The following is a 57,671-nucleotide window of genomic DNA, read 5'->3' as shown; positions in this document are numbered from 1 at the left end:
GGGCCATAGGTTCTCCTCCATGTTAGCTTTAGTCGGAGTCGGGACCGACGTCAATTCTTGTCAGAATAGCCGGACAACGAATATCCGCGACATCCGCTTTATGATTGTTAATACAAACCGCCGGAGACGGCCGGTATTCATAGATGGCCGGCTGCTCTTTGCCGCATATTCGATTGTAAGCGATTACACATTGCTCCGGCGCATAAGGAATCCGCTTGCCGAGCGTAATGCCGTGACGACAATTGACAATCGTATTATTCACTACGCTGGCTCGATAGACGCGCCAATGTTTCCTCAGTTCCTCCTGCGTCGGCGCCTCGGGATAGCCGTCCGATCCGCCATCGTAGTTGCCGCCATCAATGAGCAGCGCATCCAACGTCAAGTTTTCCATATAGTTTTCAAAAATGTGATGGTCGTTTCCGTAAATGCGAAATCCGCCCATTTCTTCCTTCACGCCATCGCCGATAAATACATTATTATGAAAGCGATTTCCATGTCCGTGACGCGCTGTCACTTGGCCGGCGGAGTTAAGGAACGTGTTGTACCGGACTGTATTATAGCAGCTTTTTACCGAAATAATCTCGGGCTCTCCGTCGCAATTTTCAAACAGGTTGTGTTGAATGGTAATATAGCCGTTCGAGAGAGAGATGCCGGACAGGCCGAGCCGGATCGCTTCAAGCCCATTGACGACACGCGGGCCTATATGATGAAAATAATTATATTCAATGACATCATGCTGCGAGATTTGTTCACCGTCGCCATCAAAAACAACGAGCGGTCCAAGGTCGGCCTTTGGCCCGAACTCGTTGCGTTCGATCCGGTTCCAGCCGCTGCCGCTTCCCAGCACTGACAGCAGGCTATACTCCGCCCCAACCTGTCGCGGCTCAAATCTATTCCGCGCAATCCTCACATGCTGCGAACCGTCCAGAATGATAGATTCGCGCTGCCCGACCTGGAAATGCAGTCCCCATACCTCTACATAAGCAGAGTTCAAGATGCGTATACTTGATTCTCCAGCGATCGTCGCTTTTCCTTTATTTACAGCGCGAATGCTTAATATTGCGGTGTCCGATCCTACTTTGCCTTCAATAATATAATCTTCATTCCGTTCGTAAACGCCGTCTGCCAACAAGATCGAAGAACCAGGTTCTGCCCGGCCAATTGCTGCCGCCAATTCGTCGCTACTCGATACCCAATAAATAGTAGTCATTTTCTCACCTGCTTCCTATAGAATAGGCGGATATGAACCGCAGCCTCTTCAGGATCATATCCGCAACTTCACAACCTCTATTATGAAAGATACGTTTCCCATGCCATAGTGTAAAAAAATGAAGCAATCATAAAAATGTAAACTGAGGCACAAAATGAGCGGGAATTACCGCCTTGCCAGCTGTAAATCGCAACCTGCCGGTGTACAATAAATGAGAAAGGACGTATCCCGACACCAAATCGTGGATACGTCCCCATTGTTGTTGCCTGCTCTGCCGCCCGCTTACCCGAAAAAGAAGTACGCAACCTTCATCTCTTCTTCTTTCAACAGCAACTTTTGTGCCGCTTCGAGCAAAGGCGTGCGGTCATAGACAAGACTTTTCATCGCTATTTTGCCATCACTAATCGTGAAATAGTGCGCTTCTTTCGATGGATCGTCGCGACGGCGGTAGGACACGCTTCCCGGATTCAGCCACAAACTGTCGTCACTCAAATAATGAATGCATCTGCGATGTGTATGTCCGAAAATAATGCGGCGATCTTCTTTGGCCCCAATTGTCCTGACGTTGCGTTCCCCCCAGAAAGCATCGTACTTGGGCAAGCTATCAATCGTCAAATAGTTTTCGTACAGATGTTGCATTGTATAGCTATAGCCGTCCATCTCGAATGTGCGGTAGACCGGTATGCTTTCGAGGAAGGAAATTTCCGCTTCGCCGAGCAGCCTTGCATTGTAATGCGCCCACTTGATCTTATCCTCCGCCACATCGTGACCGCTATTGCCGTTTCGGTACAGGTCGATAATAATGTCGTCATGGTTACCGCGAACACAATTCGCATCGTTCTTATGCACCCATTCGATAACTTCCCGCGGGAAAGGCCCGTAGTCTACAAGATCTCCCGCGCAATAAATCACGTCACAGTCGGATTCTGCCTTGCGGATCGATTCCAGCGCTTTGACGTTGCTGTGAATATCCGAAATAATTAAAGCTTTCATAATCGATTCAACTCCCTAAGATTCAACATTCTCAGCAGTACCGTCACCACATCCGCCACGTAGCTTTATCGTCTGGCATGAAATGGTCCCGCGGCAGACGCACCTCAATGATTCCGGCGGCAGACGCCAAGGAAACAGCCTGTCTTTCCCAGTCGGGGGTGTCTCCACTGTCCTCAAACCACTGCGGCGCATGGGCGCCGTCCACAACATTGGCCGGGACATAATTGGAGGCTGGTTGCGACGAATTGGCCGTAACGGAACATGCGTGTAACCCTATTTGACGATTCCCTTCAGTCGGTAGCCTTCGGACAATATTCTGTTGACATTGCGTATCAGGCTGTTCTCCCATTTGTCGAGTGCACTCTCCCTCCTTTATATAAAAAGATGGAACCTTGATAAATCGTCAAAAGCTAAAATCGCCATCAAATATTCTAACTTCTTATCTCCAATTTTTGGAATGAACATCAAATCTTAAAAAAGTCACTCACATCTCACGAATATGCATAGAAACATCTTTGTAGCTATTTTTATATACAGCATTCAATATTCTCCAAATGAAAAGCATCAACAACATGATCCTTTTTATTTGGAGAAGTAAACCAAACGACATCCGGCCTTAGATGTTTTAGCAAGATTTCATTTTCACAACTCCCTTTGTTCATTTTAATTATTATGTTTCTTGCCCTGGTCATATATTGCTTGAAGCCAATTTTGTAGTATAGCTGGGGACCCGCCAACATTTTAACGAAAATATACCTAAGCCCTGAATCGTGTCCAGCTTGGTGTATTCTCATACTCTTAGGTGGTCCGGGACGTATCACGAGCGGACACAACGAAACGTATTGGACAGTCATTCGGAAACATTAACGCGGTACTGTATTAAATGATTATGATATAAAAAAAAGCTGTCGAGACTTTCTTGACAGCCTTGCCGCGATTATCGCGGTTTCTATATGTTGCGTGTTTGTTCTTCACTCCCACCAATGCTTCATTTCACTGAATCCAACGTCCCATAGTTTAGCGTTCCCAGAAACGATAATCGTAATTTCGTTCACCTTGTCATAAAATGGTATATTTAAAGGTTCTGCTCCATTATTATATTGTTCATTGTACTGATAATGAACTCTTTGGTTTCCATCTACCAATATAGTGAGTTCTCCCTTGGAATCTCCCTTGTCTGGAATGCCAAAATAAGAATAAAACGTCACATCTTTTTTGTTACCCAAGATGTAGGTGTACGATTTTCTTTTATCTCCTTCACTGTAATACACGTTCATTTTGGGTTCTATTTTCTTGCCTGCCACGGTGAAACTTGGAAGATTTTCAGTCATAGGCATGGTTCCATTCATTTCTTTCACATCGTGTAATGCTTGAATTGGGCTTTCTCTTTTCGCTACAACATAATTGATGGTTTCCGAGATCACGATTACTCCAACAAGAAGAACACCGATAGATAGGGCTGAAGCAATAAGCTTTTTATAAGAAATTTTTGAAGAACATCCAACTTTATAGGCGATAAATCCTATCGCTGCACCTAATGTATTGGATATAACATCATCTACATCAAAGCTGCCAAGATGAGTTAAAGCCTGCATCGTTTCCAGAACGAGAATCGTCAAGACAAAAAAGGATATGAACTTCCCAAAACTGGAACGATACAACAGAGGAATTACTACTCCAAAAGGGATAAAGGCAGCAATGTTTCCAAAGTTGTATACCCATGAAAAAGTTAGTTTTGGAAATCGAAGTGGAACTCCTTCTGGAACAAGTATAAATGTGTATCCATAATCGCTGTTCCAATGATCTAATCTACTGAAAGCAAAAAACATAAAATATAATATCAACAGCGTGTACAAAAATGTTCCTACAAAGAGGAGTTTCCGTAATTTCACTTCCATAATATCTCCTTTAATAATTCATCGATGGGTTTAGTATATCTTCCCAAAATGACATTAAAGTGACATTGAAGTGACATTTTAGTCACTTAAACGCTCATTAAATGATTTGTTTGTAAAATTGAATCCGAAATCATGCCTTTATTCATCCACTCTGGACATGAATATCTCCATCTTTTTTGGTTTAATGCTGTGAGCCATCGTAAGACCAATGCAAATGCTACTCTCTCTAGCATTCTTGTCTTATAAAGCGTAATAGAACAATTTTAATCTATCTATTGGAAAATGGAAAAAATTCTTAGTCTCAAGCGTATTCGGGAAATAATCTTGACAATGAGAAATGACAAGAATATATTCCGATAATACCGCGATTATCGCGGATATTATTCGACTTGTTAACTTACATGCTTTTCTTAGAAAACGCCGAAAAATTCTTCAGTATTTGATGAAGTACTGGTTACGCCTATTTGGATATCGCTCCAAAATCTCTCGTACCAATTCGTGATTCCCATAGGAATGGTTTAACTTTACCAAACTAAGGCTCGTGGCAATAGGATCATGTTCTTGTCCATTTTCGGCAATAGGTACAAGTTCTTCTCTCGAGCAAAGGACAAGAACTTGTACCTATAAATTAATAAAACCGCGCTCAGCGTGGATTTCAATAGGCATATGTTCTTGTCCTCTTACATCGGAACAAAGTATAATTAAGCTGATTAATATGACCCGTCTACTCTTCAACTCATTCCTCCCTAAAAGAATCAGGCCCCGGAAGTGTATAGATGTTCATTTATATTCCAAATACACTTTCATAATTAATAACCACCTTTAATTAATTCAACAGCTCTCTCAATATACTCGTCTCTGCCTTCCATAATCCCTTCAATGGTAGGATCAAGACGAATATCTGGCTGCAATCCTATTCTTTGCGTTGGGTTTTTATCTGGATTAAATATGCCGAGTCCACTTATAGCGGTTTTTATTTTTCCTGGAAGCATAATGATACGTATATCACCATCAGTTCCAGCAGACGGCCTACCGAGAACTATGGAGTTATCTGTATTTCTAAGAGACATCGTTGTAAACTCGCCTTGACTAGCAGTATGTTCATTGATTAGAATCACTACTTTCCCTTTATAAACCTCGGCATTTGTTTCTTGGGGCTTCCCTGAAACCATAGGCTCAAGGTAATAAAATTCACCGGGTATTGCACGATTGGGGACCGATACTGTGGCAAACTCTTTTTCAGAAGCGATCAGATATTTGGCTAATTCATAAGTAAGTATACTAGAAGGGTAGTTTCTAAGATCTACAATTAGCCCTTTAGTGTTCCACCACTTTTTCATGATTTTATCAATCTCTCCATCTTTCAAAAGACCAGCATTAATATAGTAGATTTCTCCACTCTCCATTGCTTGTGATTTCGTATCAACCAGGAAATTAATGTCTTCTTGATTGCCTACTGCACTAATGTTCATCTTATTTCCCTGCCGAATTACAGTAACGTCCGTATTCTTCTGTTCAGTTCGGAATAAATCAAGAAAAAATAAGCTGGCCGTGTCTTCTCGCGACTGTGATATATATTTTCTTCTATCTTTTAATAATTCATCTATATTTTTGTCTCCTACTTTTAATACAATGTCTCCGACCTCAAGTCCACACTTGTTAATTACTTTATTTATAACAATCTGATTGTTAATTTCGATAAAGTTTACGGGAAGCCGATACGTTCCAAAATAATCAGTAATCGTCTCTCTATCTTTGCCCACCAAATATGCATGAGAATCATGTATTCTAGTTGTCAGTTCTGCTAAAGTCATAAAATAGGAGTCATAATCCGATCCATCTATCATTTTAGGGATAAACTCCAGAAGCACTCGATCCCAATTTTCTCCGATGACATCTTTATACGGATAGTAATATTCGATAATATTCCAGTAGCGGAATAAACCTAACAACCTGTAGCCTGTATCATCGAAATTCATATTAGAGTACGGGTTTTCATTTCCCATAGACGGAAAGAATGAATCTTCCTTAAAACTAACATATGCATATTCTCGTTCTGAAATATTAGAATCCAGAAGCTTCGATAATTCAAGACTCAAGTCTGTTCCGAGATATTCTTCATCCTTGGACCAATCTGTAGATGGACTGAGCTGTATGGAATCTTTGGAAAATTGATATTGATCATCAAGCTCTCCAGAAATGGACTCGCTGCCTAATGAATGAACCCACTCATAGAGAATTGAATTCACATCTGAATTTTCTTCTAAAATAGAGGGCACCACCCGAAACAGCTCATAATCCCAATTTACATCTCCAGATACAACCTTAGGATGATGGTATTTCACCACTCCCCATACCTTACTGATCTTAGCTAAATCCACGATCTTTTGTTCAGAAAGGCTGGAAAATTTCATTCCACTTCCTTGGTCAAATTCCTGCTCCTTCTCTCTCCCGAGTTGATGAGTCTCTTGGGATGTAGAACATCCTGCAATAATAAAAATAAGCAACACACTGAAAAACACCAGGGAATTCCAGTTCCTTATTTTTCCTTCTCCCACCTTTTTTCCACCTTTCAGCTCAACAATTTATCTTTTTGTAATTCTTGCAAATCTAGGATCTGCTTCACCTATCTCTGCAAATCTACATGTCGTTTTTTAAATAAAAAAAAACCAGCCTTATAGCTCTTATCGTAGGCTGGGGCGTATGTTGTCTGAGCTTTCAACCTGATTATACATCTAATAAACATGAAGGTGATAACCCAGCATCAAATAATGACAGATTAGATTTGCGTGTTGTTCATTCCGGCATTAATGTTCCTCATACAATTCATTCATAAATTTCCCGGCACTAATGATCCCTTCTTTCGCTTCCTCCAGAAAGGAATGACAGCACAGCCAACCGTGAAACAATGTCTCTTAATGATCTTGCGCTTAGTCCCATAGAGTTTTCCATTCTCATTCTTTACCACCGTTGGACTATATAGAGGTGCCGACAGGCATCGCATTATTCCATGCAGATATTTTGTTGCCGCCCAAGGAATGGGCTGTACGTAACCTAAATTAATTATCCACACAAATTAAGGCGACTTTCTTTGTGTGGATTACAATTTAAGTCGTTTAATCATTTATCAGCGTATACACTATTTAGCCATTTCTGCCCGCGTGACTTTACCTTTCGGGTCAAAACGAAGGTTAGCTTTGCCCTTGATTATCCCAGCCCATTTCCGTGCTCGACAGCTTATTTTGCCCAAGAAGATACTTGGTCTTGGTCAGAAAATATACTGACTTGCCCGTTAGATTAATGAAGAAAAGTAAGCAGTAAATACTTATCTAATCGGAAATCGGGACAAGAACTTGTACCGATAAAACAAAAAAAGCCACTAAAATAGCGACTTTCATTGGGACCATGTTTTTGTCCCTCGACTATTGTTGTCTGATGCCAAGAATATAGTCCGATTACCTCTATATCTCTTCTTTCTCTGCATACAATAAAGGCTGATCTTTAACAAATAAAAGATAGCCTTTTTCTAATTGCCCTTTTTAAGAATTTAATCCGAATCTATGTTTAATCGTCGTCGTAGTATAGTCTTATTCAACTAAAGCACCCGCTAGTAGAAGAGCAACACTAATAAATTATACAAAGAATGAATAATAATTACTGACCAAAGAGAATTACTTTTCTTATATACAAACCCAAATATAATACCCAACACAAAAACTGTTAATATGGAACTTAGAATATAAGGGAATTCAAACAGACCTTTATAAAACCAAATAGGAAAATGAATCGATACAAAGAGTAAAGCTGTAACTGTATTTGCTATCCAGAATCTAAAAGAATCCATAAGCTTTCTTAATAAAAAACCTCTAAAGACAATTTCCTCATTAATACCAACCAATAGAATAGTATTAAGCCATCCGTTAAATCCTATTTGAAAATCGATATTATTATTTAAAACGATAAGATTTATTACAAAATAGAATAGTATCAAGGCTAAGGATACCCAACCTGTCCATTTTAGACTTTTTCTAAAGTTATGATGTAACTGTAAATAGGAAAATGGTTTACTTTTTTCCATAATTATAACTAATAAAATAACAGGAATGACCCAAATAACTATTTTAATAGTGGCTGATGTTATAGCTCTTGGAACGGGTTCCATCAAATCTAAATATTGAACCAACCATAATTCTCTGATACACCATATGGCGTAAAATATTATGAAATATACCCAAATATAATTTTTATTTACTTTAAATTCTATCAGAAACTCCTCCTTTACTTCTTCGACAATCCTGCCCCGTTAGTTGAATAAGATATAATTATTTTAAAAAATTAGGCATCTCGTTTACGGTAAAATACAATAGCTACTGTAATAAAGCTCAGTGTCCATAACATTGAAATACCTGTCCCTTGCATTGGTGTAAGGACACTTATTTCATCAGAGGAAGACGGCATATACATATAAGATCCTGCCGTATCCGGAAAATAATTTAAAAAAATTTTATTACTAGGTAGAAAAGCCCTCGTCAATGGACTGACAATGAAATAATAACCAAGCAGTACCACTAAAGCAGGAGTGGTTCGTCTTAATAAAGCACCTACAGCTGCACTGAGAAGTGTGGTTAATGTTAGATAGCCCGTTGCACCTATTAATGTTGTTATCATTGTGTCTATTTCTATCACTACTGTTCTGTCTCTCATCATAATAAAAGTATAGAGTACACCAGATTCAGCAATAATAAACGCCACAGGAATGGTTATAATCGCCAATGCCAAATGCTTCGTGGATAATTGGAACCCACGCCAAGGTATCGTAATTAAAGTAGTTCGAATCTGTCCACCAGTATACTCCGAACAAGTAGCTAAGATTCCAAGAATAATGAACCCTGCTTGAAGATATCCCATAGAAGCAAGTCCTATATTCAGTATATTTTGCGTACCTGTTGCCCCTTGTACACCAACAGAAGTAAAAGCTGCGGCTAAAACTAAATTTAGAATGAATGTACCCATAAGAGTGAACCATATCAATGGTAATGTAACTAATTTATCCAGTTCAGCACCAAGGATTTGTGTTAACTTTCTACCAGATGAGACACTCATGCTGCAACATCCCTCCTATGGAATACAACAGCTGCAACAATGAAAACAACAAGTACCCAGGCAAACATGACTAAACCGCCTGTGAAGGGGGTGTGAAACCCGTCGAATAAAGTGCCTGTGGACGTGTTGTCCGTAAACATAAACATTTCAGCGCCAGCCCTATCTGGTAAGTAAAACGCCAACTTTGTAACCCTATACAACAGGACACTAAATGATACAACGGATGAATTTATTATGAGCACAGCAAGCGGGAGGATGCCATTCTTAGTTAGAAAAGTAATTCCAAGTGCTAAATGAGCAGTGAATGTCCAGTAACAAACTGCACCGATAAGTCTGGACCATTCAAATGCGGGGGCATATTCACCAAGGATAAGATACGTTGCTGACACAGTTGTCATAATAGCAACAATACAAAGCAGTATGCTGATCACAGTCACAGCACCTGCTTTTGCCAGTAAAAAATGAAACCGGGATGAAATAACAGTTAAACTCGTTGTTATCTGTTGTCCTCCACCAGATTCACTGCTCTCTGTCAAATACTCACTGCTGACAGCAAGCACACCAAGAATAATAACGCCTTGCACACCAAGAGCTAACCCGATATAGCCAACTTCCGATAGCCGTGTGCTAACTCCAGCTATAATCTCCTCTTTTTGTGCTATGCTGTCCAAGGAAGCAATAAGCGCTGGTGCAAACGCTCCAATGAGAAAAGCAAGCCAAATACCCGGTAAGGAGAACAATTTAGATAGTTCCGCGTTAAATGCTCTCATACAACATCACCTGTATTTTCAGATGTCAGGGCAAAAAAGGCTTCCTCCAGCGTGGAATGGTTACCTATTACTTCATCCAATGTTCCATCTGCAACGATGGTTCCATGCTTAATAATCACCACATCATCAACCGTCTCTGCAAGCTCTCCCATTAGATGACTGGATAATAACACTGTATTTCCAGATTCAGCACGTTCACGTAAAAATGTCCGAATCCACCGAATTCCTTCTGGGTCGAGCCCATTTACGGGTTCATCTAAAATCAATATTTTTGGATCACCAAGTAGCGCAGCTGCTATTCCCAGTCTTCTCCCCATACCAAGAGAATACTGCCCAACTCTTTTCCCAGCGGCATTAGTAAGACCTACTATTTCCAGAACTTCCTCGACACGTGAGTTAGACAATCCTGCAGCACGTGCAATCCAACGCAAGTGTGCCCGTCCTGTTCGCATACGATGAGCTCCAAAGCCATCAAGTGCGGCACCTACTGTTGCTAGAGGATTATGTAATTCTGCGAATGGCTTTCCATTAATGAGTGCGCTCCCTGAGGTAGCGCGGTCTAATCCAAGCAGGATGCGAAGTGTAGAACTTTTACCTGCCCCGTTTGGACCTAAAAAACCAGTTACTCTACCTGGTCTAGCTTTAAAACTGATACCCGATAAGATTTCCCTAGTTCCGCGATGTTTGACTAAGTTATTAATTGTAAGCAACCATAACACTTCCTTTCTGTTATGGTTCTAATTATAAAGAAGCAAAGTTACAACTCGGTTATCATGCTGTTTACTTCTGGGTTAACTTTAGGTTAAGATCTTCCGATAGCTACTCTTGTGCCACTATCATTTGATGTGAAATCAGCTTTCAGCTTCATTTTTTTCAACATATAATTTGAAGTCGATAAACCAATCCCCGCCCCACGCTCATAGGAAGAGTTATCCATACCTGGACCTCTGTCTGCAACAATGATTTGTTCTTTTTCTACATCAACCACAATATTTACATATTTCCCCTCTGCTGCATGACGAAGAATATTCTGAAATAAATTATCCAGAACCCGTGTCATCCATTTAGGATCTGCTTCCCAATAAAAAGTTGCCTCTGTCGGTAAATCAACCTCGATCTGGATTTCTATTTCTTCAAATACAGGATACCACGCAGCAACAGATGCTCTTACTAAACGTCCAATATCTGTTGAAGTGGGCCTAAAAGGATGTTTCCCTGATGTAAGCAATGTATAGGAAAGTAAATCATCCATTAGATCCCCCACTCTTGTAATCGTATGATTCATTTCTGTTAATGAATTTTGTCCTTCTAGACTCATTGATTCTTTATTTAATCGGGTGACATGTCCTCTCAAAATGGTAAGTGGCGTTCGTAAGTCGTGAGATAAATTCGCTATGAGTCGATGTCGTAACAATTCCTCTTCATGTTCTCGCTTGCGGCTGTCTTCAAGCTGCTGAATCATCCAATTAAAAGAATTGCCTAACTGGTCTATTTCATCCATACGATCACTTTGAACAGATATTGGTCTAGGAAATGAGTTATGATTAGCTGAAAATGACATGGCTTCCTGTAAGCGGGTGAGACGTTTACGAAGTCTTAAGAAGAAAATCCAAGATATTACAACAAATGCGACAATAATAAAACCAAACAAAAGTAGTACAACGTAAAATAGATTTAATGCATTCAGCTCTTCTCCATTAATAGGAGATTCAATGAACGCAGATAAGAAAATAAGTATAGTTGGAGGCAAAAAGATAAATAGAAAATGTCCTTTTAGAAAATGACGAAATAATGATTTAGTCTGTTTCATAGTTTCACCCGATAGCCTATTCCCTTCAACGTTTCAATAATCTCTGGGGAATCTGGATGACGTTCCAACTTTTGACGCAGTCGATGGATATGTACCATTAGTGTTTTATCGCCAGTTATATATGTTTCTTCCCAGATGGCTTCATAGATTTGTTCTTTTGGTAAAACTTGATTAGGGTGGCGTAAGAAGTACATTAAAATATGATGTTGTTTCGCTGTTAATATAATTTCTTCTCCTGTGCGTTTGTCAAATACCATTTGGCCTTCTGAGTCTACTTCAATATAATTTCCTAATGAAATGCGTTCGGAATGTGTTCCGCCACTTCGACGGATTAGTACTTCTAATCTTGCAACTAATTCATCCGTATGGAATGGTTTCGTTAAATAATCATCAGCAAATTGTAAACCTTCTACCTTATCATCTATCGATGTTCGAGCTGTTAACAGCAAAATAGGAACAGCAGGAGCTGCCTTTTTTAATCGTTTCCCCACAGTAAATCCGTCTAAACCGGGTAACATGATATCCAAAATAACGATTTCATGCTGATTTACCTCTTTTTCAGCTCCTTCACCAGAAAGCAGCCACTGAACTGAAAATCCCCGCTGTTCCAATTCTTCTTTTAGAAAGCTGCCTATTTTCTCATTATCTTCAATGTATAATACGTTTCTTTTCAAGTAACATCCCTCGCTCTAAATTGAATTCACTATTAGACAGATTAACACAATCTAAAAAATATTTGTTTAGATGCTCATGAAATCGGCAATGAGATCAAGTTCTTGTCTTAAGCAAAGGACAAGAACTTGATCTCATAAAACAGAAAAACCGCGCCAGGCGCGGATTCTAATGGGGCTATGTTATTGTTCACCGACACCAATCCATAGTCCAGATATTGAGCCTCCGACCGTTTCAAAATAAAAGCCCTAATCAATCATCAATTTTCTGGCCGCCTGCATCATTTTTTTCGGTCAGATCGGGTGCGGAGCGCTGCGCGGATGGTGCATTCTTGACGGATTTGGAAACACTGCCTCCATCGCCCGATGTAACTTTTGGCACCCCCATATATGACAATGCTTCGGATACGATCTCTTTAAACACCGGCCCCGCCGCAGCACCACCGCCAGCAGCATTAGCAGGCTCGTCAATGCCGACATAGACCACAATCTTCGGATTATTAGCCGGTGCGTATCCGAGGAAGGACGAGTGCACCTTATCGCGGTCATACCCTCCCTTACCGTCGGGTTTAATCGCCGTACCGGTCTTACCTGCTACACTATAGCCTTCAATATATGCATGGCGGCCGGTTCCATGGACCAGGTCTGCAACGACCTGCTCCAGATAGCTGCTGGTTTCCCTGGCGCTTTCCTCGGAAATAACCTGACGTACCACCTGGGGCTGGGTTACGGTAGTCTTGCCGGTATTCGGATCGGTGGTCGCCTTGACCACGTGCGGCACCATCAGTTTTCCGCCGTTGGCGATAGCCGAGATGGCGGTAAGCTGCTGAATCGGAGTAACAAGCACTTTGCCGTGCCCGAATGCAATCGTCGCGTTCTCTGAAGCATTATTCGGAGTCGGATTGACGATTCCGCTGATTTCGCCCGGCAGGTCAATACCGGTAAGATCGTTAAATCCGAAATCATCCACGTATTGCAGCAGCCTTTCCGGACCGAGCATTTCATAGCCAAGCTTGACGAAGGCCACGTTACTTGACCGCTTCACGCCTTCCAGGAAGGAGATTTCGCCATAACCGCTTCTCTTCTGGTCATACAGTGGCTTGCCGTACCCCTTGATGCGGATAGAACCGGACATGAAGGTTGCGTCCGAATCGAACAAATTCTCCTCCACCGCTCCGGCAAGAGGTACAATTTTGAACGTGGAGCCTGGTTCAAATCTTGTTTTGATGGCATGGTTGAAGAATACCCCTGGATCAGAGGCATATTTCCAGAACTCATTCGGGTTAAAGGTTGGCATATTCGCTAGCCCCAATATCTCCATGGTGCTGGGATCCGCGGCAATTACCGTAATACTCTTGGGTTTATATTCTTCATAGGCCTTCTGCATTGCCTGCTCGATATAATACTGGATTGTGCTATCAATCGTCAGCTTGAAAGTACTTCCATTGACCTCCGGCTGGTAAGTATCCTCCGAGTCAGGCAGCTTGATGCCTTTGGCGTCGCTCTGGTAGAATAGCTTACCATCCGCACCCTTAAGCTGCTTGTCAAAATACTTTTCGAACCCCATCACCGCGTTGCCATCGCGGTCCGTATAACCCAAAATATGTGCGGCCAGTGTTTGTTGCGGATAATAGCGCTTCTGCTCCCTAATCAGGCCGACGCCAGTCTCCAGAGTGTCATGTTCATCCTTCAGTTTCTCAATGAACTCGTTGACCTTGTCGCGCAGCTCCTGGTCTATCTTCCAGCCTTCATTACGGATCTCCCGGTTCTTCAGATACTTGCCGTTCTCGTCTTTGGCTTCCACGAGCGCCTTAAGCTCGTCGTCAGGCTTGCCGAGCAGTTCATGTAGGCCGGTGATAACTTCTCCCCCGATACTGAGAGCGTTAATCGCTTCCGGATTGACCACTACCGTGTAGGCGGGCACATCGCTAGCCAGCATCCTGCCGTTGCGGTCCTCGATCGTGCCACGCACCGCTTTAAACACCGAAGTATGGGCCCATTGCTTTGCGGCCTTGGTTTGCCAGAAATCACGATCCAGCACCTGAATCCAGAACACTCTGCCGAGTAAAACAAGAAAAAAGAGGGTAATACACCCTCCTATAAACAGCGTACGAAGTTTTATTCTCTTCACCATAAGCAAACCCCACAAACATATATATTGCAATTTTCGGCAAATCGCTCGTTAATAGTCACCGCGTTTTGTTCGCTGATATGAATGGTATCGTCGGCATTCGCCTCCTGATATCCCATATCCATGGCTAACTGAACAACCTTGGCACGGGATTGCTTTTCTTCCTTGTCCCAGTAAGGCTCATTATTGTAGGCATTGGTAATGCCAGGTTTTTTATTAGTTTGATAAATGATCACCTTAATGAACACCAGGCTCGTTACACATTGTACAATGTATAACAAGGTAAAAACAACCATTTTTGTGAATCCTTTGTCACTACGCTATTTCGCGAACTTAGGCAACATGTAATAGACAATTGGAACATCTTTGTGAATTCTCCATTTCACTGTATGCGGTCATTCAGATAAGGAGCGCTGAGCCAGCATGAGGTTGAGCAAAAATAAATTCAACAGCTGCCTGCTCGGCTTTATCAATGTAATCAGCTCAAATTCTAGAGTAATCTGCTAGAGTTATTCCTTTCCTTCAAGGGTGAAGGATTTAAAATTGTGGCGGCTTTTATCTTCTCAATTACCGCCATTTATGCCAAGAGATTAACAGCGTCTATTGATGTCCTGATCGTATCCAGCGCCAGTCTGTTCACCGATGGACTGATGCTCATTTTTCTGACTATGCTATGAAACCGTATGAATAATTCTTTTTCTTTTTGGATGATTTCAGAATGTTCCTCGTGCCATCTAATCCAGTATGACCATGTTGTTTGCTATAATCTCTTTAATATAAACGCTTTTACTTTATGAACATTACTTTTTAATTTATTTTAAAGCACCTAGACACGGCGAAAATAGTTGTGTTACATTTGTGTGAATAAAGTAATGCTGTTTGGCTAGTGATTTGTAACTTGTAGGTGAAAAGTGACGTTGAGGATGCGATGATTTCCTATTGAAGTGCGTACCTTCACATCTCTTCAGCATATATGTAAAATGTCACTTTCGCCCTAAAGTTAAAGCGCTTAAACTTTTGAGGTGTGAACAGCACTTATTGTTAAGCGGTTTACTTTGGAGATCAGTCTAAAGGGAAGGAGGATTCATTGACGTTAATTAAACTAACCATCACTAAAGGAGGAATTTTTGTGTACTCATTGAAATCGACCTCAGGCACAATGAAAGTGATGTTACTTGTCATGCTTTCGGCGGTTATGCTTCTAGCGACATTAGCCGCCCCTGCACCGCTTCAACGGAAAGCTCATGGAGCGGGTGAATTGAAACCGTTTCCTCAACAAGTCAGCTATCCGGGTATCATTAAACCAAACCACGTCAGTCAATCCTCGATGAACAGTTCTGTATCTTCCTACTATGACTATTGGAAGGCTACTTATCTTAAAAACAACTTGTCCTCCCTGCCCGGAGGGTACTATGTAAAAGGTGATATTACTGGCGAAGCGGACGGCTTCGATCCTCTCGGCACATCGGAAGGTCAAGGATACGGTATGGTTATTACCGTGCTAATGGCTGGATACGATACGAATTCCAGAACAATCTATGACGGTTTGTTCAAAACGGCTAGAGCGTTCAAGAGCTCTAATAATCCGAACCTGATGGGATGGGTAATAGCAGATAGTACTGGGGCTCAAGGGCACTTCGGTTCAGCAACAGATGGGGACCTCGATATCGCTTACTCCCTTATTCTAGCTGATCGCCAATGGGGCTCGACTGGAACGATCAATTATTTGGCTGAAGCCAAAAAGATGATTGGCGCTATTAAGCTTAGCAATGTGACAACTAACAACAGGCTGAATCTTGGTGACTGGGATACGAAGAGCGCCTTGAATACGCGTCCCTCCGACTGGATGCTCAGTCATCTACGGGCTTTCAATGAAGTTACTGGAGATTCAACTTGGCTAAATGTCATCAACAATCTGTATAACGTATACAGCCAATTTACAGCAGCTTATTCGTCTAGCACAGGTCTGATTTCGGACTTTGTGGTAGGCAACCCGCCTAAGCCGGCCCCTCCAAACTATTTGGAAGAGTTCCCTGAAACAAATGAATACAACTACAATGCAAGCCGTGTACCACTTCGTATCGTAATGGATTACGCTTTGTACGGAGACACCCGTGGTAAGGATATCGCTAATAAAATGGTAGTATGGATCAAAGGAAAAACAGGCAACAATCCGAACAATGTGAAGGACGGTTACCAACTGAACGGTTCGAATCGCGGTACTTATGCGACAGCGGTATTCGTAGCGCCTTTTATCTCCGCAGCGACGACTACCAGCACGCATCAAGCTTGGGTCAATGCAGGATGGGACTGGATGAAGAACAAAAAGGAAAGTTACTTCAGCGACTCCTTTAACATGCTGAACCTACTGTTCATCTCGGGGAACTGGTGGAAGCCTACCTACAGTGCAGCGGATACTCAAGCTCCCTCGGATCCAACGAATCTGAACGCAACAGCAGCTTCAAGCAGCCAAATTAATCTGAGTTGGACTGCTTCTACCGATAATGTCGGTGTAACAGGCTACTGGGTATTCCGTGACGGCGTGGAAGTAGGAGCGCCTTCAGACACATCCTTCAGCGATACCGGACTTACCGCATCGACAGCTTACAGCTATATGGTAAAAGCTGTCGATGCCGCAGGCAACCTGTCTGCTAACAGTAATACCGCATCAGCAACTACAAGTTCAACTCCCGCTGCCGGTATCAACCTTGCGCTGGGCAAGACAGCGGTAGCCAGTTCTATCGAAGGTGTAGGATTTGAAGCTTCCAAGGCAACCGACGGCAACTCTACTACCCGTTGGGCGAGCATCGAAGGAAGCAACAATGAATGGATTTACGTCGATCTGGGCGCAACCCAAAGCGTAAACCGTGTTAAGTTGAATTGGGAAGACGCTTACGCTAAAGGCTACAAAGTTCAGGTGTCTAACGATGCAACAACATGGACGGATACTTACGTAACAACGACCGGTAATGGTTCTATTGACGATATTACATTTACCGCAAATAGCGGACGTTACGTCAGAGTGCTCTGTACTGCTAGAGGGACCGTATACGGATATTCGATATTCGATTTTGAGGTTTACAGCTCTTAATTGAACAAATCCTGGCGGATATGAATCTGTCAGGATTTGTTTCTCTAAAAGAGCAGAATGTAACTTCTCGGGGGGGTCGTTAGTAAACGAATGGCCTCTTTTTTGATCTCATATGAGTATGTCTTAAACTTCTACCCTTTAATCGCCATAAAAATGCACCCCCTAGAATTTCATCGGACAAACCAGGGGGTTTATCCAATATCTATTCTAAGGGGTGCACTTCAGTTATCATCAAGATTTTTTGATGATAACTGAAAATGAAATATTCATAATTATTCAGCGATTGCCTTTTCAACGTCCTCGAAACGAATCTTTATGAGACGCTGCAGTGCATGTTAGAGGGTTTCGTGTGTAGCTGCTATTGTTAGCGAATACTAACGAATACTACTTCATGATACTAATGGATTTCGTAGTATTATTGAAGAATACATCTGCACCAAAATATTCAGCAATGAAGCGTAATGGGAGCATAGTACGTCCGTTTACCAGTTCAGCTGCAACATCCATTCCTGGTGCAAGTTCACCGATCGCAATGGACAAAGTCTGACCTTCCAAGGTAATCATTACGGTTTTCGTAATGTTATCCCAGCCTACATTTGCTCCTAAGCTCTCAGCAACGAAGCGCAGTGGCACTAACATTCTTCCTTTAACTACTATCGACTCAACATCCATACTCATTTCGATTCCGTTTAATTTATACCCTTTCTTACCTAGAGTAAGTTCTAATTTCATAGGTTCAGGTTTGGTTGTAACAAAGATATAGCCTAGTCCTTTTGCCGTGAAGGTAAATTTACCTGTCTTATGGTCATATTTGCCGCCTAAGCGTTCCATGTTACCGTCTAATCGAAGCATGACACCGCATAACATGCTAATATCGTTAGTCGACAACTTCTCTTTTGTCAGATCGAAGGTTACTGGTATAAGCCCTGTATAATCCGTTACTTCCCGGCCATCTGCGAAGATCTTCAACTCATATCCCCGCCCTATAACTCCGTCTCTATCATTTACAGGTTTAATGACAACCTTCATCCTCTTGCCTGTATTCAACTGCTTCAACAATTCAGGGGACAATTCAACAGATACGGTGTCATTCGTAACGGTTAGCGGTTTGTTGGCTTTAATAATCGCACCGATCGTATCGTTTTGAATCTCAAGCTCATCTTTTCCGGCTGACATCGTTAATGCAATGGAATTGCCTTTCATCAGCTGCTCTTTGATTGTAGCATCAATAAGATCTGCTACCGGTGTTTCTGGAGAAGGAGTCGGCGTGCTGATTTGGCCACCTGATCCTCCGCCGTTATTATTTGCAGTAATTACGATAGTTAACTCTATCGTATCCATGCCAGCATGGTTAGAAGCCGTAACAGTGAATTTGTATGTTCCCGCTTCATTAGGCACCCCTGAAATAACACCCGTAGCTCCTTCTAAATTCAACCCTGCAGGTAAATAATTATCTCTCAGTGTCCAGGTAATCGGTTCGTCGCCGTATACCGCTAATGTTACCGTATAAGGTTCTCCAACTTTGCCGCTTGGCATATTCTTAGTGATAATCTCCGGAGTTGTTTGCACTGGCTTATCCTCTTTAATCTCGATGCTCAATACTCGCTTATCTATACCAAAATCATTCGTTGCTGCAACAGTGAATTCGTAATATCCTGCCTCTTGAGGCGTACCCGAGATAACGCCTGTTGCTTCATCTAGGTTCAAATCTACTGGTAAATCTCCTCCCTGGACCTTCCAAGTAATCGGTTCGCTGCCGTATACCGCTAATGTTACCGTATACGGTTGTCCAACTTTGCCACTCGGCAAAGTCTTAGTGATAATCTCCGGAGCTGTGTCAACTGAGACATCTTCAGTGATCACTATATTGAACGATTTCGAGTCACTGCCTGCGTCATTGTTCGCTTGAACTTTAAATGTAAATTGACCCCATTGATCCGGTGTACCCGAGATAACACCTGCATCTTCATCCAAGCTCAATCCTGAAGGCAATTGACCATCTACAACAGCCCATTTGATCGGCTTATCGCTGTCAGTGGTAATAACTGCCGAATAAGGTTTTCCTACCTTGCCATCAGCAAGCGACTTCGTCGTAATCGATGGTGCAGTACCTGCGTCTTCAACCCATTTCGCATATAATTCAATATCCCTTGTAACAGGATTAGCAATGAAATCCCAGACATCGTTTAATTCTGCATCTTGATACCAACCGCTGAAAACAGTGTTTTCTTTTGTCGGCGCTGTTGGTTCGGTAATTGTCCCGCCCATATCTGCGAACTTCATCACCACTTCGCTGCCACCGTTGGAATCAAAAGTTACCGCATAAGGGTTGTGTGCGCCGATGGAAGGCGTTCTGCCGCTAAGTGGATTGCCGAAGAAGTCTGTTCTCTCCGTCATATGAGGCAGAGCGTTCGCGCGATCCACATATGGGCTTACAATCTCGGCACCTGCACCATAGGCCAGGTTATTTCCGTCAGCAAGACGGAACCCGTTCATCGCACTGTAATCAAGCTTGGCATCCACTGTTCCGCTGTTGATAATCCAATGTTCCGGCGCAGATTTATAATCATTTAATATAGAGTTAAGTTCCTCTTCCGATACATAGCGGTTGTCTGTTGCTGTTACGCCTGCACCTAGATACCCGCCTCCACCTGCGTTCATGCTACCAAAAAGATTAGCCGGATATACAATGTTGTTCGTAAAACGCCCGGCTGCAAATGAAGCTGATGTTCCCCCGCCTTTCAGACCAACCTGGTTGTTTGCCCCAGTGTAGGCAAAAATATTATTTTGGAAATAAATATGCAAGTTGGAGGCCGTCGGATCAAATACTAACGAACTGCTATTCTTCAATGGTGTGACGATGACATTGTTATAGTATAATCCGCTTAATTCCTCGCTCGTTGAAGAACCTCCCGCAAGTAATATAAGACTGTTAAAGCTCTTGTTAAAATCCGGGCTGCGACCGTCGTTCACGCTAATGTTATAGCGAACGATATTGCCCTTGGCAGCATTCATCTGTAAATACCAACCGCCATAATTATTTCGGCTGTAATTGTATTCATACACATTGTCCTGACAATAGTTGTCAATGTCCCATGCCATACCGTCATTACTTGCATGATAAGGGTTGTCCACGGCTTCATTATAGCGGAAGATCGTGCCTTTACTTGCCATAATCCACGCTGCCGCATAGTTTTGCGAACCTAGATATGTTGGCGTTGTATTATTTGGCCCCCAGTTCGTAACCAGGTTACCGCTCTTATCGCTTAAATAGCTGTATCCGCTGTCTGTGACCACATTTCGTTCCACAAGGGAGTTGTTCCCGCCGGACATAACAATGCCATCTCCAACCGAACTAGAAATCCAGTTGTTTCTAAACACAGCGTTTGATGCCCAAGGATAGCTTGAGTTACTCCAAGTAATGCCTGTGTTATTCGTCCCTGGATTGCTTGGCCCGTAGGCATTGTTGCGAATACCTTCGTTATCGCAGCGAAGGGTTTTATTACCTTCAACCAATATATCTACATAACCATTAATAATGATGCCGCCGGACACCTTACTTGCTCCATTTGCTTGGTGCAGCCCATTTACATCATGAACGTAGTTATCTCGAATGACGATGCCTTGCATACGAGCATCAGCATAATCTTGAATATTAAACTGACCTTGTCCCAGCTTGGAAATCCGTGACATTACAGCGATACCAGAACGGCCGTCACCTGCTTTATTGCCGATGTTCGTTACTTCAATTCCACTGACTACCCAATAGTTAACGTCATATAACTCAATTGTACCGTTTAAGGAAATGCCTGATGGGCTTGACGCTGTTCCTCCACCATTAATTATCGGGCGTTGGTTAGGGTCGGTCGTATTATATTTTGTAAGCGTAATCGGATTTCCTTCCTCACCATTGCCGCGCAGTCTGATTTGTTCATTCCATACGCTATTCGCATCCAGATAAATGGTTGAACCTGGCATAAATACATATTCATTAATCTTGGAGATTGATTTCCATGCCGTAGCCGGTGTGCGTCCATCTGCATGATCGTCACCGTTATTGGAGAAATAATAATCACGGACTTCAAGTGGTAGAATGTTCAACTCGAATGTGATTTCGGCAGGATTCAGATCCAGTCTAACGGTATATTTTCCTGGCACGATATTATTTGTTGCGAATGATTCTTTGTTAATTTTCAATACATTACCGCTAACCGTATAATCCACATCCCGCTGCAGTGTTACAGCGCCGATCTCTACTCCAGCTAGATCTGCTAAATCAGGATTTACGGTGATATTATAGTCGTCCAGACCAATAACATATGTGCTGTCTTCCAAGTGGCTATACTCTTTGGGCATGAGCTTTAGCGTAATAGAAGATGTTCCGGTTTGGGCTGTTATTTCACTATCGATAACATATACGTCATCGATAAAGTGCCTGTTCTGTATATCCTTAATCGTTCCAGCCTTGTTGCCCCAGTTCGTAGCAAGCTGCAATGCATCAATCTTGGAAATATTGTTCTTAACTAGGGTATCAAAATTGCCGCCGTCAGTTGATTGCCTTCTAATGTCTTGTCCATCGATTTTATAGGTCGTTCCCGTTGATGTAACGAACCATTGGAATTTATGCCAGCCTCCGCTTCGCTTGACATCTACAGGATAGAATCTCCCGGATGAACCGGGTCTGACTGCGTAATTGGTCAGATTTCCGGCCCAATCGCCATCTCCATTGCCATAATTTATTGCGATATGTTCATTGGATGATGGGGTTAAACCAAAGACAGCGTGGTCATTGGAAGCCGTTCTGCCATCATCATAGTACCAAGCAGTAACGATTGTTGTCTTACCGGTTGCGGGGGTGTAATTATAGGTACCTGGAACAGTAGCCACCTGACCGGCGCCGCTTGATGTTGCGGCCTTTCCTCCGGTACGGGACATCACATCGCTGTGAACATATCCGTTCGCACCATTTGAAAATTTCTTCTCCCCTTCAAATCCATCGTAAAACATAGTGTCAGCCTTATTGAAGTAATCAACGCTCACTTGAACAGTGACCTCTTCGCTCCCTGTCGGAACATAACCTTTCTTAACCGTCACGAATCCGGCATCATCAACTTCAATCTTATCCTTGTCTTGATCTGCCGGGCTGAAGCTGATGTTATCAGCAACAAACACATCAGAAGTATCAACGATTAACCGCGTTCTATCTCCAGCCCGTAAAGTATCGCTCTGGCGAATTAGCGCAATGTTGGCTGAATATTGTGCACTCTCTCCTGATTCATCAGAGTCTAAGAATCGTGACGTTGCGTTGCCGTTTGCTTTTATTTTAAATGTATCATTTAAAGTCGGGGACAAAGCCGCATCATTGCTTGTTGCTGCAATCGGGCTTCCTTTAGCCACTCCATTACTGAAGAGTTGAACCGAATAGGCAGATGCGTTAGCGACGCGGTCCCATGTAGCGTATGTGCCGTTCCATCTGACATTTACCGGTACAGGCAATTTCTCGATCTTTAATATTCCGGATGCTGCAACTTCTTCACTGATGTCCCCCGCATTATTAATGACAATGGCTGTAACCGTGTAGTTGCCCACTCCCAGTGCCCTTGCATAGGGCAGAACATGATGCCTTTCATGATTGTTAGGCTGGTCGGGTCCTCCATTTTTCGATAAATAATAACCAACAGGTCCACCGTCTTTGAACAGTGTTACAAGGGTGTCACCGTAATTGGAAGCGCCACTATAAATGCCCGTGTCCGAGTCAAGCGTCGGGTTAATTGGCGCATTCACCTGTGTATTGGTGGTTATTAACAACGGTACAGCATTGGATTTCACCACAATTCCGTCTGCCGAAGACACTTCGCAATAATAGAAATTGCCTTGTTGTGAAGCTGCGTCCACATTGGGAAGCGTTAATAGCGCCTTATCAGCTCCGCTAACTTTTGTCCCGTTCAAGCCAGACTCGTCGTCAGATACATACCATTGATATGCTGAAGCAGCGGCTGATGCCGCAACGCTAAATGTTGCCGTCTCACCTTGTTTCACTTCTGCCGCTGTTGGCTGAGTGATTATTTCTAAATTTGGCAATCCACCGGGAGGTACCAAATTCAATGTTAATGTTCTGGTTCCTGTTGTTGTAGCCACATCTTTAACAACATAAAAATCGTCGATTAGATGTTTATTTTTAATATAAGCTTTGTTGCCTGACTGGTTGTTCCATCCTCCTGCTATTTTAGGCTGAATGGTTGTACCGCTCTTCATAGCTTTGTAAATATTACTTTGCGCTGAATCGGATATTAATGTTCCGTCTATTTGTAAAGTCGCACCATTCGGTGTAATGAGCCACTCGAATTTATGCCAGCCTGTGGAACGTAAAGCCCCGCTATCTTTCCAACGGTTGCCTGCTGTACCCGCTGATGATGGTGCATATGCCCAAGTATATCTAGTCGGGTTATGAATAACATCAGCCTCTGAACTTTGATAGAATGTCCCGGCAAAGGTGGCATTTTTTCCATCTACAATAGCAAATTGAGTTCTATCCGTCGCTGTCTTCTCCTCATCAGGATACGGGTCAAAATACCATGCCGTCATCTTATAATTGCTACCTGCCGGCAATGCCACGTCTTGGGCTACATTTTCATTATTCGTATCACTTGAAGGTGTAATCGCTTTCATTCCAGAACGGGACTGAGCATCGGAAAGCGTGTATGACGAACCTAATTTGCCAGTTGATGTCATTGGACCATTGTTGTTCTCGAAATCCTCCATGAATAATACATCTGAGTCATGGTAATAACTCGCCGCGGCCGTGATTGTCACCGGGATGCCCGGAGCACCTGGCAACGCAAATGTATAACCGCTAGCTAAAGTAATGTTCCCCTGATTATTAACAGTTAAAAGATTCGCATTGCTGGAATCATAATTAACCTCGTCAATAACCGGTCCTTTCACGAGACTGCTTAAAGGCGAACCTTTATAGGTAAGATTCACCCTGCCTGCCTGACCTGCCGCTTGTGTCAATTCTAGTACAACAGAGTCAAAAGATTCGCCCCCTCCCGCAGCTGACACTTCAGATGAAGGCGCCAAGCCGAACAGACCAGGGAACACCAACGAAGTTGCCGTAATCATCGACAAAGCTTTTTGCATCCATTTCGATCGTATCATCCAAAAACTTCCTCCCTTTGAAATTAATAAATTAATACTTTATAAAAAATCTGCATCTATGGAAGCCTCAATAGACATAGATTTTTATAAACTTAAAAACATAACTATTCTAGTTCACTACTAATTCACTGAATCGATTACCGTTATATACGATCTTCAACTTATTCGTATTTGCAATTAACGCTCGCAAGTCAGACTCCGCCGATCCGTATAGAATGGAATCTTTCACTTCTTCCAGTTTAAGCTTGGTGATTTCCGGTTTTGTGGTTAATGTGGCAACGACATCCTCGCCCATATATTTACCGATTACTGTCTCACCTACAGAAGCAGCAGCTAAAGACTCCCAGAACTTAAGAGACTCGGTTTCTTCTTTGGATATATCCAAACGGTTTAGCACTTTCTCTTCCTTGGCCTGTCCCGCTGTCGCTAACGCAGCCGTCAATTCATTTGCAACACGAACATATTCCGCACTTTTTGATGCATACTCAACTTGCAACTCTGCTTCGCTCATTTTCGTTTTTTTAACCTGCGTTTCTACCAAATCCGGCCAACGGGCGCCACTTAAATATTGCATGTATTGATTTAAATCAAACTGAGGCAATCCATAGTAAGTCCCTTCTGAATCATCCATCTTAGCTCGCTTAACATTTTCATCTTCCATGTCGGATTTTAGCTCATCAAAGCTTTTGTAAGGGGCGATCCCCCGCTCATCTGCAATAAATTGCTCCTGCTTGGTCTTTAGCAATGCAGTCATTGCAGATTTTTTGGCGTATTCAGTTGGGGTTTCATGATTTTCTCCGTATTGACGTGTCCAGAAGCCCTCATCTACTTGGACCCCATAAGTTCTGAAGAAATAGTCTGCCGTTATAGCTCTATGCTCCTTGACATAAAATTGAAATTCGTCCTCTGTTACGGCGTATCCATCTACTGTAAATATCCAATCTTCATGTAGCTCCGCCTTTTTGTTAGTTAAACTCAACACGAGTAAAGCAAGAACAATCAGAGTGGTAAACAAAATAATCACGGTTGCTTTTCGTCTAGTAATCCCCATGACGCCCCCCCCCTTTCAAATATTCAACCTAGCTTTGCAAGAAAGCCTATGACAGTGAAATTCATCGCCGTTGCTGGAGAAGTTCCCAAATTTAAATGGTTAGACATAATTGTAAGTTTAGCTGCCCTCTAATGTAAGCGCTTATTTAGACTGAATTAAAACAAATTTGACTAATAAAAAAACAGTTCTAGTTCGCAATTTTGTGTGTGCTAGGGGATCAATATCATATAAAGGAACTGTCGTTTTGACAAAGTAACACCTCAATTTTGGTTTTCAAAAGACAGCCTAAAGGGAGCTGTCCGTTATAATCCCCAAAACACTAATGGCTTCGCCCTCTGAAAACAAAGGACGAAGCCATTAGATATTAACGTTTAAATGTAATTATGGATGATTATTTTAATGTTGATATCTCGTTCTGATTCATTACTCCAGGAAAAATTGCATCGTCCGGTCGGACGAACCCGGTAAATACTCATGTCCAAAGTCAGGATAAATAACAAGCTGCTTCATCGTGTTCATTTTATTGTATGCTGCAAATTGCGTAGATGGCGGGCATATGGTATCCATTAGCCCGACGCTCATCATGACCTCGCCACGAATTCGATCAGCTAGAAATTGTATGTCAATGTAGCCGAGCTTCTCAAATACATCATATTCGCGTTGATGAAGCACATCATAGTAGCGAAAATACGTACGCAGCTCGCCATAAGCTTCTTGATCTAAATCCATGTCCCATGTACGCTTGTAATCACTAAGAAAAGGGAAAATCGGTGCAAGCTTCTTCACTCTCGGCTCCAATGCAGCACAAGCTATCGTAAGTCCACCTCCCTGAGATCCCCCTGCAGCGTAAACGCGTTCAGGATCGACTTCAGGCAGCTTCATCGCTATTCCGGCAAGCTGTGCAGTATCTAAAAAAATGTGACGAAATAGCAGTTCATCCGGGTGATCATTTAACCCGCGGATAATATGTCCGTGATGCGTATTTCCCTTTACCCCTCCTACATCCTCCGAGGTTCCCCCCTGGCCGCGGCAATCCATGGCAAGCACAGAGAAGCCTAACGATACATAAGCCAGTTTCTCGCTCCAATCCCCGGCATGGCCGGAATAGCCGTGAAACATAACGACAGCCGGATGAGGGGTTTCCATATTCTTAGGGCGCACGTACTTCACATGAATTCGCGCTCCCTTCACGCCCGTGAAATACAGGTCAAAGCATTCGGCATGGGGTACTTGAAAGCTGCTGGGCACCAGCTCAAGCTGCTGATCAACAGTCCGCATCTCTGCCAGAGCACGCTCCCAATATTCATCGAAATCCGCTGGGCGTGGATTCGTTCCTTCATAGGTTTTCAATTGTTCTAACGGCATATCAACAAGTGGCATAGTTCTTCTCCTTATTGCTTATTGGGTCGGCATCATCCACTGCATGGAGCGGAATAAACTCGGTCTTTTCTCGGAACCGATGCCGCTTGCCCATTCGATCCAGCCTCGTCGTCCCTGTCCATCATGAACCCGCCATTGAACTCATTGTATACATTGAAACCGATGAGCTGATCCTTGTACTGCTCTATATAAGCTTTAGCGTATTCCGCAAGTCCCCTTCTTCCTATATCCGTGTAGGGTGTTGCATTATTATCGTAGAATGGGTTGTTAAATGCCGCCACAAAAAGCAGCTTAAGATCATTCTCCGCAAGCTTCTGCATATAATCATCCGGTGAAGGGGCGAAGGTATAGATGCCTTTTTGTTTCTCGATGCTGCTCCATTCCATGCCATCCCGAACGAAGGATGCGCCCATATAACGGATCAGTTTACTCAGCTCTTTGCTCCATCCGGAGGCAGTCCAGTTCAAATGCGTGCTGACACCAAACGGTGACTCCCCATTACCGGGTGGCAATGCTGAAGAAACAACGGCGTAAGCTGTACTTCGGACCAGTGGTTCACTGCCGGGTCTCTCCGCAGTAACTTCAAGCGTAAAATAGCCCAATTTGCTGAAAGGCCCGTGATCTGAGCTTTCCCGGCGACCGGACTCTCGCTTCCCGAAGTAATCTGTGCGCCATAAATATCATATGTGGCCCAACTTACTGATGGTCTGTTTGTTCTTACAATAAAAACGTTCGGTTCAGAATCCAGAAAAATATTGCCAAGTGCTGTTTGCTGAATTTTCAGCTCTGGCTGCCAATCACCCATCTGAGCCGTCATGTGGTCAACCAGGATAGTGGCCGGTAACGCGGCGTTCTTCATATCAAATCGGTCGAAAAGGATTGTGATGGCGTTTGCCGGTTTATGCCATACACCGTCATTTGCTCCATTCCAGTAAGTAAATGTGTTCGATCCCATCTGACTTACGACAACCTGCTGCCAATTCGATGTATTTTGCAATGTAATGCGCTGTTGGAATGTTTGCCCTGTCGAATCTGTCGTTCGGATTCGCAGTGATTTCAAGTCCGAGGTTTTGACCCAGAACGCCAGTTGTTCAATATCTAGCTCATCCACCTCTTTTTTTATGGATGCAAATGGCGATCCCGTTGGTCTTAGGCTGAAATCTGCTTTTATTTGTCCCATATGGGCTCCGTTGTAACTCTCAGCTGATTCGATCCGATTGAAGCTTCCCTTCACTTCAGGCGAATCGCCTATGGCAAAAAGCCAGTTATCGTCCCCTTGCTCAAAATCACTTAGTACTGATTAAAATCCGCTGTTGCATGCGCAGGGCTGTAGAACAATACCAGATTGGACAATAAAACCATGACAATCACAATCGATATTCTCTTCATACAGACGAAATTCCTCCTAAAACATTTTTGTATGCGCTATCATAAAACATTTTGAATGGACCCCGAGGCGTCTGTAATCTCCGTCTATCTCTATTGTTCATATCGTTGTTTATCCTTTGACAGCTGAGCTTGAGAAGCCTTGAATAATATACTTTTGGCCCAGGAAGAAGACAATGAGCAGCGGCACGACTCCCGCTGTAGCGGCAGCCATCATCATGTTATAATCCACTCCCGCTTCCAGCATGAAATTCTGCATGCCTAACGGTACCGTGAACAATCTTTTGTCTAACAGGAAGATCAAGGAATTCTCGTAATCGTTCCACGTCCATGTAAAATCAATAATTGCGAAAGTTGCAAGCACTGGTTTGGATAGTGGCAGAAACAGTTGAAAGAATATCCGGAAATGACCGGCTCCGTCAATGAAAGCTGCTTCCGATATTTCATGGGGAATGCTCATGAAAAATTGCCGAATCATAAAGACGCCGAACACCGTAAATAAGCCTGGGAGGATGAGCGCCCAATGGGTATTATATATTTTCATCCAATCAAACATGATGAATTTCGGGACAAACAACACTTGCTGTGGAATCATCATCAGACACAGATACAGCAAAAAGATGGCGTTCCTTCCCTTAAATGGAATCCGGCTGAAACCATATGCGGCAAAAGCGGCCAACAAAGGAGCTCCAATCATCAAAATCAAAGATATTTTCAAGGAATTGAAATAAAAAAGCGAAAATCCGTCTCCAGTCGTCCAAACCTTAAAATGGTTGGTCCATACAGGATCGTGTGGAATCCACTGAATCGGATAGGTAAAAACGTCCTTCGGCTTCTTAAACGAAGTGCTGATCATCCAGATCATAGGTGACAGCAGCAGCAGACTGGCAAGCGCCATGATGATCGTATTGAAGGTTCTCATCACCTGTGTTCTGATTACTCTTACATTTCTCCTAGCCATTGTGCGTCTCCCCTCTGTTAGTAATGGACCCATTTTCTCTGACCAACCCATTGAATAAGCGTGATGCACAGGATGATCAGGAACATAGTCCACGAGACAGCCGACGCGTACCCCATTTCATAGAAGTTGAAGGCTTTTTTATATGCAAAAATCGAGAAAACCGTCGTACTATTGCCCGGCCCGCCTTGGGTAATCGCATAAATCATGCCAAATCCCTTGATCGAGCCGATAAAACCAGTAATCAATAAGAAAAACGTCGTTGGACTCACTAATGGAAAAATAATGAGATGCAGCAGTTGCCCAAATGTTGCTCCGTCTATCTTCGCGGCTTCCAGTTGCTCGGCGGACAATTCCTGCAAGGCAGCTAAATAAATGATCATGTTATAGCCAATGCCACCTGCGGTCATCATAATCAGCACTGCATACATTGCTGTATCCGGGGAAGCAAACCATTGTGGAGGATCAGTTATACCAATGGAGTGCAGAAAGGCATTTATCGGACCACTACTAGGCTGAAATAGTACCATCCAGACAAAAGCAATGGCTATGCCACTGGTAAAATACGGAGCGAAAAAGAACGCTCTGAGTGTCTTTTGAAAATACGTCCGATTATTTAGCATGACAGCAATCAGAAACCCAAGCATGATAGAAATCGGTACAGGGATCAGTAGCAGCAAGGTGTTTTTGACCGATACTAGGAATAAATCGTCTCTCACCAGCATCCTGAAATTATCCAATCCAACGAAATGCGGGGCTTCCCCACTAGCGAATACCCAATCCGTAAACATTAAATAAAAGGAGAACAGGGCTGGAATGAGCATAAACACGGTCATTCCGATAAGATTGGGAGCGATAAACACATAACCAATCAGCCTCTGTCGCTTCATCCAGCTCACGATCGGTCACCGCCTTTCTCTCTAAATAAAGTAACTTGCATTATCAGGCAGCTAGCGGTGTATAGAGGGATACGGTACGAATCACCCGCCCCTCCTTGGCCAGGTTGTGCTATTTCGATGATGCCTGCAAATTCTTGTTATGCACCCGCGCTAATTCTTTCGCGCCATCTTCAGCTGTCAGCTTCCGAGAAAATACGTTGTCATAGATAGCTTGTTGCTCGCTTCCTGTCTTCCGGTCCATACGGCTCAGACCCAGCGGCAGATCACCGAACATCACACGTTTGATTGAATCCAGATCATACGTGTCTTCCACGCCTTTGAACATAAGCGCGACAGCCTCATCGACCGGGAAGTCCTTGGAGGAAGGTACTCTTCCACCCGCCGCCATCGGCAGCATCCCTTCATCCGCATACCACTGTATAAATTTCCAGGCAGCTTCCTGATGCTTGGAGCTCGGATTGATGGAAATCACATCTCCCAGGCCACCGGCGTTAATATAATCGGTCTGATCCTTGTTCACTTTGGGAGCTGGTGCCGCTGCCACCTTGAACGACCGGGGAAATTCAGCTATATTATTCGTCGTGCGGAAGATCTGGTTCGTGGAGAACAACATTGCGGCTTCTCCTTTCACGAACATCTGGTCCAAGGCAGGCTTCGAAGTGATCTGCTCCGTATGAGGCATCAGGCTCTTATCGGTGAACATCATGTCCGAATAGACCTGAAGCGTCTTGACCGTTAGCGGGTTATCAAAAGCGGAAGTTCCATCGTCTTTGGTCAGTTGCAAACTTTGCTTCTGCAAGGACCCGTTGATAGGCACGGTGAAGTAATAATCGCTCTGTGCCAATCCCCATACCTTGTCACTCTTCAGTTTGGCAGCGTAATCTCTGAACTCTTCCAGCCCCCAATCCGTCGGAACCGGCAGTCCTTTTGCATCGAGCATATCCTTGTTCAACCAGACAAAAGACAAGCCTTTTTGGGTAGGCAGACCATAATACTTGTCGTCTACTTTCCATAGCGCAGCGCCTTCCCCCATCTTATCGTTCACGTTGTAATCGGAGAATTTGCCCAAATCAAGTGCGTTGCCTGCTTTAATCCGTTTCTCGTAAAGGCTGAAATCATAGTTGACGTACATGTCCACGGGCTGATTAGAGATGAGAGCTGTATCCAGCTTCAGGTTCCCAGCATCGTCATTGACGAACCGCACATACTCCACCTGAACATCCGGATTTTGCTTATTCCAGTTGTCTACGACCTCTTGTGGGCCATTCTCGGATGGTACCGCTCCCCACAGGGTAAGTTTGATCGGCTCACTGCTGGTCTTAGTTGCTCCAGGAGAAGTCGCTCCCTCCGCTTGCTTGCCACCCCCGCTTCCACCACAGCCGGCGAGTGCCAGAGGCACGGTCATAAACAGAGCAAACCCTGCCATCATCCATTTTCTGTTTCTCATCTTCCTACAACCTCCCTTTGATTGGATTGTTTGATTCCACCTAACTATACCAATCAATCCCTTGCCTCATCAGGGTTGAAACTTACAGATGAATAGTACAAAACTTAGGTATTATTCTCACGCCTGAAGGAGCTAGGCGTTTGTCCAACCATGCGTTTGAACACCTTAATGAAGTATGCATCATCGGCAAAGCCTGTCTGAAAAGCGATCTCCTCCACATTCAGTTTGGAATGCAGCAGAAGACGCTTCGCCTGCTCGATCCGGATGTTTTGCAAAAAGGCGATCGGTGTCAGTCCGGTTTTTTTACCAAAAACGGTGCTTAGATAGTCGACGTTAATGGATACCAGCTTGGCTAAATCCGCAATCTTGATATTTTCTTTGAAATACTCCAGCATATATTGAATCACCCGATTCACCTCAGGATGATCTGTAAAACTTACATGTTCTTCCTTCATTTGCTGGATTAGCTTATGTATGACTTGCTGTACATGAACAAGCAGCGACTCATGGCTGATGGCTGAGTCAAGTTCCTGCCGGTACTCCGATTTTCGTCCTGCCAGCATGGCTAGCATATGAACAAGATGGGCAGCCAGTATCTTCACTTCTACATGGGAGAACAAAGAGGCTTCCATGCTCTTCCACATTAAAGCTGTCACCTCGGTGCATTGGCGTTCGTCGCGTGCTTCGAAACGCCGGATCAGCTCTGCTTCCAGCTCTGCGATCGGCGGCAGTTCATGCCGCTCCTTTACCTGACCTCCCATTGAGCCGTACCAATATCCGTTCAACTGATTCAGTGCTAAGCGCCAATCCTGGGACAACTGGCTCAGACTGCTGCCGTAAGCCATTCCAATCGAAAGGTTATGTTTATGTCTGTTTGCACACGCTGCCTTCTTCCCAAAGCTCCAGCAAAAGAAAGTTGTCTGTCCTCCTTCATGGAAGAGTTGAACCAACAGATATTCCTCTGTCTGAATATTCATCTTTTCCGCAGCAGCGGGTACTGCTCCACTCAGTATGGTATAAATTTCAAGTTCTAAGCCGTGGAATTTCTCCGTTACCGCAATTGTTCCGGTCTGATCTTGATCGGACGCTGCGACCGTTCCCCGGATACCCGACCAAATACGGTGATAATAAGGATAAAGTGCCTCACCAGCTACGCTAAGCTCCTCAAGCAGTTCTCCCTTAATCCGTGCCAGATTCTCGAGCAGAACTTCATCATTCAAGGAAAGTTTCAAGAGATAGTTGAAGGCCCCGTATTGAAGGGCATCCCGGGCATATTCAAAATCGCTCATAGCCGTCAGCATAATAAACCGGCTGCGAATTCCCGCTTTCCGTGTCTCCTTCAACAGTTCAATCCCGTCCATCCCCGGCATAACAATATCCGCGATCACGACGTCAGGCTTAAGCTCCAGGATAGCCGTAAGAGCTTCCTTACCGTTCCCAGCCTCACCCACAACGTAAAATCCGTGCCGTTCCCATTCCACCGTCTCTCGTAGGGTCTCCCTGACAAATGCCTCATCTTCCACTAGTAAAATCGCCCACATGCCCATCGCCTCCTTCCTGTGAATAAGGTGTTGCTATCAGTAAAGGCAGCCGGAGCCGGACAAGGGTCCCTTCCGCGCCTGAAATAATCTCCATGGAACCTTCCCGCTTAAAAAGCAATTGTAGCCTTTCTCTCAGATTACTCAGTCCGATGCCATGACCGCTACGTCTTCCCGGTTTTAGTGCGGCCGCTTCCATGCCGATACCATTATCCTCCACCTCCAGGATAAGTTCTCTACCCTCCGCTCTCACCCTCACCCAAATCGTGCCACACCCGTCCGTCATGTCAAAGCCATGGACGATAGCATTCTCCACCAGAGGCTGAAGACTAAGCTTGGGAACGAGAGCATGTTGAACCGGCTCATCCAATTCATAGCGGACGATGAAATGATCCCTGAAGCGAAAGGACTGAATGGATTCGTAGGAACGCAGCAGCTTCATTTCTTCTTTAAGGGGAATCAGCTCAATTTCCGAGTTCAGGCTGGCCTCCAGGATTAGCCCCAAAGAAGTGCAGATGCCAGCGATCGCTTCCTGCTTTTCTTTTCTGGCGATCCATTTGACCGTATTCAAGGTGTTCAACAGAAAATGCGGGTTCATTTGGGAGAGCAGCATTTGAAAACGTACCGCCTGCTTCTGCCGCTCCTCCAGCTTAAGCTTGTTAATGAGTGCGATGACATCATCTATCATGTGGTTAAAGCTGTCACCCAGGGAACGCACCTCGTCAGTTGCCCCCTTTCCGATACTGATTTTGACATTCAGCTTCTTGTCCAATGCCTCCTCCATGCTCCGCTCTAAGACAACCAACGGCTTCGTCATACGAGCCGATAGGATGATGGTTACTAGCACGTAGACGATGACCAGAATCGTCAAAAAGAGGAATGCGATAAACCTTAATTGCCGGATTTCCTGCTGAAGTTCGCTTAACGGCATTTGACTGACCACATACCAATCCAGATCTTCAAGATAGCTGTAATTGACTAGGGATGAAGAACGTTTATCCTCATAGTGTCCTTCCTTTGCCTGTAGCGACGTAATTCTATGTAACATATCCATACTGAAGGTTGTTTTCTTACTTTGGAGAATAGTCTCTCCTTGTCCCGTAAAGATGGTCAAATCCTGGTTAGCCGGACTATCCTTTAATGTGCTCAGGAACCATTCCTGAATATTGATGCTGATGCGAGCCAGTCCGAAGTTTCCACGCAGTGGGTCATCCAGGACTATGTACAGGCTTAAAACCTTGCTTCCTTTACTGCCTATTACGTCATTCCAATCATCAGCCACCCATCGGTATGAATGTGTCCCGCTATGTAGCTTATCCTGCCAATCTTGTAAGGTTTTGAGCTCGTTAGTCAACCGTCTGGCAGGTGCATAGGAGGTGTATACATTGCCCTTCAGGTCGATGAATCTAAAATACAGTTCTGTCTGATGGAAGAAGAAACTGTTGTTGATGCCAAACATCTTACTCTCGACGACTTTCTTTCGCTCAAGGGGATCGTACTTGTCCGGATCGTGCATAATTTGGATTAGGCTCTCGTCCTGGCTCAGCATAATATTCGCCTTATAGGCGAATGCCATCATATCTGTCAAGGACACATGAACCTGCTGCATGTGCTCGGACATCCGATCCATCATATCCTTCTGACGAATCGATTCAAAATGCTGGAACAGATAAAAAATAGCTATGCACAAAGGAAACATCAGAAGGGTGATATAAGCCATGATCAGCCTGTACTTCAATTTGTTCGGAAGCAAATAGCGCCAGTTGAACATCGTGTAGGATCCACTCCCAAAAATGTAGTTGAATGTTCTCATTGTCTGAAGAGTTTCCAGATTTCTCGAATAGGCAAAAAAAACCTCTGTTTCAAGAGGTTTTTTTCCACAAGTCAATCGTGGGTATTGATGTATGGAGTATGGTTAACAATACTAGCCTTGCAGAGCCACTTCCGATACTTAAGTCCGGCTCATTCATTGATCTTGCCATGAATCTCTCTTTATTCATTCGATTATATCATCTGTAAAACGAATCCAGAAGATATAAAACTTGTTGATTCATATAACGATTCTTGGGAGTTGCAGAACTGCAGACAGGTCTTTGTTGTCTGCTATTCGTATACGCGAATCTCGAAGATCTCGGCTCTCGGGCAACCGTTCGTCGCCTCTACCACAACGCGGAGACGATCAGAGGAAACCAGCTGATCTAATGAATGGACAATTCTGCGTTTTCGGTTGTCTCGGCCTTCGGCAACGGTAATCCATTCGCCATCCACATCAATCTGCACAAGGTAATCCTTGACTAGTTCGGGAATCACTTCGAACGTTGTGCGGTGATGATGAAGATTGATCAGATCCTCGTTCACATCGTCGTTAAATGTGATATGCACCGTGCGAATGCTGACCGGTGCTGGCCAATTGAGCTCTAACCACTCCGGTGAGTCTTTCCGAAGTGAGGCTGACGACCACAGATGCGGACCAGCAAACGGTCGGTGATATCCGTCGATAACCTTATCCGCTGCGTATGCTTGCGTTGGCGAGAGGAGACGGAAGCAGATCGGTTTGCGGTTAAATGGACGCATATTCCACTGCACGACCGGCTGACTTGGTTGATGATCTCCGAGATCCGGAGAAACCACGGGGCGTGGCCCTTTCGCAAATGAAAGCACTCCAAATTGAGACTCATCAGACAGATGTAAGGCAAGCCGTTCGTTGGCTTTGACCACGAGGAATGCGTTTTGTGGGGTGGCCGGCTTCCAATGGAGGTTCACGATCACATGTTGTCCTGTGCCTTTTGTTACCGGTGTCAATGTTGCAAGTTGTTTCGTATGCGGGACATAGTTTTCACCGCGACCGGTGTCCCATAGCTCCAGCTCCAATGTCGTGTTCTCTGCGGCATCGACGAATAGAGCGATTCCGTTCAGCTCCGGGTCGACCGGCAGAAGCAGGCCGGTGTCGGAAGCAAGTGGATAGGTTTCGATCGGCTTCTCCACAACTAGTTGCGTCAATGTACTGGAAGCTTTTAATTTCGCGCTCCGTGCCAAATCGGTCACATCATCATTGCGTAGACCGATGATAGACGCACCTTGGTGAAGCAATGTTTGCTGAAGTTCACGTAGATGAGTCTGGTATAGCTCACGTGGGAAGACTCCTTTCTCAGTACATAATGCAGCCCCAGTGCCGGCAGCCTCGCCGATGACGGCACATGTAGCCATGACACGGGTCGTTCCGAAAGCCACGTGCGATGCGCTGATGTCGCGGCCGGCCATGATCAAATTGTTCACGTTGACAGAATATAGGGAACGGAACGGAATATGATAGACTCCGTCTGCATGCAAATGCTTGGAGCCACTTTCAGTCGAATACATCCCTTGTGGCGGGTGCAAATCGATAGACCAACCACCGAAGGCCACACCGTCTTCAAACTCGCGCTGAGCAACGATATCGTTCTGGTTTAGCATATAATCACCAATGAAACGACGGTACTCCCGCTTGCCTGGAATCGAGCCCACCCACTCCAGCGTCATATTGTCGGCATTGAAGTTGCCGGAATTTTTAATATAGTCCCATAAGCCATAGATCACCGCCCATAACTCGTCACGGATACGTTCGTTGTCGAGAACCGTATCCATTTCACCGCCCCACTCGATCCACCAATAAGCGCATCCATTATCGCCACTGCGGATGACGCGCGTCATCGGAATGGTCGTCTTCGTGATATCCTTCGCAAAACTTGGCGGTATAAACTTGACCTGATGGCCTGCATCCTTCGTATAGAAGAACATTGTACTTCCCAGTGTAATGTCATCCGCAACGGGCGGTGCCCAATCCTCGTTGTACTCTTCCCTCGCCTCTCGGCCGATACGATGCTTGGCCCCGGCCAGAAATCCAACCAGTCCGTCGCCCGAGCAGTCTAGAAACATTCCACTTTCAAAACGAATACGCTGCTCTGACCCCATCATCCAACCGGTAACTGAACGGATGACCCTATTGTCTGCATCGCCGTCAGCTTCCATCTCATGAACATCGGTATTCAAAAACAAGCGGATATTGGGCTCTGCGCGAACCGTTTCAAGGAGAACCATATCCCAAATATAAGGATTCCCGTCGATATTGCAGTACTGGTTTTCAAGAAAAAGCTCACCCATTATGCCGGTTTCTCGCGCATACCGATTCGTTCCGTGAGCGGTAGCTCCGCACACCCATACACGTACCTCGCTGCTTGAATTTCCGCCTAGCACAGGACGATTCTGAATAAGTGATACGGACCTGCCCAAACGGGCTGCAGCAACAGCTGCACTTACTCCCGCCAAGCCGCCGCCGACGACTGTAATATCTGATATGATAACTTCCTGTCTCATGATTGAACATCTCCTTTTAAAGAACTATAATATCCATGATTTCATCGTATGTTATCAACTTTTCAATTTCCATACACCATGTTACGATAAGGCATATACTTTATTTCATAACATTGGTGGCGATAAAATGCGAAGTGACTTTGCGATCCGGCTAGTGACTCACTTTTATTGGGACAAGAAAGAGTCGTTTGCTCTCGACCGGGATATTTATTCCTATTGGACAATATTGGCTGTGGAAGAAGGCCGATTCACTTACCGCATTGAAGATCAAGAAGGCGAAGCAGGGTTCGGCAGCTTGGTGGTCTGTCCTCCGAACACCTGGTTTCATAGGAAGACACTTGAGCCTTTGACCTTTCACTTTATTCATTTCACATGGAATACGGAGCCTTCGCTTGAAGAACAGCGCTCGTTGACTGGCAATCTGATGATCGCGGACATCGAACGCCTGTGCTCCGACTACCGCTACTTGCGGCTAATTGCGTTGGAACAGGATAAGGCCGCAATAGAGCGAAAACAACACCTTGTAAGCGATATGTGGCGTTTGTACGAGCTGGAGAGGAACGTTCCGAAGGAAATAGGGTTAACAGTGGTGATTGCCGATGAGGAGATGCGGAAGGCGGCCCACTTCATCACCGCCAATATTTTCGGTCCGGTCGATATGAAGAGCTTAGCGCTCTCGCTACAGCTTACCCCGGTGCAGTTGACGAGACGTTTTCGTGCGGCCTACGGAATGACTCCCTCTGAATATATGACTCGGCTACGGCTGGACAGGGCTAGCAAATTGCTGCTAGAAACAGAGTTTAGTATCGACAAAATTGCGCAGCTGTGCGGATATGAGAACGGCTTCTATTTGAGTCGTATATTCCGGAACAAACGGGGAATGCCTCCTTCTCAGTATCGTAGCCTGCCTCGCGTCTAGGCTTAGATCGGACGGATGAATTCTCTTGCACAAGCAATTTAGGGTATATGGGGATAATGAATACAATGCAATGGTAACATCAGTTAATATAAGAACGACAATCGGACCATAATCTTGGCTCTTTTCGATTGAATAGAAAACCGCGATTTACGCGGAAATTAATCGGTATATGTTGTTGTCGCTCGACAACTGGATCTTGTTAGGTTGTTTCTCTTTCAACTATCCTGCCCTTGGGACTTGATCCCGAGTGCCATAATGTTCACCTCTATCTCTCATGACCATAAATAAAACGGACCGCCTTCAGTAGACTACACTGGAGTTGGTCCGTTCTCCATCTAATATCCGACGCCTTCTCCCTCATCCGGGTGCAATCCTGCTTGCTTCAATTCCTTAGCTAGGATTTCTGAAGCACTACTACCTGTTCGTGTAAATATCACTCAGTTGTGAGCCTTGAATGATTAGCATTTTACATAGTTCAATACTAAATTCCAAGAAATAAAAAAGCCGAATGGATTGTTCTCATCCACTCAGCTCATAGGTTTATTTTACAATAATCTGTATAGTATCACTTTCCGTTGTTCCACTTCCATTCATAAACTCACAGCGATATTGATAGATGCCAGGAGATTTCCCTGAAATTTGTGTAGTGGCCGATTGAGCACTTGGTGTTTGTGAAGATAAAGATTGCGTTTCAATAAGTTCGCCATTTTCATATAATCGATACTGTGTTGCGTTCGTGCCCCACCACATATTAGCAGTAATGTTATAGTCCCCATCTTGATCCCAGTTGTCACTAGACAAAACAGGTTTGCCGGGCTTCGCATCAGTCACGGTGACGGTGTGTGGATCACATGAAGTCGTTCCATACAAATTCGATAACTCACATGTATACACATAGGTTCCATTAGGCTTTCCTTGAATAGGCATAATGGAAGTCTGAGCAGCTGGCGAAACATCGGTGAGTGACTTCGTTTGGATCAATTGGCCATTCTCGTACAGCTTATACAGTGTGCCATTGTTTCCCCACCACATATTCATCGTAACCTCATAATTGCCATCATGTAAGCCTGTCGCAACACCGCTATTATTCGATAGTGTCGGTTTACCTGGCACCCCATTTGCAAGCAACGGCAGACTACTGGAATGCCGTTCGAACTTGACTGCATCAGCCCTGGTATAAATCATATCGGCAGGTAGAGTTGGCGGATCTACCGTTGTCGGAGTAACCCTTGTTAAACGAACATACTCGCTGCCGTCTCCAGTAAAGTCGAACGTTCCTAGATTAACCCAACCCGACGAGCCAACGGTTGCATCGATATACGTGACCTCGGTAACCGACTGATGCTTCACTTCCACTTTGACATAATTGTCATTTGCCGTCGTATGGACGAGCTTGTAGATGGAGACCGTATATTTCCCCTCTGGAAACTGGCCTTTCCACGTCGCTGAGGATCCTTGAACGGTAGAGTAACGGGACTTCACACCAATTTTGTATCCGGCTAAATTGCTTTGGCTCCAAGACCCTTCTGTCGTGTACAACCCAGTCGTATTCGTGCTGTCGACAATAACCGTTAATTCCCTGATCGCAATTCTCAAAGGCGGTGTTGTTAAGGTCACCCCGTCAATCGTTACAGTGGCCCATACCTCAATGTGATCCTTTTCCCCGTCGAGACTTAGAAGGGTCAACAAACCGCTACTGTCCACTTCAGCCAGATCGGTTCGATCAACGAAATACTGCACATTTGCCTGTGATAGATCACCAATCAGACCATTATCCAAATAGCCGGTTACGCTTAGTTGTGCGGTTTGAGTCATCTGCAGTTCGTTCCGATCCGACAGGATCACCGCAGACTCCAATTGCGGTATCTTGTTCGGGTCCACCCACATCATCGCATCGGCGACTACCCGTGACTTATTGGCCTTATTGGTTAATTCCACGTACCCACTATCGCCTGCTGCAAAAGGATAAGCACCCAGGTACACCCAAGTACCATTGGCCGCTGTCTCATCTACGGTAACCGTCTCGGAGCCTCCGCTATAATAAACGGTAAATGAGGCATTCGTTGCCCAATTTTCACTAGCAGCGGTTATTTGCGGAAGCTTATAGTACACACTGTAAGTAACACTTTCCGGCAGATCAGGTCGCCAAACAATTCTGCTTGTCGCTGTGCCAGCAGTCGATTTGGCATACACATAGTTATCATAATAATAGTCGTTAGCCGTTGTATCCCGTATCCAGACGCCTTCTGTCTCTGCCTCCGTATTATCCACAATGATAGATGAACCCTCCTGCCAATCCGGTTGAACTGGAGTTTCGGTTACCTGATCAGGCAGATAGAGTGTCCGCTTGCGGGTCTGTTTCCCGTCCGATTCCACATAATAAGTGAAGGTTTGGGATAAATTGTTTACCCGTATCGACCATTCCATCGGATAGATCTTATCTGGAATGGTTGTATACGTAGCCCCGCCATCCAAGGAATAATGGATCGTCGCTGGTTTCGTCGTTTTTGCCTGCACATAAGCATCGTAGGCCGTTTCGTCGGGCTTGACGATCAGCATGCCTTTAACCGCATCTATTGGACTGTGGATATCAAAGAAATAGCTGGCATCCGATGTTTCAGCAGTTCTGACCTGGTGAAGCGGCACTTCAATGTTGAGTCCTTCCACAATGATAGCGGTTATTCCCTTGCTTGAAACCGTGGCTTGAATGATTCCACCACTCATAACCGCTTGCTCAGGTGTGCCATCGTCGCGGATGATGGTTACGGTATAATCTTGTGCCGGGTTGAACCCAATGATTTGCGCATTCAATTCGATCGGAGTCTGAACTTCAGCTGCCGATTCGTTGCTTAACCCGATGTAGAATTTATTCCCGCTCTCTCCCGTTATCCAATTCAATTGAGAATGGTTGGTCTGAATTATCCCCTTAGGCATCCAGAGCCAAACGTTGGAATTACCGTAAAAATGACCTGGTTTATTTCCATAGAGGTGATATTTGAACCATAGAAAATTAGTTTCAAATACAGAAGGAAATGTAATACTTCCATTCGATTTCAACGATTGTTCGCTGATCAAATAATCTATCGTTTGCCCGAGCTGTCCCGGTATATGGTGATAATAGATGGATGTAGCCCCGCTTGGGCCTTCCAGAGGAAACTCCGGTTCAAGTTGACTAACGGCGAAGCCCTTATAGTAATACCCTGGATAGCTGGAATATCGTCCGATGACTGCATTATGAGCAATATCCTGCAGCAATTTATCGCCTGTATAGAGCGACAATCTCAGCATGAATGGAGCTTCCTGAGCATTCATCCGATAATAACCAGTTGTACTTCCCGCTTCAAACGTCAATCCATTGGGAGAGACAAGCAAACTATCCGCTTGTACGCCTCCGGCTACATCTTCTGGGAGCTTGATCCGAGGATATTGATATTTACCACTTTCCGGCCAATGGAACGACTCCGCGTAATTATACGTCTCAGGCTGCGGAATCGTAACGGCACCTTCAGGAACCGGACGAGCAACGAACATCGTTGCATACCGTTTGGCTTCTTTATAAGCAGCATTCAAGTATTTGATATCCTGAGTTTCCTCGTAAAGCTCCAAGATCTCCATCCACAGCTTGCTATAATAATAAATGAACTCATTTTTACTCACATTTACGGATGCAGGCGTATCAATATGCTGCATGATATAGCTGTCGGCTGCATCCTTGGCAGCCTGTAAATACTGCGCATCTCCCGTCATACGATACATCATCAGGGGCTGAATGACAGGACCCCGGTCTTTCTGGTCAGGATCACGCACGAGGTACTCTTCCTGTGCCAGCGCTCCAATTCCTGCCGTAGTCCCCATCATCTGATTGACAGCGGCTACGCTAGAAAAATCAAATGGCAAGGTTGCCATTTTCCATAACGACGGCACACCGTATACTGGCTTCTGCGTCGGCGACCAGCCTATACCATTTCGCGATAAGCCATACTGGACGGACGGCAATGCTCTCGTATCGTAAAGCTGGTCATCCCCAGTCAAATAGTAAGCCCCCAAAAGAACGGCATTCGAGCTTGTTCGAACACTATCCTCGTTTTCGATGTCAATAAAGCCCTTGGCACGGCTCCACCATCCGCTGGGTGACGGGACATAATCAACAGAGTCATCCCCTTGCGGCTCTATCTTAAGTAAATCGATCATATTGAACATCGCGTCAGTAAGCGACTGATCTGATACATTTTCCCGGTATGCGGAATAACCGTACTCATTGCGAAGAATATCCGCGTAGGACTCATACAAATTGCTTTTTTGAGCGATTAGTCCCATATGAAATTGATAAGTGCTTTCTGCGGTCATTTGCGAATATGTCCCTAATTGAGGAGCATACAAGATTGGCTGCACGCTGCCTTCGTTGTTGACAAGGCTCATGCCAAGCCTTTGTTTCGTAACACCTCCCGTCGGTTCAAATTCAACCGGGAGCTCATCCGAAGGTACAAATACCCCATACGTCAATGGATTCCCCGAACCGTCATTCTTTTCAACCAGACTCATTGGAGCGCTTAGCTCCCTTAAGCTTGTTGATTCCACCGAACCTACCATTTTGGCGTGTGACCTGAAACCATTTAACACTTCATTGATGCCAGAGATTTGCTCAGTTGTGAAAGACTGATAGCCGATCACGTAATTTCCATCCCGGCGGGGTGTAAAAGCGAAGGAAACATCAGGTTTGTCCCCTGACATGGACCAGTTCACTTGTAAATCGTAATCGCTTCCATGTGAAGAATCGGTTAATATCGCCGTGTGGCTGTCAGGGAAATCAATCTCGTCGAATGTAATCCAGCGTTTGTTCATCGTATCGTAGTAATTGGTTAGACTCCCCGCATTTCCATCCATTAAGACCCATTGCTCTTCAAGTCTTTCCGCCACATTATTGACAGGCACCCAGTTCCCCGTATCCGTGTCCTTGTAGAACATATCACGAACGATGGATTTGCCACCATCCCAAGCTGCTTCATAGAAGGTTACTTTGTAGCTGGCATTCTCGATGCTGCCTTTTTCCGTGTAACTGAGATTCGCCAATGTACGGCTGCGCAGCGGAGGCAACGGCGGAGCTTGCTGCCGGATATTCCCTTCAAACTTGACCGCATCGGCCCGCGTAACGATCTTTCCGGTCGTAGGTTGCGTTCGAGTCAGTCTGACAAATTCGCTATCATCACCACTGAAATAATAGGACCCCAAATCAACCCATCCGGCCGATGGGCCCGACGAGGGCCTCAGATCCATGAACATGACATCCGTAATCCCATTGTGAACAATTTCAATTTTAACATTACTGTCTGCTTTATCCGCCCAATCAAGCTTGTTGAATGAAATTTTCGCCGTCCCTGCTTCCAATCGCGGATTCCATGTGATGCTTCTTCCTACTGCATCGGTAAATTTGGAACTGGAATTATGATATCCCTTCACTCCCGTACTTGTAGTCCAATAAGGAGCGGAGAACCCGTTATTTGCGTTATCTACATCAGTGGTGACGACATCATCAATCGTGATGCTTCCATCATCAATGATGATCGTCTTATGCGGCTCTTTTTGCTGAATATTCCCTTCGAACTTGACCGCATCTGCACGAGTAATTATCGTGCTGGTTGTGCTGGTAGACCGAGTTAATCTAACGAATTCTTTACCAACTCCGGAAAAATAGTACTCTCCCAAATCAACCCATCCCGCAGGAGCACCAAATGAAGGCCGCAAATCCATATAGAGAACATCAGTCGTTCCATTGTGGACGATTTCAATTTTTACATTGCTATCTGCTTTATCTTCCCAGTTAAGTTTGTATAACGAAATTTTCGCCGTTCCCGCTTCCAATCGTGGATTCCAGGATATCGTTCTACCTGCTGTACTCGTATATTTAGAACTGGAGTTATCATATCCCTTCACCCCTGTACTTGTGGTCCAATTCGGAGCTGAATATCCGTTGTTCTCGTTACCCACATCAGGTGTCACAACATCATTGATCGTGATGCTCCCGTCATCGATGATAATCGTCTTATACGGTAAGGGCTCCGCGTATGCGGTCCTTATTCCGACTAGGCTGAAAGGAACTAATATCGTCACGATGAAAACGATTAAGAAAAACAGCTTCCTTTTTATCATACAACTCACAGCCTCCCTTGTGTTGATAACGCTTTCAAAATAATGTTGCCCTCCTTTGTTCGAAGATCGTAAAGAAGCAATTAGCCTTTCTGTCGGTTTTATCATAGCATGTTACAGAACTGTGAAATTTCTTTAATTTTAAGAATTTCTTATAAGATTTTAAGCAAGAAGAAACGACTTTGTCGTCCTTTAAAAAAGAGACCTACATCATAACTGCCCGCTCAACTGCAGTCAGTTATGATGTAGGTCTACCAATTGTACAAAGCCTAATGATTAATTATAATGGCGGCTGCACTAATAACAACTTCCCAAGCTGAATCACCGTTTGATCATACCAATCTGGATGCTGCCTAACGTGCTCTCTACTTCGTTCATTGCCGCATGCTTCAAACACGGCCGCTTTGTCTGTCTTCTCGGTATCGATTTCAAAGCGAACCGTATGTTTTCCATTCGGGAGCTCCGGCAAGAATACATACTGATTTCGATTATGATCGTTGTGTAGTGTGAATCGATCGATAATAAAGGGTTCCCCACCATCCACCGACACCTTCAATCTGCCAGAATCAGGCCCACCGATATCGAATAACCCGATATGGGTGCCCTCGAACTGCACCGTGATAGCCTCTCCAGGATCGACTGCTCGCCATAGGCCGGGGAACAACCAATTGTACTCGCGCACTAAAGCAAAATCATCGGGCGTCATGTAAGACCATCCTGCGGAAAAAGTAGTAAGACTATCCAGTGACAGCATGGTCGCATACTCCCAAGGATTAGCCGGAACCAACGGGTTCTGAGGTAAGTGATGTACTAACCTTCCCTGATGACCTCTGAGTTCGATAATTACCTCAAATGACCGGGTGATCGTATCCGTGTAAATCTGGTGTCCTTCGGGAATTGTCGGATGGATCGAATCATGCGTAAAAACAACGGCACCAGAAATGGACACGTCTTCCCTTGAGGTAAAAACGAGTTTTCCCTCCGACACCAAGTGACTGACCGCTACGCCCAGATGAATCGAAGGAATACCATAATAGTCGGCCACTTCCTCTTGCATTAGAGCCCCCTTCTGGTATTCCCCAGACTGAAATAAGGCCACATCCCGCTCCTTCAGCGTATAAACGAACAGGATATCGGTAAACCGGCTCCGCTTGCGGATCTGACGGACAATCCCTTCGATCCGCGCCTTGGATTCGGGATCTCCGCCATCGTTACCGACAAATTCAACAAATACTAGATCAGGCCGATGACGCAGTACATCTGTCTCCAAACGGGCACAGCCCAAATCCGATCCTGTCCCATTAATGCCTGCATTCACAGAGCGGATATCCGCCTTAGGATATTTCTCACGAAGCCAATCCGCCGTCATGACCCTGTAGCCTTCAGAACGGGTATTACTGCCGCCGAAATAGACGATTGTTACGGTATCCCCATTTTCCAATTTCTGAATTATATTGGGGAGCCCATTACGTGGGAATAATTCCTTCATCGTTACTTCACCTGACCTCATTTATCAATTTTAGGAGCAAACAATTTTACTGCAAACACTTCAAAATAAGGCGAACCATACGTTGCGCAGAAATTAATCCGGATTCGGGTTACATGTTTCGCATCCACCTTATGTTTATTCAACGTGAGATAATTCCCACGAGTTATGATTGTCCTCTCGGTTCCGTCTTCTAAGGTCAAGGTCATATCATAATCTTGGATAAGGGACTCGATCGGGTCGTTGAAATGCTCCAAATCCAACTGTGAATTGAAAACAAGATGGATTTCGTCTACATTTTTGGGGCTTGCAAAACAGAATTCCAACCATTCCTGTTCTTCCGTACGTTCAGAAATCCAGCCGTTCGGTAGACCATAAGGTCTGGAGAAGCCGTTGACGACATTCTCGGGATTATACATACTCTGGGACGGTAACAGATCCTTGAAGCAAATGCTCTTATTGAATTTCTTCAGCCTGGACGGCTCTTCCGGCCTATAATGGAAGCTGACTGCTCCTGTTATTTTTTCTTCATTGCCGTAGACGGCAAGGCTCGCCGTACCTTCCAATACGATGTAGATTTTGTCGTCAGCCGGTTTCTTGCAGCCCAAATTTAGCGTAATCCAGTCATCATGACCGGCTGCAATATCCAAGCGGTAATCTTTCAACTCGCTAGTGGGAATGTAGTTTTCCTTCCGTTCCCCGGCAAACAGCTTTACATGCAAAGTTTCCGAATGCTCGGACCTATTTTTAATTTTGATCCGTACACTTTCAGCCACGGATGTCTGAATCGGCAAGACCAAACATAACCCTTTCTCCAAGGGAATCTCTTCAGTTGGATGAGGATTATCATAGCTGCGCTGAGACGAGGCACGAATAGTTAATCCGTCAGCGAAGTAAGGATTCAATTCCTCTTGAAGCCCTACAATCGTTTGGCCATCTCGAAGCAGCAGCGCCTGCAGCTCCTCCATATGAGATTCGACTATGGCCGCAGGGTCTATCTCATATTTCAAGCATAACGAAGCTGCCGTTCCAACCGCCTGCCCCATACAACCGCAGGTTGCCATTACCCTAGTAGATCCGAAAGCCACATGGGTAGCACTTATATTGCGACCAGCGAACATGAGATTAGGAATATTTCGTGAATATAAACTGCGGAAAGGGATATTGTACAATCCAGGCACGAAATTCCATGCTGTAGCTGGCCCCTCATCGTAGATGCCCTTATTCGCATGTAAATCCATATACCATCCACCGACGGATACAGCATCTTCGAAATGCGGCTTTGTTGTAAGATCGTTCTGAGACAACATGTGGTCCCCTATGAACCGCCTCGACTCCCGCTTTCCAGGAATCGGGCATACATAATCCAAGATGAGATTGTCTACATCATCAAATTCGCCGCTATTTTTGATATAATCCCAAATCCCGTACACCAATTTCCGCAGTTCCAATGCGATGTCTTCATTATTCTTGATAATATCCATATGTCCACCATATTCCAGCCACCACAATCCGCCAAGCCCATTGATTTTTCTTGGTAAAGCCCGATGGTTTAAGCCTTTTCTGATACTATCGAAAAAAGCCAACTTCGTAATATCATACGCAAAGCCAGGTCTTTTGAATGGAACGGAATATTCTACGTCACGGGCTTGAAACAGGATCGTATCGCCCATGGTGTAATGGTCCGCCACTTCAGGAGCCAATTCTTCCATGTATTCATGCTTCGCTTCTCTCCCCCAGCGGAAGAGAGCACCTGCTTGATATCCGACAACTCCATCTCCGGAGCAATCGATGTAGGTTCGGCTTTCGAAACGGAATTTTCTTTCGGAAGCCAATTGAAGGCCCTCCACCCATTTAATTCTGCCGTTCTCCATGCCCGTTTCATGCACGCATGTATTCAGAAATAGAGAAATGTTAGGCTCAGCATAAACCATATCCAACAAGACCGTATCCGAAAGCGAAAGCATAAGCTTCTTGTTGTATAACGGATTATAGTGAAAAATCTTCAACTTGAGTTCTTCCACCAATCCGCCCTCACGTGCATAATAGGATGGACTGTTTCCGAGATATGCTGACCCGTTGATATGAACCCGGACCTCGCTGCTCGCATTTCCTCCAAGAACCGGCCGATCATTAATAAGTGAAACCTGCAGCCCTTGGCGTGCGGCAGCAATGGCAGCGCATATCCCAGCAATACCTCCGCCTACGACGGTTACATCTGCTTTAATAAGCTCCATTTTGATAACCTCCATGATTAGATCCTTCTATCATGGTAAGCCTTTTGATGTCCTTTTTTTTACATGATTTCGCGAGAAATTTATACATTTTTTGCAACCTTATTTGGATTCATACCGTGTCATTTTTATCCGATATTGCTTAGGCGTATCACCCGTATATTCTTTAAATAATTTGCAAAAATAACCTTCATTCACAATTCCTACTTCCTCGCACAATTCCAATAAAGAATAATCCTGAACATTTAATAGCTCGAGAGCTAAGTGAATTTTTTTGCGGTTGATGTAGCTGATAACGCCCTCGTTCATTGTTTTTTTGAATAAGCTGCTAAAATACGATGGAGCTAAATTCACTTCCTCGGCAATCGCCTCGAGCGTTAATCTCTGTTTAAGGTTTTTCTCTATAAACCGCATAGCACTCATGATTTCTATACGATGTAAAAGTTGGCCAGCGTGTACATATTCGAATGTGAAGTCGCCAATATAGGCAAGCTGCTCCCGAAATGTCATGAATTTTATGGGAAACTCTGATACATCCGTGGTCAACGAGTTCCCCGATTTAAATTTCGCAGTAATGTCTCTGTACAAGCCTTGAAGCATAGGTGCCATGATGGACTTATGAATTTTATAATCCGTTACAAATTGGTTTAAAGCAGAGAGTTCTTTCTCCAGCGCTTCCTTGGAAACTTTCCTTTGTACCCATGTGAGAAAATCAGCCAGTTTCAGCTGAAAGTCCTCCTTTTTGTCATTACGGTAATGGAACCGATGCATGGGTGTTTTGACTACTTTCTCTTCATGATAATAGAAATCCTCACTCACGATATTAGCTTCCATGTAAGCTTGTTTGATAGATTCCCAGCCTCGGTGCGGACCTCCAAAAGCGACGGATACCCTTTGATTCAAATATTGATGTAAATGGGAGACGATCTGACTACCCAATGAATGGCAAGCATATTCCGTGTCCATATCGCTGCGATTATTTTCCCAGGAAAGAAAGCCAATAAAACGATTATCGGATAGATCCGCTGCTACACCTCTGCCACCATTCACCACAGTTTCTTCGATTATATTCGTAATCGCATATTTCAAGATGTTTTGATCAGACGCTGAATAATCGTTTCGGAAACTTTCATACAAATTCATTTCAACAATGAAGCAGCAATAGTTGGCTTGAAAGAAATGGAATTGCATGCGATTGGCAAAATCCGATGCCCGATGAGAAGGAATTTCGCCTCTGATAAGCTCATTAAAAAATTGCTTGCGGACTCTATATTTATTTTCAAGTACGGATACGTTTAACGATTGAAATTCCGCTTCTTTTTTCTTAACCTCATTTAAAATCCCGGCTGCCTTATCTAAAGCACGATCTAAATCCTTTTCCCTGAGCGGAACCTTAACAATGTACTCCAAGACGTTGGCTTGAATAGCTCTCTGGGCGTATTCAAAGGATGAATAAGCGGTCAAAAGAATGTATTGGGTATGGGGAAGCTTTGGTTTTAGCTGCTCAATCATGGAAATTCCATCCATTCGCGGCATAACGATATCAGATATCACGATATCCGGCTTAAGCTTCTCTATCTCCTCTATCCCCTCCAGACCATTTTTTGCTTTTCCCACTAAATGAAATCGCTTATCCCTTTGGGAGAGCTCGTTAAAAAACAATTCCAATCTCTGAATGATTAGATCTTCATCGTCAACAATGAAGCAGGTGTAGTCTCTCACCATCATGCATCTCCTTTAAACGAGCCTGCTGGGAATAAGGCTTGAACACGGGTTATTTCCTTAGGTATGCTTATGATTTGAAGCCCGAATTGTTCTCCGTAGTGAAGTTTTATTCGGTCATGAATATTATTCAACCCGATTCTTTTCCTTTTCAATTCCACATCACTCGGTTCTGAAATCAAAATATGCTTTATTTTATCAGTTGGAATTCCCTCGCCTAGATCAACTACTTCTATGATGACGATGCCGCCCTCCCTGTACGCATGAATAGTAATAGGGCCTTCGATCCCCCCTCCGTTATAACCATGGAAGATACTATTCTCCACAAGGGGCTGCAGCAGCATTCGAAAAACTGGGAAATCTATTAAATCTGCTTCGATATTTTCAATCAAGTGGAAGTTCCTGTTATAGCGGATGTTCTGGATCGAGATATAGTCCGATACATTTTGTAATTCCTGACGCAGTGATACCTTCTCCGAAGCATCAGCTATCCCATATTCCAATATTGAAATGAGAGACTCGATCACCACATCTACTTTCTCTATTTGTCCGAGTCGTATGACATTGCTGATAGAACCAAGCGTGTTATACAGAAAATGAGGGTTTATTTGAGACTGAAGCACTTGGATTTCCAGCTTCCGCTCATGTTCATTATGTAGCTCTGCTCCCCGTATCAGTTCCACAATTTGCTGAAGCATACGATCGAATGCTCGGGAGAGATCTCCAAACTCATCGTTTCGGTTAATCGATATTGTAGTTGTGAGGAGGCCTTGCTCCACCCGCTTCATTTTTGTTTTGAGCGCATAGAGAGGGGTCCTTATATATTTGGCAATAAAAAAGGAAATGAACAGACTTAAAAGAAGACCTGCAGCTAGAAGCCCGATATAATAGGTTTCCAATCTGGACAAAGCAGCTTTCAAGCGTGATTCATCGTTGATCGAGATGATGGTCCAGTTGAATTTCTCCGTCGGTTTTTTCAGAAGGGAGACTGGAATACCATCCTTGGTATGTAGTTGAAGGCTTGTTTCTGCAGTATCCAGAATTTGTTCCGCCGTCGTTTCACCGATTGAAAAAGTATGATCTTGAATATTCATGGGTCCTTTATTTTCCGAGAATCCGGCAATGATTTTTCCCGATGCGGTGATTAGAGCCAAATCCATTTGTTCTTTTTTATTAATCTTGAACAAGGTTTCTTCAATGGCATTTAGATCCAAATCTACAGCAATGGCCATAGGAAACGGAGCACTGTTCAGATATCGAACCATCGTAACTGTCCAGCCGGAATATTTAGATTTGTAAGGATCACTGACAAAGGTAGTCCTTCTGTTCTTGTCAGCCGCATCAAACAAAGGTTCTCTTTCAGCTAAAGGTTCATCGAATATTCGGGTAGGTGTACTCCCGCCTAGAATGGATAAATCGCTTTTGATCAAATAAATATTACTGACGTAATTACTGTTGAGTTCATACAGCTCTCTTAATTGCTTTTTAATCACTTCTGTATTGTCAATGTTGGCTTTCACCGATGTTTCGACCGAGAACAGGATCGTCTGAAAGGAGGAAAAATTAACTGTGAAATACTGATCTACCTTGTCTAGTATTTGGTTGGTGTAATAAATGTCAGTTTTTCTTATTTCCTTTTGGACATAGTGGTAAGACAATTGACTTATCAAGATTATGCAGCTTAATACAAATGCAAACACGATAAAAAATAATTTTAAAGGCAAGCTGATTCTTCTACGCATCTATCATCTTCCTTTTAAATCTCTATTAAACAAATAATAGCATATGATAAGAAGAAACGCCTTCGGCGTCCTTTTTAAGGACGATAAGCGTTTCTTCGAAAAATAGAAGGATAAAGTATAAAGTAAAACTTATACTTTCTTATATTTCAATAAAGAGAGGGGCTATTTATAGCCTCTCTCTTTATTTAAAAGATAAGAATTTATATGCTTCGCGCATAAATGTTCCTTATCTTTCTCGCTGAAACGGTACCGTCCTTTAAAAGGACGGCGAAACCGTTTCTACTTGATTTACTTAATTAAGCCCGCTTCTTTAAATTGCTTGATTACTGTGTCCTTATATTTTTGCATGTCAAACTTGGTATCCAACGTATTGAGGAAATTCTCCCAGTTAGTAAGAGGATCTTTTCCGGTCATAAATTTAACCAAACTTTCATTAATGAAACGTTGGCGGTCAGCTGCCAATGTATCGTTCGGGTCTTCAGTCAATAAATTCCCGGGCAAAGTAGGCGCCACGTATTTCTGATTGTTCTCAAAAGCTTCTGCCGTCTTAGGATTCTGGAAGCTGAAGTACTCAGCATCATCACCACGACGCGGCATTCTATAATGGTCAACCCATAGGTACTTTTCTTTCATTTCCTTTGATAATTCGGAGGTTTTATTCTTGATCTTGCCGTCCACTAAATCCCAATGAATTCCTTTAATTCCGTATGCAAAATTCGGATATGCTTCTTTGTCCGTAAAGAGATAATTCAGCATGGACAAGATCCGAATGATTTTGTCCTTATCCGCTTTCTTGGATATGGCCCATGAATTGCCTTGGAACGATTTTCTCTCTACAATTTGATCACCATAAGGACCTATCATTGGAGGAATGACGATCCATTCCGGTACCTCTCCACTGATTTCTTTCATTTTCTGCTGATAATCCGGTTCCAGCCTGCGTGCATCTCTTATCATGAAGCCAACTTTACCCTTAAATAACTTTTGGTCCAACAAATCGGGAGTATTCATCGTCACCCAGTCTGGATCTACAACTTTGGCTTCCATCATTTTATTGATATAAGTGAGCGCCTCTTTCATTTTTGGGTCGGTATACAGGAACACCGGTTCATTGTCTTTCACATCAATGGCTGATGGAGGATTGACACCAAACATCCACATCAAACTATCGAAGCCGTAGGTTTGCAGATTGCCTTCTTTATTCATGCCGCCTATGAATCCGTAAGTATCGTTTTTGCCATTACCGTCCGGGTCTTTCTCTGTAAAGGCTTTCATAACTTCGAATAACTCGTCAGGTGTCGTTGGCACTTCCATATTCAGCTTTTTCAGCCAATCATTGCGAATGAAGAAGCTTCGACTGATACCATTTACATTATCATAACCTGGAACCCCAATGGTTTTTCCTTGATAGGACATCGCCTCCCAGGAGTCGTTGCTAAAACGTTTCTGTAATTCAGGAAATTGATCCAGATACGGTGTCAAATCCGCAAGAACGCCTTGGTCATAATATTGCGCGAGATCAGCCCGGCTTTTCAAGAAAATCAAATCTGGAATATCTCCTCCAGCAATGAGCGTATTTAATTTAGTCGTTGCTTGACCTGATTGAGGAATCATCATTTCCAAGTCGATATTTACTGCTTTCTCCAACATTTGTCGTTGGATATCTTCTTCACGGGGAGGAATCGGAGCAGCAGCATTGAAAGTGCCTTGGTTAAACATCGAAATTTTCAATTTTTTTTCAAAGGGACTAGACTGGCCTTGTGAATTACCCGTAGCTGACGATGTAACCTCTTTTTTGTCCCCACATCCTGACAATACCGTTCCCACACCGACCATTGCTGTCAGAATAGCAAATGTAATCGCTTTACGTTGCATAATGACCTCTCCTTTGCTTCTATATTATCACGGTTTCCCCGTAACAACTCAGGTTGGAATTTCTTTTTAACCTTTAACAGATCCCAAGAGTACACCTTTGGTAAAATGCTTTTGCATAAATGGGTAAACGATCAAAATCGGAACTGTAGTCACAACAACTGCTGCCATTTGTATAGCGAACGTACTAACAGCTCCGGTATTGGCAAGCGAATCAGCACTTTGTGTTGCGACGTTAAGCAGGATGTTGCGCAAGATCACTTGAAGCGGCATTAAGTTGGAATCATTGATATAAACAATAGCGTCGAAATAACTATTCCAATGCCCGACTGCGTAAAATAAGGAAATTGTGGAAAGGACGGGCAAGGACAAGGGTAAAATGATCCGCCATAACGACTGAAGCTCACTTGCACCGTCTACCCTCGCCGATTCCTCGATTTCAGCAGGCAATTGCTCGAAAAAGCCTTTAATGATCACCAGATTAAATGCACTAATGAGATTTGGAATAATCAATACCCATGGACTGTTTAGCAATCCCAGAGAGCGGACTAGTAAATAAGTCGGAATTAATCCTCCCCCAAACATCATGGTAAAGACAATGAATAGTAAAAATGGGCTTCGACCCGGCAAATATTTTTTGGATAACGGATATGCCGCTATTACCGTAAAGAACACATTAAGAGCAGTGCCTACTATCGTTCGAAACAATGTAATTTTATACGCCTGCCCGATACCATGAGAAATGAATACTTCTTTATAGGCTAGAAAGGTAAAGGTTTCTGGTATAATAACAATTCCTCTTCTTAACACTTCCGATTCTGGCGTCACTGAAACAGCAACCACATATAGAAAGGGTAGTAAGCAAAGTAGAGCTAGCAAAATAAGAATAAAATAAACGACTGCTTGCCAGACTTTCTCTCCGATTGTCAAATTGATCATATTGATAACCACCTCACCAAATTTGCCCATCGAATTTTTTGGCGAGCTTATTCGCTGCCAACACTAAAACAAATCCGATGACCGCTTTAAACAATCCCACAGCAGTAGCCAAGCCAATCTTAAGTCGCTCGAGCCCTTCACGGTATACCCATGTGTCGATAATGTCGATCTTCTCCTGATTAAAGCTGTTGGCAAACATGAATATTTGGTCAAAACCAGCATCCAGAATATGGCTTAATTTAAGGATCAGCATCAGAATCATCACGCCTCGAATGCCGGGAAGTGTTACATGCCATAGCTGTCTCCATTTGGAAGCGCCATCAATTCTAGCCGCTTCATATAAGCTTGGATCGATTCCTGCTAATGCTGCAAGGTACAATATCGCTCCCCATCCAATATCCTTCCATATTTCAGATAAGATGATCAGCAGTCTGCCCCAGGCAGGTTCCGTTAGGAATGAGATGGGTTCAACTCCAGCTTCCTTCAAAATCATGTTAAAAAGACCATCCCCTGGGGCTAATAATGCCACCATCATTCCATAAACAATGACCCATGATAGAAAGTGGGGTAAATAAGTGATTGTTTGTACGATTTTCTTAAACCATTGGGTATAAACTTCATTGAGCAGCAAAGCAAGTATGATAGGAGCTGAGAAACCGAACAATAGCTTATACAGCGATATGATTATCGTATTTCTCATGATGTCCCAGAAATAAACGCCGTTCATAAAATCTGTAAAATTTCTAAATCCCACCCATGGACTATCCCATAGTCCCAATGCTAGGTTATAGTTTTTAAAAGCAATAATGATTCCCGCCATAGGAATGTATTTGAATACGGCAAAGTAAAGTAATGCCGGGAACAAGAGAGCGTACATCACTTTATACTTTTTTATCGTTCTTATCCATGAATTCCGCTTTTTGGTGAGGGGAATGGCGTCCGCTGCCAATTTTGCTTGCATATCATCACCTCGTCTTTATTTATATTTGTATAATAGCATCCCACTACCCGAATAAATTTCTGTGATTTCAAGAATTTCTTATAAGATTTTAAGTAAGTACAGCCTTGGATAATTTCAATACAATAGGCATGATTGTCTTGCATTAAAGCTCGTATAATAACTCTGACTCGAAAGTTTGAGTATAGACCAAATACAATCCTGAGGTCTCAAACAAAAAAAGCCCTAGAAAAAATTGGGCTTAATTTAATGAGACATGTTTTTTATATAATGCATCCACGTATTTTATTTTCCATTACTAAAAACTACATTCATGAGCAAAAAAGGCATCCTCCAGCGTGGAAGGATTACCTTTTACTTCTCCAATGTTCCATCAGCAACGATTGTTCCATGCTTAATAATCATCACATCATCAACCGTCGCTGCATGCTCTTCCATTAGATGAATGGATAGTAACACCGAGTTTCCAGCTTCAGCCCGTTCTCGTAAGTTTAGACTTCTCATTAAATAAATCAATAGTGCTTATGACTGAGCCAAAATTCCTTTAACAAACAATGAGACACTGTGCTTGTAGAACTCTTCCTCGGTGACGAGTTGGGATTGATATTGCCGGTGAATCAGCTCGCTCATCTGAAATCCGTAGCACATCGAGAGAAAAGACATTGCGACAAGACGCTCATCCTGTCTGGCTATAACTTTTTTATTCTGCAAGCGTTGAAAATATTCAACCAGCAAGGAGTGAAGCTTCGCCGGCGGATCGGCTAGCACTCTGTCTAATTCGGGAAGCATTCCTTTGTCGCGGATGCCAATCAAAATGATGTCCGCATTTTTATGGAAAAACAAACGGTACTGCTGACTTACATTCAGCAGATCGATTTCCGGGTTATCGGTCGCGTCCTCTTTTAACAGCTTCTCAAATTGCGGGATATCCGAATGTCTTTCAATGATGGTTTCCAATATGCCTTGCTTGCTTCCAAATTGCCGGAAAATCGTAGATTCATTGACTTTAGCTTCCGTTGCAATGGCTTTGGTGCTTACTCCCCGATAGCCCTTCTTTTTGATGAGCTGTGTCGCGGCTTCAATGATTCTGTCTGAAGTTTGCATTGTATTTCTCCTTTTGCATATGTTAATCCTATTCTACTACAAGTTTTGCATATGCAGCAGGGTCGGGGTTCATCATTTTGATAAACGTTTTTTAAGGCAAATCGCTTCTTTTTTCCCAGCGGCTTGGTTCCGTAATCTTGACATGATCAGGCACCAATTGCGTGAGCGTGCCTAATTTATCAAATGTAATCTGGATTCGGTCAGAGGGCAACAGCCATTCTTCGGTCTCGATTGCGCAGCAATCCGGTATCGTCCCCATTCCTATAATCGTGCCCGGGAGCGGCGTGAAAACTTTGAGAACCTCCTCCATCACTTTTGCAGGATGTGCAGAATACTCGGATGTGCTCCCCTTCCAGTGCAGTCTCTCCCCGATGAATACATTCACATCCAGTACCAGCGGATTGTCGATTTCATCCGGCGTAACCAGAAATGGCCCTATTCCTTTGCTGTGATCAAAATCTTTGCAGCGCGTCGGTCCGGTCAGCCCCTGGAAATCCGGCCATTGCACATCGCGGACAGTACTGTCATTAAAAATAACATAACCTGCAATGCAGTTCTCCATCCCTGTAACAAAGGCCAGCTCCGGCTCAATATCCAAGTAGGAAGAGTACGAAGGCCAATGAATCGTATCTCCATCGCCAATTAATGCATTATGGTTACATTTGTAATAACTGAAAGTTACTTTGTTCGGATCTTGCTGGAAT

General features: G+C 43.9%; 39 protein-coding genes and 1 pseudogene (2 of these 40 only partly in view). 4 read left to right on the top strand and 36 right to left on the bottom strand.

Translation table 11 applies throughout. From position 1 onward, the window contains the following. The 14 genes from ACQKMP_RS25430 to ACQKMP_RS25365 all read right to left on the bottom strand — a co-directional run. Nucleotides 1-7, bottom strand: partial view of an AraC family transcriptional regulator gene (locus ACQKMP_RS25430; RefSeq protein ID WP_427471676.1) — the 5' end (the start) only. The gene continues 2,348 nt to the left of window position 1, outside the view; only the first 7 of its 2,355 coding nucleotides appear in the window; the start codon lies at nt 5-7; the stop codon falls past the left edge of the window. Between the two features lie 21 nt (nt 8-28). Continuing rightward, nucleotides 29-1,210: a polysaccharide lyase 6 family protein gene (locus ACQKMP_RS25425; RefSeq protein WP_052404304.1), complete on the bottom strand. Its 1,182-nt coding sequence runs from the start codon at nt 1,208-1,210 to the stop codon at nt 29-31. Between the two features lie 282 nt (nt 1,211-1,492). Then, complete coding sequence (locus ACQKMP_RS25420; RefSeq protein ID WP_427471674.1) at nt 1,493-2,203, bottom strand: metallophosphoesterase family protein; 711 nt, start codon at nt 2,201-2,203, stop codon at nt 1,493-1,495. A 971-nt stretch (nt 2,204-3,174) separates the two neighbouring features. Then, nucleotides 3,175-4,101, bottom strand: a complete 927-nt coding sequence (locus ACQKMP_RS25415; protein WP_427471672.1) for a VanZ family protein — start codon at nt 4,099-4,101, stop codon at nt 3,175-3,177. Nucleotides 4,102-4,910: 809 nt separating this feature from the next. Further along, a complete protein-coding gene (locus ACQKMP_RS25410) occupies nt 4,911-6,659 on the bottom strand; it encodes a S41 family peptidase (protein WP_339264855.1) in 1,749 nt (582 codons plus the stop codon). A 581-nt stretch (nt 6,660-7,240) separates the two neighbouring features. Further along, nucleotides 7,241-7,351, bottom strand: a complete 111-nt coding sequence (locus ACQKMP_RS25405) for an S-layer homology domain-containing protein (protein WP_427471669.1) — start codon at nt 7,349-7,351, stop codon at nt 7,241-7,243. A 357-nt stretch (nt 7,352-7,708) separates the two neighbouring features. Continuing rightward, a complete protein-coding gene (locus ACQKMP_RS25400) occupies nt 7,709-8,284 on the bottom strand; it encodes a CPBP family intramembrane glutamic endopeptidase (RefSeq protein WP_427471667.1) in 576 nt (191 codons plus the stop codon). A 152-nt stretch (nt 8,285-8,436) separates the two neighbouring features. Beyond that, entirely contained in the window at nt 8,437-9,204 is a 768-nt protein-coding gene (locus ACQKMP_RS25395) for an ABC transporter permease (RefSeq protein WP_427471666.1), read from the bottom strand. Continuing rightward, on the bottom strand, nt 9,201-9,974 hold the full coding sequence (locus tag ACQKMP_RS25390; protein ID WP_339264851.1) for an ABC transporter permease: 774 nt from the start codon (nt 9,972-9,974) through the stop codon (nt 9,201-9,203). The genes ACQKMP_RS25395 and ACQKMP_RS25390 overlap by 4 nt, the downstream gene beginning before the upstream one ends. Further along, a complete protein-coding gene (locus ACQKMP_RS25385; RefSeq protein WP_427471664.1) occupies nt 9,971-10,693 on the bottom strand; it encodes an ABC transporter ATP-binding protein in 723 nt (240 codons plus the stop codon). Before ACQKMP_RS25385 ends, ACQKMP_RS25390 begins: the two co-directional genes overlap by 4 nt. An 83-nt stretch (nt 10,694-10,776) precedes the next feature. Next, nucleotides 10,777-11,784 carry a HAMP domain-containing sensor histidine kinase gene (locus ACQKMP_RS25380; RefSeq protein ID WP_339241207.1) on the bottom strand — a complete coding sequence of 336 codons (1,008 nt, stop codon included), beginning with the start codon at nt 11,782-11,784 and terminating at the stop codon, nt 10,777-10,779. Further along, on the bottom strand, nt 11,781-12,458 hold the full coding sequence (locus ACQKMP_RS25375) for a response regulator transcription factor (RefSeq protein WP_042188454.1): 678 nt from the start codon (nt 12,456-12,458) through the stop codon (nt 11,781-11,783). The genes ACQKMP_RS25380 and ACQKMP_RS25375 overlap by 4 nt, the downstream gene beginning before the upstream one ends. A 250-nt stretch (nt 12,459-12,708) precedes the next feature. Beyond that, nucleotides 12,709-14,589 carry a peptidoglycan D,D-transpeptidase FtsI family protein gene (locus tag ACQKMP_RS25370; protein ID WP_427471661.1) on the bottom strand — a complete coding sequence of 627 codons (1,881 nt, stop codon included), beginning with the start codon at nt 14,587-14,589 and terminating at the stop codon, nt 12,709-12,711. Then, complete coding sequence (locus ACQKMP_RS25365; protein ID WP_339241201.1) at nt 14,583-14,822, bottom strand: hypothetical protein; 240 nt, start codon at nt 14,820-14,822, stop codon at nt 14,583-14,585. Before ACQKMP_RS25365 ends, ACQKMP_RS25370 begins: the two co-directional genes overlap by 7 nt. Before the next feature lie 309 nt (nt 14,823-15,131). Between ACQKMP_RS25365 and ACQKMP_RS25360 the strand changes: the two genes are divergently transcribed. The 3 genes and pseudogenes from ACQKMP_RS25360 to ACQKMP_RS25350 all read left to right on the top strand — a co-directional run bounded on the left by ACQKMP_RS25360 (nt 15,132) and on the right by ACQKMP_RS25350 (nt 17,677). After that, nucleotides 15,132-15,263, top strand: a complete 132-nt coding sequence (locus ACQKMP_RS25360; RefSeq protein ID WP_256716327.1) for a hypothetical protein — start codon at nt 15,132-15,134, stop codon at nt 15,261-15,263. A 572-nt stretch (nt 15,264-15,835) separates the two neighbouring features. Continuing rightward, a pseudogene (locus ACQKMP_RS25355) lies at nt 15,836-16,984 on the top strand (glycosyl hydrolase family 8); the annotation flags it as partial. Next, nucleotides 16,961-17,677: a discoidin domain-containing protein gene (locus ACQKMP_RS25350; protein ID WP_339248588.1), complete on the top strand. Its 717-nt coding sequence runs from the start codon at nt 16,961-16,963 to the stop codon at nt 17,675-17,677. The pseudogene ACQKMP_RS25355 and the gene ACQKMP_RS25350, both read left to right, overlap by 24 nt. Before the next feature lie 384 nt (nt 17,678-18,061). On the opposite strand, the gene ACQKMP_RS25345 is transcribed toward ACQKMP_RS25350, so the two are convergent. From ACQKMP_RS25345 to ACQKMP_RS25295, 11 genes are all read right to left on the bottom strand, one after another. Beyond that, nucleotides 18,062-24,835: a stalk domain-containing protein gene (locus ACQKMP_RS25345; protein WP_427471659.1), complete on the bottom strand. Its 6,774-nt coding sequence runs from the start codon at nt 24,833-24,835 to the stop codon at nt 18,062-18,064. Between the two features lie 109 nt (nt 24,836-24,944). Continuing rightward, a complete protein-coding gene (locus tag ACQKMP_RS25340; protein WP_339241195.1) occupies nt 24,945-25,886 on the bottom strand; it encodes a hypothetical protein in 942 nt (313 codons plus the stop codon). Between the two features lie 423 nt (nt 25,887-26,309). After that, nucleotides 26,310-27,266: an alpha/beta fold hydrolase gene (locus ACQKMP_RS25335; protein WP_339241192.1), complete on the bottom strand. Its 957-nt coding sequence runs from the start codon at nt 27,264-27,266 to the stop codon at nt 26,310-26,312. A 32-nt stretch (nt 27,267-27,298) separates the two neighbouring features. Continuing rightward, entirely contained in the window at nt 27,299-27,733 is a 435-nt protein-coding gene (locus ACQKMP_RS25330; RefSeq protein WP_427471657.1) for a hypothetical protein, read from the bottom strand. Next, a complete protein-coding gene (locus ACQKMP_RS25325) occupies nt 27,730-28,500 on the bottom strand; it encodes a hypothetical protein (RefSeq protein WP_427471655.1) in 771 nt (256 codons plus the stop codon). Before ACQKMP_RS25325 ends, ACQKMP_RS25330 begins: the two co-directional genes overlap by 4 nt. Before the next feature lie 264 nt (nt 28,501-28,764). Beyond that, on the bottom strand, nt 28,765-29,613 hold the full coding sequence (locus ACQKMP_RS25320; protein WP_339241187.1) for a carbohydrate ABC transporter permease: 849 nt from the start codon (nt 29,611-29,613) through the stop codon (nt 28,765-28,767). 17 nt (nt 29,614-29,630) lie between these two features. Next, on the bottom strand, nt 29,631-30,500 hold the full coding sequence (locus ACQKMP_RS25315) for a carbohydrate ABC transporter permease (protein ID WP_427471747.1): 870 nt from the start codon (nt 30,498-30,500) through the stop codon (nt 29,631-29,633). A 118-nt stretch (nt 30,501-30,618) separates the two neighbouring features. Continuing rightward, nucleotides 30,619-31,956 (bottom strand): ABC transporter substrate-binding protein, encoded by a 1,338-nt coding sequence (locus tag ACQKMP_RS25310; protein ID WP_427471653.1) that lies wholly within the window; start codon nt 31,954-31,956, stop codon nt 30,619-30,621. A gap of 104 nt (nt 31,957-32,060) precedes the next feature. Next, complete coding sequence (locus tag ACQKMP_RS25305) at nt 32,061-33,497, bottom strand: response regulator transcription factor (RefSeq protein WP_427471652.1); 1,437 nt, start codon at nt 33,495-33,497, stop codon at nt 32,061-32,063. Further along, entirely contained in the window at nt 33,469-35,265 is a 1,797-nt protein-coding gene (locus ACQKMP_RS25300; RefSeq protein ID WP_427471651.1) for a cache domain-containing sensor histidine kinase, read from the bottom strand. The genes ACQKMP_RS25305 and ACQKMP_RS25300 overlap by 29 nt, the downstream gene beginning before the upstream one ends. 332 nt (nt 35,266-35,597) lie before the next feature. Beyond that, entirely contained in the window at nt 35,598-37,847 is a 2,250-nt protein-coding gene (locus tag ACQKMP_RS25295; RefSeq protein WP_427471650.1) for an FAD-dependent oxidoreductase, read from the bottom strand. On the opposite strand from ACQKMP_RS25295, the gene ACQKMP_RS25290 reads away from it, so the two are divergent. Beyond that, entirely contained in the window at nt 37,846-38,766 is a 921-nt protein-coding gene (locus ACQKMP_RS25290) for a helix-turn-helix domain-containing protein (protein ID WP_427471649.1), read from the top strand. The genes ACQKMP_RS25295 and ACQKMP_RS25290 overlap by 2 nt on opposite strands. A 540-nt stretch (nt 38,767-39,306) precedes the next feature. On the opposite strand, the gene ACQKMP_RS25285 is transcribed toward ACQKMP_RS25290, so the two are convergent. From ACQKMP_RS25285 to ACQKMP_RS25235, 11 genes are all read right to left on the bottom strand, one after another. Next, the gene (locus ACQKMP_RS25285) at nt 39,307-44,913 is read right to left on the bottom strand and encodes a hypothetical protein (RefSeq protein WP_427471648.1); all 5,607 of its coding nucleotides are present in this window, start codon (nt 44,911-44,913) and stop codon (nt 39,307-39,309) included. A 277-nt stretch (nt 44,914-45,190) separates the two neighbouring features. Further along, nucleotides 45,191-46,399, bottom strand: a complete 1,209-nt coding sequence (locus ACQKMP_RS25280; RefSeq protein WP_341128298.1) for a GDSL-type esterase/lipase family protein — start codon at nt 46,397-46,399, stop codon at nt 45,191-45,193. Nucleotides 46,400-46,416: 17 nt separating this feature from the next. After that, complete coding sequence (locus ACQKMP_RS25275) at nt 46,417-48,648, bottom strand: FAD-dependent oxidoreductase (protein ID WP_427471647.1); 2,232 nt, start codon at nt 48,646-48,648, stop codon at nt 46,417-46,419. Between the two features lie 84 nt (nt 48,649-48,732). Continuing rightward, nucleotides 48,733-50,355: a response regulator gene (locus tag ACQKMP_RS25270; protein ID WP_427471646.1), complete on the bottom strand. Its 1,623-nt coding sequence runs from the start codon at nt 50,353-50,355 to the stop codon at nt 48,733-48,735. Next, nucleotides 50,355-52,094 carry a sensor histidine kinase gene (locus tag ACQKMP_RS25265; RefSeq protein WP_427471645.1) on the bottom strand — a complete coding sequence of 580 codons (1,740 nt, stop codon included), beginning with the start codon at nt 52,092-52,094 and terminating at the stop codon, nt 50,355-50,357. Before ACQKMP_RS25265 ends, ACQKMP_RS25270 begins: the two co-directional genes overlap by 1 nt. 288 nt (nt 52,095-52,382) lie before the next feature. Then, a complete protein-coding gene (locus ACQKMP_RS25260; protein WP_427471644.1) occupies nt 52,383-53,969 on the bottom strand; it encodes an extracellular solute-binding protein in 1,587 nt (528 codons plus the stop codon). Between the two features lie 66 nt (nt 53,970-54,035). Beyond that, nucleotides 54,036-54,905: a carbohydrate ABC transporter permease gene (locus tag ACQKMP_RS25255; RefSeq protein WP_313636918.1), complete on the bottom strand. Its 870-nt coding sequence runs from the start codon at nt 54,903-54,905 to the stop codon at nt 54,036-54,038. A gap of 13 nt (nt 54,906-54,918) precedes the next feature. Further along, the gene (locus tag ACQKMP_RS25250) at nt 54,919-55,866 is read right to left on the bottom strand and encodes an ABC transporter permease (protein ID WP_076283686.1); all 948 of its coding nucleotides are present in this window, start codon (nt 55,864-55,866) and stop codon (nt 54,919-54,921) included. 351 nt (nt 55,867-56,217) lie between these two features. Continuing rightward, entirely contained in the window at nt 56,218-56,367 is a 150-nt protein-coding gene (locus ACQKMP_RS25245) for a hypothetical protein (RefSeq protein ID WP_231573272.1), read from the bottom strand. Between the two features lie 18 nt (nt 56,368-56,385). After that, a complete protein-coding gene (locus tag ACQKMP_RS25240) occupies nt 56,386-56,967 on the bottom strand; it encodes a TetR/AcrR family transcriptional regulator (RefSeq protein WP_042188435.1) in 582 nt (193 codons plus the stop codon). A 91-nt stretch (nt 56,968-57,058) separates the two neighbouring features. After that, on the bottom strand, nt 57,059-57,671 hold the 3' portion of the coding sequence (locus ACQKMP_RS25235) for a fumarylacetoacetate hydrolase family protein (RefSeq protein WP_427471643.1). Its footprint extends 398 nt past the window's final position; the window shows 613 of its 1,011 coding nt (coding positions 399-1,011); its start codon lies off the right edge, out of view — the gene reads right to left on this strand; its stop codon occupies nt 57,059-57,061.

The organism is Paenibacillus sp. NPDC101420 (assembly GCF_050277435.1).
Taxonomy (GTDB): Bacteria; Bacillota; Bacilli; order Paenibacillales; family Paenibacillaceae; genus Paenibacillus_AQ.
Note: the sequence above shows the minus strand (reverse complement) of the source record. Positions and strands in the feature narration are given on the sequence as shown.

Bases quoted from the DNA above. Each gene is read 5' to 3' on its own strand.
- ACQKMP_RS25425 (WP_052404304.1), bottom strand. From the start codon at position 1,210: ATGACTACTATTTATTGGGTATCGAGTAGCGACGAATTGGCGGCAGCA.
- ACQKMP_RS25420 (WP_427471674.1), bottom strand. From the start codon at position 2,203: ATGAAAGCTTTAATTATTTCGGATATTCACAGCAACGTCAAAGCGCTG.
- ACQKMP_RS25415 (WP_427471672.1), bottom strand. From the start codon at position 4,101: ATGGAAGTGAAATTACGGAAACTCCTCTTTGTAGGAACATTTTTGTAC.
- ACQKMP_RS25395 (WP_427471666.1), bottom strand. From the start codon at position 9,204: ATGAGTGTCTCATCTGGTAGAAAGTTAACACAAATCCTTGGTGCTGAA.
- ACQKMP_RS25390 (WP_339264851.1), bottom strand. From the start codon at position 9,974: ATGAGAGCATTTAACGCGGAACTATCTAAATTGTTCTCCTTACCGGGT.
- ACQKMP_RS25380 (WP_339241207.1), bottom strand. From the start codon at position 11,784: ATGAAACAGACTAAATCATTATTTCGTCATTTTCTAAAAGGACATTTT.
- ACQKMP_RS25370 (WP_427471661.1), bottom strand. From the start codon at position 14,589: ATGGTGAAGAGAATAAAACTTCGTACGCTGTTTATAGGAGGGTGTATT.
- ACQKMP_RS25345 (WP_427471659.1), bottom strand. From the start codon at position 24,835: ATGATACGATCGAAATGGATGCAAAAAGCTTTGTCGATGATTACGGCA.
- ACQKMP_RS25340 (WP_339241195.1), bottom strand. From the start codon at position 25,886: ATGGGGATTACTAGACGAAAAGCAACCGTGATTATTTTGTTTACCACT.
- ACQKMP_RS25335 (WP_339241192.1), bottom strand. From the start codon at position 27,266: ATGCCACTTGTTGATATGCCGTTAGAACAATTGAAAACCTATGAAGGA.
- ACQKMP_RS25320 (WP_339241187.1), bottom strand. From the start codon at position 29,613: ATGGCTAGGAGAAATGTAAGAGTAATCAGAACACAGGTGATGAGAACC.
- ACQKMP_RS25315 (WP_427471747.1), bottom strand. From the start codon at position 30,500: ATGAAGCGACAGAGGCTGATTGGTTATGTGTTTATCGCTCCCAATCTT.
- ACQKMP_RS25310 (WP_427471653.1), bottom strand. From the start codon at position 31,956: ATGAGAAACAGAAAATGGATGATGGCAGGGTTTGCTCTGTTTATGACC.
- ACQKMP_RS25305 (WP_427471652.1), bottom strand. From the start codon at position 33,497: ATGTGGGCGATTTTACTAGTGGAAGATGAGGCATTTGTCAGGGAGACC.
- ACQKMP_RS25300 (WP_427471651.1), bottom strand. From the start codon at position 35,265: ATGTTCAACTGGCGCTATTTGCTTCCGAACAAATTGAAGTACAGGCTG.
- ACQKMP_RS25290 (WP_427471649.1), top strand. From the start codon at position 37,846: ATGATTGAACATCTCCTTTTAAAGAACTATAATATCCATGATTTCATC.
- ACQKMP_RS25295 (WP_427471650.1), bottom strand. From the start codon at position 37,847: ATGAGACAGGAAGTTATCATATCAGATATTACAGTCGTCGGCGGCGGC.
- ACQKMP_RS25285 (WP_427471648.1), bottom strand. From the start codon at position 44,913: ATGATAAAAAGGAAGCTGTTTTTCTTAATCGTTTTCATCGTGACGATA.
- ACQKMP_RS25280 (WP_341128298.1), bottom strand. From the start codon at position 46,399: ATGAAGGAATTATTCCCACGTAATGGGCTCCCCAATATAATTCAGAAA.
- ACQKMP_RS25275 (WP_427471647.1), bottom strand. From the start codon at position 48,648: ATGGAGGTTATCAAAATGGAGCTTATTAAAGCAGATGTAACCGTCGTA.
- ACQKMP_RS25270 (WP_427471646.1), bottom strand. From the start codon at position 50,355: ATGGTGAGAGACTACACCTGCTTCATTGTTGACGATGAAGATCTAATC.
- ACQKMP_RS25265 (WP_427471645.1), bottom strand. From the start codon at position 52,094: ATGCGTAGAAGAATCAGCTTGCCTTTAAAATTATTTTTTATCGTGTTT.
- ACQKMP_RS25260 (WP_427471644.1), bottom strand. From the start codon at position 53,969: ATGCAACGTAAAGCGATTACATTTGCTATTCTGACAGCAATGGTCGGT.
- ACQKMP_RS25255 (WP_313636918.1), bottom strand. From the start codon at position 54,905: ATGATCAATTTGACAATCGGAGAGAAAGTCTGGCAAGCAGTCGTTTAT.
- ACQKMP_RS25250 (WP_076283686.1), bottom strand. From the start codon at position 55,866: ATGCAAGCAAAATTGGCAGCGGACGCCATTCCCCTCACCAAAAAGCGG.
- ACQKMP_RS25245 (WP_231573272.1), bottom strand. From the start codon at position 56,367: ATGAGAAGTCTAAACTTACGAGAACGGGCTGAAGCTGGAAACTCGGTG.
- ACQKMP_RS25240 (WP_042188435.1), bottom strand. From the start codon at position 56,967: ATGCAAACTTCAGACAGAATCATTGAAGCCGCGACACAGCTCATCAAA.